Consider the following 57671-nt stretch of genomic DNA (forward strand, 5'->3'; position numbering starts at 1 on the left):
ACGCCGCCGCCCGCCATCGAGCAGAGTTTTACACCTAATTGGGGATAAAACAGATGAAAGCGAAGGAATCTTACGTTTTGGATGTAACTGGACCAGTCGGGACAGCGATCCTGCAGGCACCGACGATCCTTTCCTTTGAGGCGGCAGTCAAAGGGCGTGCAGCACACGCCGGATTCGAGCCGGAGAAAGGCATCCACGCGATTCAGACGGCGGCCCGCGCGATTGCCGCATTGAAGCTGGGGCACGTGGATGAGGAAACAACCCTGAATGTGGGCTTGATTTCGGGCGGTTCGGTTGTGAATGCCGTTCCGGAACTCTGCACCTGCCGGGGCGAGATCCGCAGCTACAGCCATGAAAAGGCAATGGAGACCCTGGAAGATGTCCGCCATGTCTTTGAAACCGCCGTCAAAGAGGCGGGGGCAGAGCTTTCTTTCACACACCGCCTCCATGTTAAAGCCTTCCATCTGGAACCGGACGCGCCGGTGGCAGTTCATTTTGCCGAGGTCTGCCGCACCCTGGGAATCGAGCCGAAATTCGGCAGCACCTTCGGCGGCAGCGACGGAAACACGATGATGCAGCACGGAATCCCATGCGCGGTGCTTTCATGCGGTATGTACGATGTTCATTCCGTGCGGGAGTATGCGAAGATAGGCGATATTGTAAATGGGGCGAGATTGATCGCGGAGTTGATTACGCAGGGGTAAGAGGCGAGTATAGAGTAAACTTCACAAGTGTTGATAAGACCGTTTGACGATATGCAGCATAAAATATAGTCGAACGGCTTTATTATTTTATTCAAATAAAAATATAGCCGTTCGAACAAAATTTCAACAAAAATACAGAGAGTTTTATCGTAATGATTTCGTAAGAAATTGTCTATATACTTCGGAGGGGAGATCTGATATTATATGAATAAGAAACTAGAAAAGCAATTTTGTAAAAATAAAAAGCGATAACAAATATTTTATGAGATTTTTTGCTTAGATAGAATCGAGAGGTGATCGATATGAAGAAAAAATTCTGGCTGACATTATACAATTTAGGCGTCTCTATTTTATTCTTATTGTCATTGTACAGTTATGCAAAAGGCATGGCAGGCTTTTCCTTATTTTTAGCGCTGGCAGTTTTTGGAGAAATTGCGGCAAGGGCTTTTATTGAATGCAAATACTTGCAGGAGAGTCCAGAGATAAAAGAGGATACGGCTTATCGAATCACGAAAGTATTGCGATTGCTTTGTGAAATTATCTTGATCATAGGAGTATGGCGGATTCGTTTTAAATAGCCACATTCTAAAAATAATGCTTATGATATATTCCATATTCAATGAAAGAGGAGGCATCCGTCCATCAACCTCGGTTGCTTCCTCTTTCTCTATCTATTTCAATCAAAATCTATTTCATCATATCGCGTAAAACCGTCAATATTTCCATCGCCGCTGCTTCCTTACTCATCTGCTCCAGATGGCGGGTCTGCTGCTTATCGATCAGCGTGATGACGTTTGTATCGGTTCCGAATCCGGCGCCGGCTACCTTTAAGTTGTTGGCAGCGATCAGATCCAGATTTTTGCGTTCCAGCTTGCCGCGGGCGCGTTCCTCGAGCTGGGAGGTCTCCATCGCGAAGCCGCAGAGCAGCTGTCCCGGACGTTTGTGTGCGCCGAGGTAGCTTAAAGTGTCCTCAGTGCGCTCCAGCGCCAGGCTCAGATCGCCGTCGGATTTCTTGACCTTTTCATCAGAAACGACTGCCGGACGGTAGTCAGCGACGGCTGCCGCCTTGATGATAATGTCCTGTTCCTCACTCCGGGAGGTGACTGCTTCAAAGAGGTCGTGTGCGCTTTTGATGTGGACAGTATTGACAAATGGAGGCGGAGTCAGTGAAGTTTCGCCGGTGACGAGTGTCACGTCGGCACCGCGCAGCATCGCCATCCGTGCCAGCGCATAGCCCATTTTTCCGGTCGAATGGTTCGTGAGGTAGCGCACCGGATCGACCGCTTCCTGGGTCGGACCGGCGGTCACAAGGATCTTCTTTCCAGCGAGATCCTTCGGGTAGGCGATCGCGCGGAGAATATATTCCAGGATCAGCCCCTCATCCGGGAATTTGCCCTTTCCGGAATCGCCGCAGGCGAGCAGACCGCTTGCTGGTTCGATGATGGTAAAGCCGTAATGTTCTAACAGGCGGAGATTATCTTGGGTAATAGGATTCTCATACATCCGTGTGTTCATCGCCGGAGCAATGATGCGCGGGCACTGGCAGGCTAAGAGCGTGGTCGTCAGCATATCATCGGCAAGTCCGTGTGCCAGTTTGGCGCAGACATTGGCAGTCGCCGGGGCGATGATCGCCAGATCCGCTTTTTTCGCCAGCTCGATGTGTTCCACTTCAAATTTAAAATTCCGGTCAAAGGTGTCCGTCAGGCATTTATTGACGGTCAGGGTCTCAAAGGTAAGCGGTGTGATAAATTCCATCGCATTTTTAGTCATAATCACGTGTACATCCGCGTGCTGTTTCTTTAAAAGGCTGGCAAGGTTCGCCGCCTTGTATGCGGCGATTCCGCCGGTTACTCCCAAAATAATCGTTTTTCCAGTTAACATGATATATATCCTTTCGGTTTGTACTCTGGTTTTCTGGGTCATTTTCGAACAGCATAGCATCTGGAGGAAAAATTGTAAACCCTTTTTGGCTTCCGTTCTCTGCCAGATTCTTTGGTAAGCGCATATAACAGGAGAGGAAAGAAACATGTATTTTGTGAAAAGACAATAAAAAACAGTACATATTCTGGTAGAATTGTTGGTTGTATGTTGAAAAGTGATGTGATATAGTGTGGAAGTGTCTGCTGACTGGCCTGGTTTTCACTGGATGTGAACAGGGACAGGCGGCAGCAGTTGTATTGTATCCCATAGAAAACAGGCACTGAACGTGCTGGCAGCAAATCCGCGGAAAGCGGCAGAAGAAACTTCTGCCGGAATGTGCGTATCTGCATACGGATCTGTATCTGAGATGGAGAATCATACCGGAAGAGACGGGGAATTAAAATGCCCTGGCTCGCAGCTTTTCTGGATGGTATCGCCGGAAAGAACGGAATTTGTAAGGATTTTATGCACATGATATTGGCGCAGGTGAGCGGCAGTCTGGTGAACAAAAGGTGCAGCAGGTTTTCAAATCGGGAATAATAACAAGGAGGAAAATTTCATGAACACAACAAACAACACATCTAAACTTGTCATCTTAGGTCTTATGACCGGCATTCTTCTGCTGATGGCGTACACTCCCCTCGGATATCTGAATATTGGACCGCTGGCGATTACATTTAATGTGATTCCGGTTGCGATTGCGGCGATCACGCTGGGACCGGCAGGCGGCGCAGCGATCGGTGCAGTTTTTGGCATGACCAGCTTTTTACAGTGCATCGGCATCGGCGGCAGCAGTGCGATGGGCGCGATGCTTTTCAGCATTAACCCGTTTTTGGCATTTGTACAGAGATTCGTTCCACGTATGCTGGACGGTCTTCTGTTAGGCTACATTTTCCAGTTTGTACGCCGCAGAACCGATGCGTACATGGCAAGTCTGGTAACCGGATTCTGTTCCGCGTTTTTAAATACAGTTTTCTTTATGACGGCTTTAGTCGTTCTGTTTGGCAATACCGAATATATGCAGGGGCTGATCGGCGGAAAAAATATCATCCTGTTCGTATGCGGTTTCGTAGGAATCAATGCAGTATGCGAGATGGTATCGTCCACAATCATCACCGGTGCAGTCGGCGCAGCGCTTTACCGGGCAAAATTTGTACCGGCTCTGGAAAAAAGCAGGGGGTAAGACAGTATGATTTTGGCATTGGATATCGGAAATACGAATGTGGTTCTCGGTTGTATTGCGGATGGGGAAATTCTCTTTACCGAGCGGATGGCGACAGACAGCGGGAAAACAGAGCTTGACTATGCGATTTCCCTGAAAATGGTGCTGGAGCTGCGGGAAATCAAGGTAAGTGAGATCACCGGCGCGATCATCGGTTCGGTAGTGCCGCCGGTTACATCCCTGATGCGGGAGGCGATCCGCAAGGTGACGGGGCAGGAAGCTCTGGTCGTCAATGTGGATATGAATATCGGTCTGGAAGTGCTGATGGACAATCCGTCCTCCGTCGGTACCGATCTGATCGTCGGTGCCGTCGCGGGAATCAACCGGTATCCGGTGCCGCTCATTCTGATCGATATGGGAACGGCAACCACCATTTGTGTGGTGAATGAGAACAAGCAGTACATCGGCGGCATGATTCTGCCGGGAATAGGTGTATCGATGAATTCCCTGACCAGCCGGACCGCCCAGCTTCCGCGCATCAGCCTTGACCCGCCAAAGCGCCTGATCGGCAAGAATACGGTTGAATGTATGCAGAGCGGCGCTCTCTATGGCAATGCGTCCTGCATCGACGGCATGGTAGATCGGATTGAAGAGGAACTCGGCCAGAAAGCCACCGTTGTAGCCACCGGCGGTCTTGCCAGAAAAATCATTCCGCTGTGCCGGCATCAGATAGAATTAGATGATGAATTGTTATTGCGGGGGTTGTGGATTATCTATAAGAAGAATAAATAAGATAAAAGCGGCTGGAAAAAATCAAGCCGCTTTTAAAATGCAATTAAAAAAGATGCAGAAGCACAAATATAGTGCGAGTGATTAATTTCTGTGTTATACTGATACAGCTACCGCCCCTAGACAGGTGCGGAAAGGGGGTGTACTGTGTGGGAGGAATACTGTCATTCGTGCTCTCTGTGATAGCCAGCATTGTGGCTTACTATATTTGTAAGTGGCTGGATGGAGATGAGTAGGTAGCAAAGGTTTAAGCCTCCTTTTCAAAAAAGGCGAGCCCCCGGTGTCAGCACACACCGGGGGCTTTTTGTGTACTCTGTGAGTACTGTCATTCGTTTGCCTATTGGCATTATAGCATATGGAAAAATTGATTTCAATATGCATATAATATAATTTTAATAGGTAATCTCCCGTCCTTCTTTTCTCCACTCCCTAAACTGTGCCGCTGCGGAAAGCAGAAGATCACAGGAAGAGTTGAGTGCTGTCTCGACGGAATCCTGCACCACGCCGATGATAAATCCGACACCGATGACCTGCATGGCGATATCGCTTGAGATGCCAAACAGAGAGCAGGCAAGCGGAATTAAGAGCAGGGAACCACCGGCAACACCGGATGCGCCGCAGGCGGAAAGTGCCGACAGGACGCTTAAAATGATGGCGGTCGGAATATCCACCGGAATTCCCAGCGTATTGGCTGCCGCCAGCGTCATGACGGTGATGGTAACAGCCGCACCGTTCATATTGATGGTCGCACCGAGCGGGATGGTAACGGAGTAGGTATTTTTGTCCAGTCCCATTTCCTCGCAGACTTCCATGTTGATCGGGATATTTGCCGCTGAGCTCCGGGTAAAGAAGGCGGTGACCGCGCTTCGTTTCAGACACTTGAAAATCAGCGGGAACGGGTTTTGGCGGATGCACCAGTATACGAGGATCGGGTTGGTTACGAAGTAGATAAACAGCATCGAGCCAACCAGCACAGCGAGAAGCCGTCCATATTCGGTAAATACCTGTAAACCGTTGGTGGATACAGTGTCAAACACAAGTCCGAGAATACCGAACGGGGCAAAGTTGATGATCCAGGTAACAACCTTGGACAGTGCCGCTGCAAAATTGTCCATAATTTCTTTCGTGCGTTCGCTGGCACCGCGCATCGCCACGCCGAAGAGAACCGCCCACGCCAGGATACCGATGTAGTTTGCCTCTGCGATGGAGGTGATCGGATTTCTTACGACATTTAATAAAAGTGTCTGCATAACTTCTGCGATTCCCTGCGGGGCAGAGGTTTCTTCTGCAGCCTGTGCAAGTGTCAGGGTGATCGGGAACAGTTTACTTGCGACGACCGCGATCACAGAGCCGAGCAGTGTGTTGAACAGGTAAAGGCAGACAACGGTGCGGATGATGCCGCCGTGGCTCTGCTTTGCCTGACAGAGGGAACTGATAACAAGGAAAAATACGAGCAGGGGCGCGATGCCCTTTAATGCGTTGACAAATAGATTTCCAAGGATTGAGAGTCCGACTGCCTGAGGAATCATCATTCCCAGGACAGCGCCGAGAATCATGCCGCCCAGAATTCGTTTAGGCAGGCTGATGGCTGTCCAGCGTTCATAGAGTGCTTTCATAAAATACATACTTCCTTTGTGATGATGAAATGGGGTTGACGAGTGTCGGGGAGCTGAGTCAAATGTGCAAATGCAATATCTCCCGAATGATTCAACTGTCTGTGCAGCATCCGGCACAAAATCATGTAGATTCTATTATACAGGAGATAGAAAGAAAGGGAAAGTGCTTTTTTATGGCAGAGTGATAGAGAAATAGAGAAAAAATTTTTGCCCGTGTTCCGTGTGGCCAGTGGCAGAACTTGCAGTGGCGATAAGCGAAAAGAAAACTTGTATTTCTATCTGCTCTATGTTATACTCATACCCGTTGCAAAGCCCATAAAAACAAGGTCTTACAGGGCTGCCGCCGATTCCCGGCGTAAAATGAATCGAGTGTTCGTGACCTTCCACTCGTAAAACAAAACTAAAGGAGAATTGAATATGAAAGAAAACAACCTGAAAAACACGTATTTTCTGGCGTATGGCGCGGTGATCGCGGCCATCTACGTAGCGCTGACGATGGCATTCCAGCCGATCAGCTTCGGACCGGTGCAGTTCCGTATTTCGGAAGCACTCTGCATCCTGCCGTTCTTTACCCCGGCAGCGATCCCGGGACTCTTTGTCGGATGCTTTTTATCTAACCTGTTCTGCGGCGCAGCCGGACTGGATATCGTATTCGGAAGCCTGGCAACCCTGATCGGGGCAGTCGGCTCCTATGCGCTCCGCAAGAGTAAGGTTTTAGTATGTGTACCGCCGATTCTGGCCAACACGATCATTGTACCGTGGGTGCTCCGGTTTGCATACGGCTCTGAGGATCTGATTCCGTTCATGATGCTGACCGTCGGGATCGGCGAGGTGCTGGCAATCGGTGTGCTGGGAAGCATTCTTCTGGCGGCGTTAAACCGTTATAAAACCATGCTGTTCGGCAAGTGTCTGGCAACGGGACGCTAAGAAAAAGACATAACTTAAATGATATAAAAGATGCATGTTACAGACGGATCGCAGTGCGATGGCTGGCGTGTATCTTTTATTTTTTTTTGCCTTATATTGACAATTTCATGTAAAAGAAGTTAAATTAAAAGGACGTGAAAACACAATGCCTCGCGGTTCCATATCGTTTTTCTATGGCGTCTGCGAAAACAAAAACCGCCTGCGGCGGGGAAGGAATGCACAAATATGAGTGAGAATGTATATCAGATTGATTTTAATAAACCAGAATCCGTCCATTTCATCGGAATCGGCGGTATCAGCATGAGTGGACTGGCAGAGATTTTGATGGACGAGGGATTCACTGTGTCCGGCTCGGACGCACACCGTTCGGAGCTGACCGATAACCTGGAGGCGCGCGGCGCGAAGGTATATATCGGACAGAAAGCGGAGAATATCCAGGATGGCATCGATGTGGTAGTCTACACGGCGGCGATTCACCCGGATAACCCGGAATTTCAGGAAGTAAAACGGCGCGGCATCCCGATGCTGACCCGTGCGGAACTCTTGGGCGAGATGATGCGGAACTATAAAAATGCGATCGCGATTGCCGGAACACACGGCAAAACGACAACCACTTCGATGGTGACGGAGATTTTCTTGCAGGCGAAAAATGACCCGACGATCTCGGTCGGCGGCATCCTTCCGGCGATCGGCGGTAACATCCGCGTCGGCGGACCGGAATTTTTCGTGACGGAGGCGTGTGAGTATACCAACAGCTTCCTATCCTTCTACCCGACGATGGCGGTCATCCTTAATATAGAAGAAGACCATCTCGATTTCTTCAAGGATCTGGCGGATATCCGCCGCTCCTTCAAGCTGTTTGCCGAGCGCGTACCGGCTCAGGGCGCGGTTGTTATCAACGGCGATATCGAGAACTATCAGGAGATCATAGAAGCGGTAAAAGGCAAGGTCATTACTTTCGGTCACAGCCGCGGCAACGATTACAGCGCTGGTGATATCCAGTATGACGCTTACGCGCATCCGTCCTTCGACCTTTATATCGGCGGCGAGAAGAAAGAGCGCCTGACGCTCGGTGTGGCAGGTGAGCACAATGTATATAATGCGCTGGCAGCTATTGCAGTTTCCCTGGAAAATGGCATCTCCATGGACGCCATCCGCGTGGGACTGGCACATTTTACCGGAACCAACCGCCGGTTCGAAAAGAAGGGTGAGGTAAATGGATTTACCATCATCGACGACTATGCGCATCATCCGCATGAGATCGAGGCTACCTTAAAGACGGCGCAGAACTATCCACACAAGACACTCTGGTGCATTTTCCAGCCGCACACCTACACGCGGACGAAGGCATTTCTGCCGCAGTTTGCCGAGGCGCTCTCACTGGCAGATAAAGTCATTCTGGCGGATATCTACGCGGCGCGCGAGACGGACACGCTCGGCATCAGCTCAGAGGATATCGTGAAACTTCTAAAAGAAAAAGGAAAAGAAGCATGGTATCTGCCGACGTTCGATGAAATAGAAAAATTTGTCATGGAACATTGTACACAGGGCGACCTGTTGATAACCATGGGCGCCGGAGACGTTGTAAATGTAGGGGAAAACCTCCTTGCGAAATAGATGCGCTCTGAGTGTACATATAGTTATCCACATTATCCACATAGTTTTCAACATATTATGTAAAGGAACTATGTGGATTTTTTGCGCCTAAATGTGAAAATGGTGAAATGCCGAAAATGTTGATAAAATAAGGATTTTGTCGGGGGCAGGGTTGTTTTTTGAGGATTCTTGAAGGCTTTTTCCACATTATCCACATTATCCACAATCAAAATAGTGGAAAAATCGGTCTAAAAGTGTCGGTCGCGAACCATAATTAGGAGTATTTCTTTTTAAAAAAAGGTATGTTATGATAGGAACAGACGCAGTGAGCCTGTGATAAATGGATGAAAACTGTCTTGTCCGGAGCAAAATTGTGGAAAAGTCCGGAAACAAAATCAAAACGGTGGAAAAGTAAGAAAACAGGAAGATTTGGATGGAACAAATAGAGAATATTTCAAAATAAAAGTAAAATACAGCAGTTTGAATGCTTCACACAGCCGCAGGCTGCTGATAGATAAATGGTAACAGGAAATGTGAGGACACAGAATGGCTAAGAGGGAAGTTAGAAGATGGGAATAGGACTCAAAAACCGGCTGGCGGTGGGCGCGACGCCGGTTCCGGACGTATTTATTGATACATATATGGCGGGAGCCAGTGGAGAATATGTGAAGGTATATCTGTACCTGCTCCGCCACCAGCAGGAGGAAGTCTCGATCGGACAGATCGCGGACGCGCTCAACCACACGGAGGCGGACGTGCAGCGCGCGCTGGCATACTGGCAGAGAGCCGGGGTGCTGGGAACGGAAGTCGGTGAAGAGGCACAGCGATCGTTTCAGGAGACGCCGGGACAGCAAATTTCGCCGGTTTCCGCTTCAACGGAATCCCTGGCAGGCGCTGGTTCCTTTGCGCCATCTACAAAAACTGCCGCGCGGGAAGCCGCAGCCTGCGATATGTCACGCCTGACCTCGGATGAGTCGTTTAAGCAGCTCATTTATATTGCCCAGCAGTATTTAAACAAGCTGCTCACACCGACGGACTGCCAGATTCTTGGAAATCTCTATTCGAATCTGGGATTTTCCGGGGAATTGCTGGAATACCTGATTGAGTACTGCGTGCAGAACCATCACACCAGCCTGCGCTATATGGAAAAGGTGGCGCTCGGCTGGCATAAGCGCGGCATCAAGGATGTGGAACAGGCGAAAGCGAGCGGCAGGGGCTACACGAAGGGTTCATTCGCGGTTATGCGGGCGATGGGGCTTTCGGACCGGAGCCCGGCGGAGGTCGAGAGTGAATTTATCGAAAAATGGTTCTGGGAGTACGGTTTCACGCGCGAGCTGATCGTCGAGGCGTGCAGCCGCACGATCCGGCAGATACATAAACCGTCGTTTGACTATGCAGACAAGATCCTGCGGGATTGGAAAAATGCCGGGGTCAAGAGCTTCCGGGATGTGTCAGAGCTAGATAAAAAACGGAAGGAAGAAGGCGGGGCGAAGCGCCGGCAGGCGTCTGCAGGCAGCAGCCGTTCTTCCAACCGGTTCCACAATCTGGAGGAACACGGATATGATTACGACGAGATGGTATGGAGCATGATAAACGGAGCGCAGAAGACAGGAGGGGACGATGGCACTCAGTAATTCGCAGTATGAATCGATCATGCGTGTTTATAACCGGACACAGCTTCAGAAGAAACATGAGCTGGACGCGCGGGTTGATGAGGTCTATGAGAAAATACCGGCGGTCCGGGAGATGAACGACGCGATCGCCGCCGCGGCGGTCAAGAGCGCGAAAGAGCTTCTGGCGGGCGATGCGGACGCGGTGAAACGTCTGCGAGGGACAATCGCAGACCTGAAAGAGCAGCGCCAGGTGCTGATGAGCGCCTACGGCTATCCGGCGGACTATCTGGAGATGCAGTATAATTGTCCGAACTGTAAGGATACCGGGTACAAAGACGGCAAAAAATGCCACTGTTTCCGTCAGCGGGAGATCGATCTGTTATACGCCCAGTCGAATATCCGGGAAGTGCTGGAGCGGGAAAATTTTTCTCATTTTTCCTATGATTATTTTGATGACACGAAGATCGATCCGCGTAGCGGCAAGACTGCCCGCGCGTATATGGAGCAAGTGACGGCGTTCTGCCACCGCTATGTGGACGGATTTAAAGAAGAAAAGGGAAATATCTTATTTACCGGAAAAACGGGGCTTGGAAAGACGTTTTTAAGCAACTGCATCGCGAAAGAGCTGATTGAGCGCTGTTTCAGCGTCGTGTATCTCCCAGCGGTGGAGATGTATGAGATATTTTCAAGGGACCGCTTCGCAAATGATGCGACCGATGAGGATCGCGACCGCTCCCAGTATTTATTAGAGTGCGATCTGCTGATCATCGACGATCTGGGGACGGAACTGGTGAATACGTTTACGACTTCCCAGCTCTTCTATGTGGTCAACGAGCGCTTAAACCGGAAGAAAGGCACGATCATTTCCACCAATCTGCCGGTCAATGAGATGCGCGACGAGTTTACCGACCGCGTCATGTCACGGATCGTAAGCCAGTATCAGATCATTCCGCTCTACGGCGAGGATATCCGGATACGAAAAAAGCTGGAAAACCGGTAATGGGTTGACTTATAAGGGACATAATGATATAAAAGAGACGTTAGAATGCGCTAACATATGCAAAAAAAGCGAATTAACAGAGAGTAAACAGGCTGGAGGAAAATGGAAAATGCTGTACGAAGAGAAAATCATTGAGACGATACCGGTAGGTCCGCTGGGACTGATTCCATTAAAGGGATGTGAGGAACTGGTAGGCAAGGTAGACAAATATCTGGTGGACTGGAGAAATGAGCGCGAGAGCGAGCACAAGACGTCGATCGCATTTTCAGGTTATCAGAGAGACTCCTACATCATCGGGGCAAACACACCGAGATTTGGTTCCGGCGAGGCAAAGGGCGAGATCAAGGCGTCGGTGCGCGGCGATGATCTGTATCTGATCGTGGATGTCTGCAACTACAGCCAGACATATTCTCTGTGCGGCATGGTAAATCATATGTCCCCGGATGATCATTATCAGGATCTGAAACGTGTCATTGCGGCAGCAGGCGGAAAGGCACGCCGTATCAACGTAATCATGCCGTTCCTGTATGAGAGCCGCCAGCATAAGCGCTCCGGCCGTGAGTCCTTAGACTGCGCGCTGGCACTGGAAGAGCTGGTAGATATGGGCGTTGAGAATATCATTACCTTTGACGCACACGATCCGCGTGTCCAGAACGCGATTCCGCTCAAGGGTTTTGAGACCGTTCAGCCGATTTACCAGTTTATCAAATATCTGCTGAAAAATGAGAAAGAGCTGGAGATCGACAGCGATCACATGATGGTCATCAGCCCGGATGAGGGCGGTATGTCCCGCGCTGTCTTCTTCTCCAACGTGCTGGGACTCGACATGGGTATGTTCTACAAACGCCGCGATTACACCAGGATCGTCAACGGACGCAACCCGATCGTTGCTCATGAGTTCTTGGGATCCAGCGTAGAGGGCAAGGATGTCCTGATCATCGATGATATGATCTCCTCTGGCGAGAGCATGTTAGATGTAGCGAAGGAATTAAAGAGCCGCAAGGCGAGAAAGGTATTCGTATGTGCGACCTTCGGTCTGTTTACCAACGGACTGCAGAAGTTTGACGAGTACTATGAGAACGGTCTGATCGACCGCGTCCTGACCACCAACCTGGTATACCAGACACCGGAGCTTCTCTCCAGACCGTACTATATCAGCGTCGATATGAGCAAATACATCGCGCTCATCATCGATAACCTGAACCACGATGCCTCCTTAAGCGAGCTGTTAAATCCGACTGGGCGTATCAATAAGCTGCTGGCGAAGTATCGGGCGGGAATACGGGACTAAAAATAGACCTTTAAAATAGAAACAAAAAGAACGTCATTTCCGGACCAATACATGTCAGAAAATGGCGTTCTTTTTAATGTCATAGGAAACAGGCAATGTCACGGTTATGTATGAAAAGAGTCTTACAACCGCACTTCATGTACCGCAGCTCCTTCTTCCTTCAGCACCCGCATCTCCCTCTCATGACAAGTAAATACAAGAATCTGCCCGGAATAGGCACTTGGCAGCCATTTGAGGACGGTTCTCAGGCGCTCGTCGTCGTAGAGGACGAAGCTGTCGTCAAAGATGAGCGGCAGCCGGTCTGCATCGCCCTGGATAAAGTGGGCGGCGGCGAGGCGCAGCGCCAGATAGATCTGGTCGGCGGTGCCGCTGCTGACCTGTTCAAGCGGGATCAGCTTCCGGCGGGTGTTTAAAAACGCATTCAGGTTCTCATCGATGCTGATGCTGGAATAAATTCCGCCGGTAATTCCGGCGATCAGGTCGGACGCAGTCTTATTTAAGTACAGGCCGAAAGAATCCCGGATGGTGGTGGAAAGCTCTTTTAAGGTATCAAGCGCCAGATCCACGGAGGCGATCTCCTGATGGATGCGCTCATTTTCATTTAAAATGTGTTTGAGCGCCGCTGCCCGGTCTTTGCAGGCGGATAGGTGCTCCAGCTTTTTTTCTAACTCCCACTGGACGCGCTGCTGTTCCTCGATGACAAGGCTGCAGTCATTCTGCTTTGCCATCAGCGCCGAGATCTGTTCGGAACGTTTTACCAGTGAATCCTCCGAGTTTGTAACGGCGTGGCAGAGCGTGATGAAGCGGTCCAGCCGCTGGGACAAAAGCTTCATGGATTCATCCGAAATCTCGGATTCGCCCAGGTGGCGGCGCAAAATCTCCGATAAAACAGAGGCACTTTTCTCCGCCTCCTGCCTGCGGCGGCTCCGGTGCCGTGTGACGCAGATTCCCAGCATGAGAAGCACAAGAGCGGCGCCTCCAAAGATGAGGGCGGTGGGACCAGCTCCCAGCCATGGGGACGGAAGCGGGAAGAATGCCAGATATCCGCAGTATGCCGCGCAGATAGCGCAAATTGCTGCTGCGACAAAGAAAAACACCTGGAAAAACCGGGATCCCTTGCTGGAGGAAGACGCCTGTGCATGCTGATAGTCCTGGTAGAGTGTTTCAGCCTGACTGCGGTATGCCTCGATGGACGCCTCGTCCGTAAAGGAAAACTCATTCAGTACCTGACGGCTCTTCTGCAGCCGGTCGGATAAATCTTCTTTTTCTATTTTCTGATGTTCCAGTTCATTTCGGACCGAGTCACGTAGTTTTGAGTATTCCTGTAACTGATTCTCATATTTTGGCGAAGAAAGCTCGCGTTCCAGCGCGCGGATCTCGCTAAGAAGGGAGGTATAGTTGACCGAAGCCTCCGGGCTTAATTGGGATTCAAATTGTTTGCGCTGATTTTTCAGATAGGCGGTCGCCTTAGTGATATTGAGCGCCATATTGCCAGAGGTATTCATGTTGGCAATATAGTTTTTCAGTTCTGAAACCATGCCTTCATCGGTCGCACTCTTTAACTGGCTGATGCTGATGGTGTTGTTGTACATGGTTTCACTCATGCCGCCCAAGATTTCCTGCAAAACGGCGCGACCGTCCGGTTCCTCGCGTCCGGTCGTCTCGTTGATGACGGTAAATTCCTTCTTATTTTTCTGGAACGAGCGCTCGATCCGGTAAATGGTGCCGTCGTCGGATTCAAGCCGGAGCTGCCCCTCGTAGGTGCCGCTGTTTTCCCACGGCTCATATTTGCTGTAGATGTCGTTTCTGGCGGCGCGCCCCCTCTGACGCTCGATGCCGAAGAGCATGCCGCGGATAAAGGTGTGGATCGTGGATTTGCCAGCTTCATTTTTACCGTAAATGACGTTTAACCCGTCCTCAAAGGAGACGGCTGTGTCATGAAATTTTCCAAACCCACTGATATAAAGATCAAGAAAACGCATGGAAGCTAACTCCTTTCATCGGTAGTGAGAAGCAGGGCGTGGATGCCGTAAAACAGCGCCTTTTTCTCCACCGGACTCATGTCCGGTTTTTTCAGTGCCTGGATGTAAAAGCCGATCATATCGCTTGGATGCTCGGCAAACAGGGCGGAAAAATCGTATTGCGGTTCCGTCTCATCGATGATATCCGCGATGCGGAAACGCAGCTTTAAGGCGTCCAGATCGAAGGAAATATCGGGATCGCGCATGCCCTGCACCTTGAAGCGGAAAATATTGTCATTGCCGCGCTGTTCGATCTCATGGGCGATTTTTAAGTACAGCTCCGTGTTGGTCGTATCCGGCGTGACGCGGACGATGAGCGGGATGTAGCGGAGCTTCGCCATCGGAATAAAGTCCAGTGTCGTTACCTGACAGCTTTCCGGGTCGATCTCGCCGTAAAGGATGCCGTGCCTGCCGGTCTCGGTCTTATCAAGCGGCTCCGGGGAACCGCAGTATGCCATCTTTTTGTCCAGTAGGATCTCTGGCCTGTGGATGTGCCCCAGTGCGATATACGAAAATCCGGAGGAAGCCAGCGCCGCCCGGTCAATCGGGACGTGGTTCGCGTCGCCGCCGTGCCCCAGCAGAATGTGGATTTTTCCATCCTCCGGCGCTTCAAGAGTATCGAGGCGCGGCTCCGGGATCTCCGCAGTATAGTAAGAAAAGCCGGTCACCTCGGTGTTGATATCCTCAAAATAGACGGATGAGACATCCTCACTTTCCAGAAACGTCACGTTGGAAGCCCAGGAAAAGCTTAAAACAGCGGAATTTTTGCGGATCCGGTCGTGATTGCCTGCGATGATGATAACCTGTGTCTGCGGGATCGTGGAAAACAGGTAATTGACCTCTTTCAGGTCGCGCAGCAGCGGCTGGCGGTGGAACAGATCCCCCGCGATGAACAGGCAGTCCACGCGCAGTTCCTTTGCCTTGGCGATGATGGCGGTAAACGTATCGCGGATATCGCGGCTGCGCTCCCGGCTCCACGGCTTGTCGCTGTCCGGGGACATGCCCCAGTGGATATCGCCGGTATGGATAAATTTCACATTCTCTCCCCCTTTCAGGAGTCTGTCACTCCGTATGTACATATTGAAATAATAATAGAAAAGGGACTGCTGCAAATAGCAGAAAGCGGATTCCAGTATTTGCGACAGCCCCATAGTTGCTTATTGTTTACAGTTCACAGTTGTTTACGGTTCTCGGGAACGGGATGACATCACGGATGTTGGAAACGCCGGTTAAGTACATCACGCAGCGCTCGAATCCAAGACCAAATCCGGAGTGTCTTGCGGAACCGTATTTACGCAGATCCAGATAGAAATCGTAGTCCTCCTTTTTGAGTCCAAGCTCGTCCATACGCGCCTCTAACTTCTCTAAGCTGTCCTCACGCTGGCTGCCGCCGATGATCTCGCCGATGCCCGGTACGAGACAGTCCATCGCTGCAACGGTCTTGCCGTCCTCGTTCATCTTCATGTAGAATGCCTTGATCTCCTTCGGATAATCGGTAACGAAGACCGGTTTCTGGAAGATCTTCTCGGTTAAGTAGCGCTCATGCTCGGTCTGTAAGTCACAGCCCCAGAATACCTTGTAGTCGAATTCGTCGTTGTGCTCTTCGAGGATGCGGACAGCCTCGGTGTAGGTTACATGACCGAACTCGGAATTTAATACGTGGTTTAAGCGGTCAAGGAGTCCCTTGTCGATGAACTGGTTGAAGAAATTCATCTCTTCCGGTGCGTGCTCTAAGACGTAGCGGATGACATATTTTAACATATCCTCGGCAACTTCCATGTTGTCGTTCAGATCCGCAAATGCCATCTCCGGCTCGATCATCCAGAACTCAGCTGCATGACGGGTCGTGTTGGAGTTCTCTGCGCGGAAGGTCGGTCCGAAGGTGTAGATATTGCGGAATGCCATCGCGTAGGTCTCGCCGTTTAACTGACCGCTGACAGTTAAGTTAGTTGGTTTTCCGAAGAAATCCTGGGAGTAGTCAACCGTGCCGTCGTCCTTTTTCGGAACATTGTTCAGATCCATCGTGGTAACCTGGAACATCTCACCGGCGCCCTCGCAGTCACTTGCGGTAATCAGTGGAGTGTGGACATACACGAAATCGCGCTCCTGGAAATACTGATGGATCGCGTAAGCTGCCAGGGAACGTACACGGAACACAGCCTGGAAGGTGTTGGTTCTCGGACGCAGGTGGGAGATGGTACGCAGATATTCAAGGCTGTGGCGTTTTTTCTGAAGCGGATAATCCGAAGCGGACGGTCCCTCAACGGCTACCTCGGTCGCCTGAATCTCGAACGGCTGCTTTGCCTCCGGGGTCGCAACCAGGGTACCTTTTACGATAATGGATGCGCCTACGTTTAACTTGGAGATCTCCGCAAAGTTCGGCATTGTATCATGGTAAACAACCTGAAGCGTCTCAAAGTAGCTGCCATCGCTCACAACGATGAAGCCAAAGTTCTTGGAACCGCGCACGCTTCGTACCCAGCCGCCGATCTGAACTTCTTTGTCCAGATACGTCTCTCTGGAACGGTAAATTTCTCTTACAGTGGTTAAATTCATCTCAGTAAACTCCTTATTTTGCAAAATAAACTTTCTCATGCGGACTGCCCTGCAGTGTGCAGACCGTGTTTAACTTTCATTATACTGTATTTTTCTTGTAGATTCAAGGGACGGAGGGAAATTTGCGGGGGGAAGAAACCTGCCCGTATAAAAAGTGACAGCTTTAAAAATTAACAGAAACAAATGCAAAAACAGAAGGAAAGGGCAGAAAACAAGCTGGGTATTGTGTCAACTCTGTGAATACTTGTTTTACAGAGACAAATGCCCGGTGTTAGAATGGGGATAAAGAAAGAAAACCGCGGAATACTTTCAAAGAGTCTATCAAACGGAAAGGGTGTAGACAGAAGAATTATGACTGAACTTGACGCAAATAAAAAAGCGGAAGAGCTTCTGAAAGGTGCGTACGATTTACATGTACATTCATCGCCCTCTGTTTTTCCGAGAGAATTGGATGGATTCCAGTTGATCCGGGAGGCAGACGCGGCAGGAATGGCGGGAGTGATGCTGAAAAGTCATTATGAATCAACGGCTTTACGGGCAGAACTGATCAACCGCTACAGCGGCTGTAAGGCGAAAGCGTATGGCGGGCTCTGCCTCAACTGCCCGGCGGGCGGCTTGAATGTATACGCGGTGAAAAATGCATTGCGGGCGGGGGCAAAAATTGTATGGATGCCGACCCGGGATGCGAAAAACAGCCTAGTATTCGGAAACATGGAGGGAGATTTCTTCGACCGCAGGGGTATTACCATTCTGGAACAGGATGGAACATTAAAAGAATGCGTCTACGACATCATGGATGCTATCAAGGAAAAAGACGCATTTCTGGCAACAGGACATATCAGCCCGGAGGAATCCCTGATTTTATGCAGGGAAGGACGGAAACGGGGGGTCAATATGATTTTGACACATCCAGAGTTTCCAAGGACGAGGATAGGAAGAGACGATCAGGCGGAACTGGCGAAGCTGGGGGTTGTGATTGAGAAGAACTGGTTTAATCTGGCACAGAAAAGTGTGATGCCGGAAGAGATGGCAGAGACGATTCGGACCGTTGGAAGTGGACACGTATATCTGGCAACGGACCGAGGGCAGAAAGGGGCGCCGACACCCGTTTCGGAATTGAAACGGTTTATCGCCGTGATGCTGACCTGTGGGATTGCGGAAGCACAGATACGGGACATGGTCCAGAAGGTACCGGAAGAAGTGGTATGCAGATAAATTTATATAAATGCACATTTTTTAGAAGGAGGATTTTACATTATGAGGAAAGACAGAGTATTGGCAGGGGCATTAGCAGCAGTGACAGCGCTCAGCATGACAGCGTGCGGCGGCGGACAGGCAGGTGGTACCACACAGGCAGCGGCGGCAGGAACACAGGCGGCAGCCGAGAACACCGCTAACCCGAATGCCGAGACAACACTCAGCATCGGTTATACGACCGCAGCAAACGCGGATGATCCGTATCACTTTACTGCAACCAAGTTCAAAGAGATCGTGGAAGAGAAATCCGAGGGTAGAATTGCAGTCAACCTGTATGCGAGCAGTCAGCTTGGTTCCGAGCCGGAGATGTGGGAAGGCATGCAGACCGGAACATGCGACATGGCAGTCATGACGAATGCATATGTTTCTTCTTATGTACCGGCAAACGGCGCACTGGATCTTCCGTTCATTTTTAGCGATCTGGCACAGGCACGTGAGATCGTAGACGGCGATTTCGGTCAGTCCCTGATCGACAATATGGACGGAACAGGCGTTACATGTCTTGCATTTTCTGAGGGCGGATTCCGTCAGTTGTGTACAAAGGACAAAGAAATCAAAGCACCGTCCGATTTGAATGGACTGAAGATCCGCTGCATGGAGACAAAGATTTATCTGTCTGCTTACAAGGCGCTGGGTGTAAATGCAACCCCGATGGCATGGGGCGAGCTTTTAACCGCTCTGCAGCAGGGTACCGTAGATGGCTGTGACGCACCGTTAAGTGTATTATATACCAACGGTTTCCCGGATATCTGCAAATACATTGATAATGTAAACCTGTTCTATTCTCCACTTCCGGTATGTATTTCTACCAGCGTATATGAGTCCTTATCTGAGGAAGATCAGGCGATTTTAAAAGAAGCAGCACAGGAAGCAGCCAAAGAAACACGTGAAAATAACGATGCAACCGCTGAAAAGATGGAGTCGGATCTGACGTCTCAGGGCATGACGATTGTATCCTCTGAGGATGTAGATACAGAGGCATTCCAGAGTGCCGTACAGCCGTGCTATGACGAGATGGAATCCTACATCGGTTCTGAGTGGGTGGATCAGATTAAATCCCTGACCGGCACGGAGAGGTGATTGCAGAAAGAGGGTTTGACAGCATGAAAAAATTACAGCAGGTTTCAGACATAATTAATAAGTGCGTCAGTTACATAGGAATGGTGATTTTTATTATCCTGATTGTTGCCTGTGTGGCACAGGTGTTTTTCCGCTTCATTCTGAATAATTCATTGTCCTGGAGCGAAGAACTTGCCCGGTACTGCTTTATCTGGATGCATATGCTGGGGGCTTCCTTGTTGATTGAGGGAAGCGGACATGCTACAGTAACAGCAATCCTGGATCTGATGCATGGAACACTTCGAAAAATTGTCGATATTATCATTGAATTAGTTATCTTTTTTGATGGAACCGTAATGCTGTACGCAGGCTTAAAGCTTGCGTACAGCTCCAGAACCAACTTGAGCACCGCGCTTTCTGTCCCGATGTGGTGTATCAATTCCTCCGTGGCAGTCGGCGGAATCCTTTTGATGTTCCAGGCATTTGTAGCGATTGCGATGATCGTATCAGCGACAGAGAGAAAGGAGGATAAACCGGTATTATGACACTTGTATTAGTAGTATTATTCGGTCTGATGCTTTTGGGTATTCCGGTTGCATTTGCAATCCTTTCTGCCGGAATGGCATATCTGGCGACAACGGGAGGGAGCATGCTGGTAGTCGCACAGCGGCTGATTTACGGTCTTAACTCCTTCACACTGCTTGCAGTCCCACTGTTTATCTTGGTAGGAAACCTGATGGATTTCGGTGGTATTTCCAAACGTCTGACCGATTGGGCGAAGAGTATTTTAGGCTGGCTTCCGGGCGGACTTGGAATTGTAACCGTATTCAGTTGTGCGATCTTTGCAGCGCTGACGGGCTCTGGTCCGGCGACGGTAGCAGCGATTGGTTCAATTATGCTTCCTTCCATGCTGAAGGCAGGTTATTCCAGAGAAACGAGCGCGGGGTTAGTTGCATCGGCAGGTGCATTGGGACCAATCATTCCTCCGAGTATTCCCATGATTATTTATGGAGTTACAATGAATCTTTCAATTCCGGCAATGTTTATGGCAGGGGTTGTCCCGGGACTTGTTATCGCACTGGCGTTATCGTTAGTCAATGTCGTATTCGCATACAGGAATCCGGAGGTTCTGAAACATGCGAAGACGATGAAGTTTGATTTTAAAGAATCCATGAAATTGTTCTGGAAAGCGCTGGGCGCTCTGGGACTTCCGGTTCTGATTCTAGGCGGTATTTATGGCGGTATCTTTACACCAACCGAATCCGCAGCGGTCGGCATTGTTTATGCGCTGATTCTGGGTTTTGCATTGAAAGAACTGAAAGTAAAAGATTTACCGAAGATCCTGATCAATTCCCTGAAAACATCGACAATGGTCAATTTCATCATCGCGGCGGCGTCCCTGTTCTCCTGGGTTGTATCGAAATCCCAGATCGGAATCGTGATTTCCAATGCATTTATCAGCTTCGTAGGTGGCAGCCAGGCACTTTATCTCTTCGTACTAGTTGTAGTGCTCTTAATTGTAGGCTGTCTGATGGATAACGTAGCGGCAACTCTGATTCTGGCACCAATTTTAATTCCGGTTGGAATTGCACTCGGATGTAATGAACTCCACATCGGTATGCTGTTCTGTATTTGCCTGGTAGTTGGATTCGTAACACCTCCGTTTGGATATAATCTGTTTACGGCGGTTTCGATTTCAGGCTTGAATTTCAAACAGATTGTAAAGGGAGCGCTTCCGTTCCTTTTGACGGAAATATTGCTTCTGTTTGTATTTGCATATGTACCGGGAATCATCACATGGCTTCCGAGACTAATGGGGTACGGATACTAAGTATTAGAAAAATACGTAAGAAAAAGGGGCTATGAAAAGACAGCAGAAGAGACTTGAAAGGTCAATGCGCTGTTTTTTTACGGCTCCTTTTGGTTAGAATAAGAAAATAGATAGAACTGAGAACTGGCGGAGGAAACAATGAAAATAGGATTCGAAGTTTTTTTGGTGGTAGCCAGAGAAATGAGTATTACAAAAGCTGCAAATGAGCTTCATATTACACAGCAGTGCGCCAGCGATCATATAAAGAGGCTGGAAAAAGAGTATAATGTCGTGTTGTTTGAGCGGCGTCCCAAATTCCGTCTGACGCAGGCTGGCGAGATCATGCTTCATAACCTGTTAAATATCCAGATTATGGAGACGAGTATGAGCCGGAGTCTGGCGGGGATAGCGGAGGGGACGGTGGGCGGTTTTACCTTGGGAATCAGTACATCCCGCGCGCCGATCATACTGCCCCGTGTGCTGCCGCGATATTACCAGTGTTACCCGAAGGTAAATATATCCTTTACGGAGGAGGACACACAGATCCTGGAGGAACGCCTGTTGAACGGACAGGTAGATTTATTTATCGGGGTCAATACGTCACCGCATCCGGATTATAAAATCCAGACCCTGACGACGGATGAGATCATCCTGGTTATCTCCGCCAAGCTTTTGAGGCGGGAATTTAGCAAGCAGGAGATCCGGCAGATGGAGGATGGGATTGATCTGAAACGGTTTTCCAACATTCCGTTTACGCAGAGTTTCAAGACCGGAAAAGTCAACCATGCGATTCAGGAATATCTGGACAGTTATAATGTAAAGCTTAATGTCATCTATAACATCAGTGATAGTGAGACGCAGATTCTGCTCTGCGCGTCCGGCATCTGTGCGGCGCTGTGCCCGAAAATGCTGCTGGCAGCTGCTTACCGTCACAATCAGACCTGTAAGCCAGAGGATGAACTCTATATGTTCCCGATCCGGAACCTGGGACGGGAGTTAAAGATTGAGCTGGTCAGCCACCGGAATGCGATGCATCCGATGTATATACAGGACTTTGTCCATATCTTACAGGAGGAGTTGCCGCGGATTGCAGATTCGATGAGTCTGGAAGAATTGAGAAAGAGTATACAGTAAAAAAGCCTTGAATCGGAAATGCTTTTGAGTCAAAAGTGTCTCAGATTCAGGGCTTTTTTTCAGTTCACGGGAGGTTCGCTCTTAGATTCCACATCCCGGAATTACGAAAATATTATGTAAAAGGAACGAAAAATGTCGGAAAATGTACAAAATTGGGACAAATTCTATTAAAAATTTGTTCACTATTTTCGTGAAGTATGTTATAATAAAAACAGGTTTAAAATACACATTATATGTGAGCATCGAGGGGTGATATCGTGATTAAAAAGGAAATGATAGCTATGCTGTTGGCAGGCGGACAGGGCAGTCGTCTGGGTGTCTTAACTCAAAAAGTAGCAAAACCTGCGGTTTCTTTCGGAGGAAAGTATCGAATCATCGATTTTCCGTTAAGTAACTGTATCAATTCGGGAGTGGACACGGTAGGCGTTCTGACCCAGTATCAGCCGCTGCGGCTGAATGCACATATTGGAATCGGTATTCCGTGGGATCTGGACCGCAACGTAGGTGGTGTGACGGTACTTCCGCCGTATGAGCGGAGCAAAGGAAGCGATTGGTACACCGGTACGGCGAACGCGATTTACCAGAACCTGGAATACATGGAAACGTACAATCCAGAGTATGTGCTGATTTTGTCCGGCGACCACATCTACAAGATGGACTACGAGGTAATGCTGGAATACCACAAAGCAAACAATGCGGATGTGACGATCGCGGCGATGCAGGTTCCGATGGAGGAGGCAAGCCGTTTCGGTATCGTTATAACCGATGACAACAACCGCATTACGGAGTTTGAGGAGAAACCGGCGAATCCGCGCAGCAATTTAGCTTCCATGGGTATTTACATATTCAGCTGGAAGGTGCTCAAAGAAGCGCTCATCAAGCTCTCGGACGAGCCTGGATGTGATTTTGGAAAGCACATTATCCCGTATTGCCATGCAGCTGGAAAACGTATCTTCGCATACGAGTACAACGGCTACTGGAAAGATGTCGGAACCCTTGGCTCCTACTGGGAGGCAAACATGGAACTGATCGACATCATTCCGGAGTTCAACCTGTATGAAGAATACTGGAAGATTTACACGAAGAGCGATATTATTCCCCCACAATTTATATCGGAGCAGTCCAAGATAGAGCGCAGTATCATCGGCGAGGGCACCGAGGTATACGGCGAAGTCATTAACTCGGTCATCGGAGCAGGCGTTACGATCGGAGAAGGTGCGGTGATCCGTGATTCGATCATCATGAAGGGCACGACGATCGGCGCTGGCACGGTTGTGGATAAGGCGATCGTGGCGGAGGACGTTACCATCGGTGAGAATGCCGAGGTCGGCGTCGGAGAATATGCCGAGAGCAAGTACGACAAGAAGGTATATCAGTTCGATCTGGTAACGATCGGAGAGCGCTCCGTGATACCGGATGGAGTGAAGATAGGACGGAACACAGCGATTTCCGGTGTGACGACGGCAGACGATTATCACGGCGGCGAGCTGGAGAGCGGCGATTATATCATAAAGGCAGGTGGAATACAATGAGAGCGATCGGGATTGTTTTAGCTGGCGGCAACAGCAAGAGAATGAGAGAATTATCCAATAAGAGAGCCATCGCAGCGATGCCTATCGCAGGCAGCTACCGCAGTGTCGATTTTGCTCTGAGCAATATGAGCAATTCCCACATCCAGAGTGTGGCGGTACTGACGCAGTACAACTCCCGTTCCCTGAATGAGCACTTGAGTTCTTCCAAGTGGTGGGATTTCGGACGTAAGCAGGGCGGCATGTATGTATTCACACCGACGATCACGGCAGAGAGCAGCGACTGGTACCGCGGTACCGCAGATGCTCTGTATCAGAACCTCGATTTCTTAAAGAAAAGTCATGAGCCGTATGTGGTCATTGCAGGCGGCGACTGTGTCTATAAATTGGATTACGGCAAGGTACTGGAGTATCATATTGAAAAGAAAGCGGATATTACCGTAGTATGCAAGGAGATGCCTCCGGAGGAGGACGTTACCCGCTTCGGTCTGGTGAAGTTAAATGATGACGGACGTATCACAGATTTTGAGGAAAAACCGATGCTGGCGACCTCCAGCATGATCTCCTGCGGTATCTATGTAATCCGCCGCCGTCAGCTCATCGAACTTCTGGAGCGCTGTGCAGCAGAGGATCGGTATGATTTTGTTACTGATATTTTAGTCAGATATAAGAACCTCAAACGCATTTACGCGTATAAGTTAGGAACTTACTGGAGCAACATCGCTTCGGTTGATTCGTACTACAAGACGAACATGGATTTCCTAAAACCGGATGTACGCCACTATTTCTTCAAGGAATACCCGGAGATCTACTCCAAGGTAGATGATCTTCCGCCGGCAAAATACAATCCGGGTGCAAATGTCAAGAACAGCCTGGTATCCAGCGGCTGTATCTTAAATGGTACGGTGGAGAACTCGGTTCTGTTTAAGAAGGTATATGTAGGCAATAACTGTATCATCCGGAATTCTGTTATTTTAAATGATGTTTACATCGGGGACAATACAGTGATTGAGAATTGTATTGTAGAGAGCCGTGATACGATCCGCGCCAACACGACGCACATCGGTACGCCGGAAGATGTAAAGATTGTCATTGAGAAGAACGAGCGGTTTACATTATAGGGTACATCAAAGAACAGACGGAAGGGGTAAATGGGTATGCAGATTACAGACGTAAGAGTGCGGCGGATAGAGAAGGAAGGTAAGATGAAAGCCATCGTATCCATCACACTTGACAATGAATTTGTGGTTCATGATATCAAGGTTATTGAGGGAGAGAAAGGACTTTTTATTGCTATGCCGAGCCGTAAGGCTGCGGATGGAGAATACCGGGATATTGCCCACCCGATTAATTCGGAAACCAGAGACATGATTCAAAATGTCATTCTTGCCAAATATGAGGCGACAGCTCTGGAACTGGCAGAGCTGGAGAAAGCAGAGTAAAAAGCAGGAAAAGAAAGTAAAAAGAGAGAAAATATGAAAAAATGTCCCCGGACGCTGGACAAAGTGCCCGGGGACATTTATTATGTAGATATAGTGTGCTCAAAAACGGGCAGAATTTGCCCGAATGTGTACAGATAATCCATAAGGGGGTAATTATGAGCGGTACGATTTTTTCTTTAATACCGCCTATCGTAGCCATTGCGCTTGCATTGATTACGAAAGAGGTGTACCTGTCTCTGCTGATAGGTATTATGTCGGGCGCGTTTTTATTTACGGGTCCAAATCCGCTTCATGCGGTGGAAACAATGATCGCGATCATGGGCGAGAAGATCGGGGGCAATGTCAACATTCTGCTTTTCCTGGCATTTCTCGGCATCGTGGTAGCACTGATCACAAAGTCTGGTGCGTCGAAGGCTTATGGTGAGTGGGCGTCCCACGCGATCCGCACGAAGAAGGGCGCGCTGTTTGCAACCATGTTCCTCGGTATGCTGATTTTCGTGGATGACTATTTTAACTGCCTGACTGTCGGCACGGTTATGCGTCCGGTGACGGACAAGCACAAGATCACACGTGCGAAGTTAGCCTACATCATCGATGCGACGGCGGCGCCGATCTGTATCATCGCGCCGATCTCAAGCTGGGCGGCAGCGGTCGGTTCTTCGCTTCCGGAGGACAGCGGGGTGGACGGCTTCAGTCTGTTCCTTCACACGATTCCGTTTAATCTGTATGCGCTTCTCACGATCTGCTTCATGCTCTTTTTGGTAGCAGGCGATTTTGATTTCGCGGCGATGAAACGCTATGAAGAACAGGTGAAAAAGACCGGAAAAGAGACGACGGTCGAGGCGGAGGCGATGGAGATCTCCGGCAACGGAAAGGTTATCGATCTGATTCTTCCGATCCTGGTTCTGATCGCGTTCTGCGTCAGCGGTATGCTGTATACAGGCGGCATCCTGGACGGCGTTGGTCTGGTCGAGGCGTTCGCTAACTGTGATTCGGCACTGAGCCTGGTGCTTGGCTCCTTCTTCACACTGGTGTTTATCTTTGTATTCTACATGATCCGCCGTGTCATCCGGTTCAATGAGTTCTGTGAATCCTTCACGATCGGCGTCAAGGCGATGATCCCGGCGATCATGATTCTGTGCCTTGCCTGGACTCTGTCTGGTATCTGCAGTGCGGATTACTTAAACATCGGCGGCTATGTCAAAGAGGTAGTGGGCGGCAATGCGCTGGTCGGCTCCCTGATGCCGGCCCTGATGTTCGTCATCGCGGCGGGGCTGGCGTTCTCGACCGGTACGTCCTGGGGTACCTTCGGTATTCTGCTTCCGATTGCATTTGCGGTGGTTGGCGCTGAAAATATGAACAGCCTTACGATCGTGACGGCTTCGATTCTGGCAGGTGCGGTCTGCGGCGACCATGTTTCCCCGATCTCGGATACGACCATCCTTGCGTCGGCTGGCGCCCAGTGCCACCACATCAACCACGTATCGACCCAGATCCCGTATGTGCTGTGCGTAGCAGCGTGCTGTTTCCTCGGTTATCTGGCAGCCGGAATTACCGCCAATGGCTGGGTGGGAACCGGCGTGGGATTCGCAGCGCTGATTGTGGTTCTGGTTATTCTGGATCGAAAGAATAAAGGGACGAAAGAGGCGTAAAAGCATCGGCAGTAAACGAAAATTGGTTCGTTTACTGCCGATTTCTTTCGTTTCATCGGAGGAAGCGGTCGTATCTTCCGCTGGGGCATCGGTAGCAGCTGCGGTTGTTTCTGCCGGAGCAGAAGGTTGTCCGCACCCTCTTTATGAAATAGCGGTGGCATGGAAACTTTGGAAAAACGCATTCCCCACCAGCGATAAACTTCGTTCCTTCCGTTTGACCAGACAGATACTTGAGTGGATCTGCGGCTGGGTGATGATCCGGCGGATCAGGGCGGGATCGGAATTTAAACAGAGGGCAGATTCAGGCGCGAGCGCGATGCCCAGCCCTTCGGACGCCCATAAAAGGGCGGTTCTGGCATCGTCGGCAATGCAGACGATGTTCGGTTCCAGTGCCTGTTCCTCAAAATATCCCAGAATCAGCGGCTGCCAGCGGCGGTAAAGAATGAGCGGCGCGCGGGTGAGGGCGGAGAGGGGAAGAGATGTGGGCGTATGGCTTTTTTGTGGTTCGGAAGCGTCGGATGCAGGCATAGGGTGGGAACTTTGAATCACAGAACCAGTGTCGGATGGAGGAATATCGGTCAGAAGGGCATTCGGGCATTCCTGGTAATGGCTCCAGATCATTTCGCGCCCGATCGCCAGAAATGCCTCCGGCGGTAGTGTCTGCATCTCCAGCCCGGCTTTGGCAAATGGCGTCCGGATCACGGCGAGGTCGATCTGGTTGGAGTGAAGCAGATCGAGCAGGTGGTAGGAATTGGACTCATGGAGTTCAAACAGGGCTTTGGGATAGGATCGCCGGAATGGGGCAAGATAATGCCGGGTCACAAATTCGACGGCGGAGGAGATGATGCCAAGGCGCACAACGCCCTGAATCTCCTGTTTCTGTGCAGTCAGCTCCGTGCGGGCAGCCTGGCTCAGATCGAGGATCGCAAGCGCCCGGTCGTAGAACGTCTTTCCAGCAGGTGTCAGTCGGATGCGGCGGGAACCGCGCTCAAACAGCGTCACACCCAGTTCTGCCTCCAGAAGCTTCATCTGGTGGCTGAGCGGTGGTTGTGAGATATTCAGTTTTTTGGCTGCCTGGGAAATATTTCCCTCGTTGACGATGGTGGTGAAGTAGGATAACTGGCGAAGTTCCATAAATGCTCCTTCCTGTTCGGATTCGTTGTAAAACTGTGTATACGGCAGATATATTATATAACAAAATCCGATAGAATAACAGGCTAACTATATTTTTTTGATATATATTCTATATCCGAATGGTATTTTTCAGGCTCCTTGAATTCTGGTATGATACATAAGCAGATATATACTGGAAATTCCAGAGAAATAAAAGTGTAGGGATAATACGGAAGGGAGTGGGCAGAAATGAAAGAACTGCTGGATATGTTTCTGACGTTTGCCAGAATCGGAGGATTTACCTTCGGCGGCGGATATGCGATGCTGCCGATGCTGCAGAAAGAGGTAGTCAATGGACGCCATTGGGCGACGGATGAAGAATTGATGGATTACTACGCGATTGGTCAGTGTACACCGGGTATCATCGCGGTCAACACGGCGACGTTTGTCGGTTATAAAAATCGGGGGATTCCGGGGGCAATTGCGGCGACGCTGGGAGTCATTGCGCCGTCGCTTATCATCATTATGATTATCGCGGCATTTATCTCGAACTTTATTGAACTTAGCTTTGTGAGCAGTGCCTTTGCAGGCATCCGCGCCTGCGTCTGTGTGCTGATCGGCAGTGCGGTTGTCAAGCTGGCGAAGAAATCGCTGGTTGATAAAGGTGCGATCGCGATTGCGGCGGTTGTGTTTGTACTGTCACTGTTTACATCGGTTTCTCCGGCGCTTCTTGTTGTCGTGGCGGGTGTGATCGGGATTGTACTGAAGGGCGGAAAGGGGGAGAAGAAATGATGCTGATACTTGAATTATGCTTCCGTTTCTTCTGCTGCGGACTGTTTGCGATTGGCGGTGGACTGGCGACTCTGCCATTCCTTTACAATATTTCCAAGGAGACAGGATGGTATACCTTTAGTGATATTTCCAACATGATTGCTGTCTCCGAGTCCACGCCGGGACCAATGGGCGTCAACATGGCGACCTACGTCGGCTTCCATATCAAGGGGATTCTCGGCGGCCTGGCGGCACCGCTTTCGCTGGTGCTTCCGTCCGTGATTATCATCATAATCATCTCGAAGATTCTCGATAGGTTTAAAACATCCGCGATCGTACAGAATGCCCTCTATGGACTTCGCGCGGCATCCACCGCCCTGATTGCGGCAGCCGGTATCGGCGTGGCAAAGATAGCGTTCCTCCATGTCGGCGAGGATGGCAGCCTGGTGCTTTCCAAGCTGTTTTCCATCATCAACTGGAAGGCGATCGTACTGGCACTTGCGATCTGGTACGGCTTAGTCAAATGGAAAAAGCACCCGATCCTCTACATCGTGGTAGCGGCTGTGACTGGAATCGTGTTCCAGTTCCACTAGGGAAGATAGAAGAAAATAGAACCATTTCCAGAAGAGGTAGTTCGGTATCGGCATATTCTTTTGGGGTGGTTCTTTTTTGTCATAGGAAGCTTCGTCCTATGACAAAACGCTTTGCGGGATGCGTACTCATGCGAAGAAGAAACATGCCGCAAGCGGCCGCGCGAGAAGCCCGGATGTGTCAAGACACATGATTTGTTCATGGGACTTTCTTCATTTTACAGGAAATTGCGTCCTATAAAACAAAAAATACAAGAAAACGCGATCGTAAAGCGCAATAATAGTTAGAAACAGAACAAATAAAACAGAAATACACAACAATTACAAAAATATAATCAGATAAATAAAGAAAAATATGGAAAATAATTAGAAATAATGCTTGACAAAATGAAAATTATCTAGTAGAATAAAACCATCAAAAGAAACAGAGATAACCCCAACAAACGGTTACCATAGTTTCTAGGACGAAATAAGGAACAAGGAGGACGGTCCAATGGGATAGTTAGTTACTAAAAAACATGATCATGGTTTTAAAAACCGAATTTATCCAATTAAATAAAAAGATAAAAATCGGTATCGATGGAATCCATCATCATACAATCTCTAAAAGAGTTTACATAGATACATGTAATCAAAGGAGGAGATTCATATGAAAGGAAGAGGTCCATAGCACATTTAAAACAAAATATAAAAGAAAGAGAGGTTATATAGTGAAACTTCGGGATATTTCATAAAAGAGCTGTCTGATGACGAGAAAGTCGGACAGCTCTTTTTTTGTGCAATAGGAAATTCCTTGGAATTCCCCATTACACAAAAAGGCACATTCTTTGTTTTGTTTACAGAAAATCGAAGCAAGCGCGGCAGAAAGGTTGACGAATGAAGTCAAAAAGGATATTCTGGAAAATGAAAATGATGTACATTATAAAATGAAGGGAATTGTTGGAGGTATCTATCTAAAATGAATGAAAACGACATGGTCATTAAAGACGCCAGAACACTGGGTCTGCCGAAGATGCTGCTTTTAGGTTTGCAGCATATGTTTGCGATGTTCGGCGCGACGATCCTGGTGCCGATTCTGGTCAATACCTATTTTGAGGGAGAGGGACTTTCGATTCAGGTAACGCTGATGTGTGCGGGTCTGGGAACACTGTTTTTCCATGCCTGCTCTAAGTTAAAAGTCCCGGCGTTCCTCGGTTCCTCGTTCGCATTCCTCGGTGGATTTGCGACGGTGGCAAACTTGGACAGCGGTATTTTTGCAGATATGACGATGGGCGAGAAATTGCCATATGCCTGCGGCGGTATCGTGGTAGCGGGTGCGCTGTACCTGATTCTGGCGCTGATCATCAAGCTGGCAGGCGTGGAGCGCGTCATGCACTATCTGCCGCCGGTTGTGACAGGTCCGATCATTATCTGTATCGGACTTTCACTGGCGCCGTCCGCGATCGCCAACGCATCGACAAACTGGCTGATTGCGTTGATCGCGCTGGGAACCATCATAGTTTTTAATATCTGGGGCAAGGGAATGTTCAAGATCATTCCGATTCTGATGGGCGTTGTGATCTCCTATGCAGCGGCAGCAGTCTTCCAGATGATGGGAATGACAAACCCGGACGGAATGCTCATGTGCGGTAAAGTAATAAAAAGATTTAGGTAGCCGCCTTAACTATTCCTAAATAAGATAATATGCACAGTATTTTCTCGTAAATAGAAAATAAATTATTGCATTTTACCAATTATTATGTTAAAATGACAATGTAACAAAGAGCTATGTATTTTTAAGGAAAGGGAGGAACTTATGAATTTAAGAAAATCTATTTTAGCACTTTCAGTAGTAGCTGGAATTGTAGCTGCTCCAATGACTGTATTTGCCGCTCATACTCATAGTTGGGGTTCTCCCCAGTACTATGGATATGAAGATGAAATGCCTGGTATATATGATGACTGGGATAAATGTGCGACACGTCATGTATATAATTACAAACAATGTTTAATTTGTGGAGAAGTAAGCATTTATGAAGTTGAGACGATTGAAATGTCTCACAAATGGGTGAATGGTGCATGTGTATATTGCAACAAAGGTTACGCGAAAGAGATAAATTAACATAGTATCATTACCGGCAAGTTTATGATCAAAAAATAGAAAGCATTGAGAATATTTCAAAATTTCTTGAAAGTACTCTCAGTGCTTTCTTTGATAATATGAAAGGAGAAATAAATGCAAAAAAAACAACTTTCTGTATTAGTACTAATTATTTTATGCTTTTTATTAGGATGTAACAGAGAAACACCAAAAGATGAATCTCAACAAAATTATGAAGATGAATCTAATATTTCTAAAACAAATGGAGAAGAACTTGTAAATATAAACAGTGAATTGTTAGGTTCGACTCCTTTTGATATCCAAATCGATAAAACAGCATTGCAGACTAGAAAAGAAACAGAAACAGAAGTTACAATAAAGACAAATTTAACAGACTGGGGTTATACTGTTTCTTCTGAAAAAGGGAAAATATCTGATATAAATAAAAATTCATTCATATATATAGCACCTAAAGATGAGAGGGATGATACTATAAAAATACAATTATCGGACTATGAAAATGGCATATCATATGAATATACAATTCCACTTATTTTTGCGGGAAACAATGAACATTCTTTAGATAAATTCAAGGAAAATCTTTCAAGATTACCTAATAGTTAGTAAAGAGTCGATAGACTAAAGTACCACCATCCTCTTTTATTTCAACTGAATATCCATCCCGCCGCACCGCAGCGGCACATGAAGCAGTAAATCCGAAAAAGATTTGCTGCTTTTTTTGCGTCCATTTTTGGCAAATTTCCAAAAGTTCCGTATTAGACAGTGAAACCAAAAAAGGCTGCCATTTTTTTCAGACAGCGGGCAAAACGCAGCTTCCGAAACGCCTTATTGTCGGGAAAGACCGAGCCGCCGGAAAAGTTCTTGCCGGAAAGTCCGTCCATTCTGCTCTTTTGTGGTTTGTAGGGAGTAAGGGAAAAACGCCAGCCCGCAGCCTTTTATAAAAAAAGCTGGTTATAGATTTTCTGAAAAAGTGGCAGTAGCAAGTGAACGGCAGGCCGGCAGTTTCTTAGAGCAAGATTCTACCGAGGTGCCAAAATTCGCTTATCGCTCATTTTGCCCCTGCGGGAATCTTGTTGGGGAGTGCCTTCCCCAAACCCTGCTTATGCGGCTTGCGCCGCTGAAAAACCCCTCAAAATATTTTTCGGATTTTTCAAAAACAGTTCCGCTTCACACCCTGTTTTTCTCCTATTAGTGAGAGGACACCACGCACAGAAAGGAGGTCAACCACCTATGAAACGATACAACACGCCGCACCGCAGCCGGGTAGTCAAAACACGCATGACCGAGGAAGAATACGCCGAGTTTGCCCAGCGGCTTTCTGCTTACCACATGAGCCAAGCCGAGTTTATCCGGCAAGCCATAACCGGGGCAGCCATACGCCCCATCATAACCGTTTCCCCCATCAATGACGAGCTGCTTGCCGCTGTCGGGAAGCTGACCGCCGAATACGGGAGGATCGGCGGCAACTTAAACCAGATAGCCCGGACGCTGAACGAGTGGCACAGTCCCTATCCGCAGCTTGCCGGGGAGGTACGGGCGGCGGTTTCCGACCTTGCTGCCCTAAAGTTTGAAGTCTTGCAGAAAGTGGGTGACGCTGTTGGCAACATTCAAACATATCAGCTCTAAAAACGCCGACTATGGCGCAGCGGAAGCCTATCTCACATTTGAGCATGACGAGTTTACCATGAAAGCCACCCTTGATGAAAACGGGCGGCTGATACCGAGGGAGGATTACCGCATTTCTTCCCTCAACTGCGGGGGCGAGGATTTCGCTGTTGCCTGTATGCGAGCCAATCTCCGCTATGAGAAAAACCAAAAACGGGAAGATGTGAAAAGCCACCACTATATCATCAGCTTTGACCCACGGGACGGGACAGACAACGGCTTGACCGTAGACCGGGCGCAGGAGCTGGGCGAGCAGTTCTGCAAGGAGCATTTCCCCGGACACCAAGCCCTAATCTGCACCCACCCGGACGGGCATAACCACAGCGGGAATATCCATGTGCATATCGTCATCAACTCCCTGCGGATTTACGAAGTCCCGCTTCTGCCCTACATGGACAGACCAGCCGACACGCTGGAGGGCTGCAAGCACCGCTGCACCAACGCCGCTATGGAATATTTCAAGAGCGAAGTCATGGAAATGTGCCACCGGGAGGGGCTTTACCAAATCGACCTCTTGAACGGCAGCAAGGAACGGATAACCGAACGGGAATACTGGGCGGCAAAGAAAGGGCAGCTTGCCCTTGACAAAGAGAACGCCGCCAGAGAAGCCGCCGGACAGCCGACCAAGCCCACCAAGTTTGAAACGGACAAGGCGAAGCTGCGCCGGACGATACGGCAGGCACTTTCCCAAGCTGGCAGCTTTGACGAGTTTTCTTCCCTTTTGCTGCGGGAGGGTGTGACCGTCAAGGAGAGCCGGGGGCGGCTTTCCTACCTCACGCCGGACAGGACAAAGCCTATCACAGCCCGAAAGCTGGGGGACGATTTTGACAAGGCTGCTGTCCTTGCCCTGCTCACGCAGAACGCCCACAGAGCTGCCGAACAGACCAAAGCCATACCCGAATACCCTGCCGCAGTTAAAAAGCCGTTACAAGGGGAAAAAGCTGCAAAAACCACCCCGGCAGACAACACCTTGCAGCGCATGGTTGACCGGGAAGCCAAGCGAGCCGAGGGCAAGGGCGTGGGCTATGACCGCTGGGCGGCGAAGCACAACCTAAAGCAAATGGCAGCTACCGTTACCGCCTATCAGCAGTACGGCTTTTCCTCCCCGGAGGAACTGGACGAAGCCTGTTCTGCCGCCTATGCCGCCATGCAGGAAAGCCTTGCGTGGTTGAAGCAGGTGGAAAAGACGCTGAACGGGAAAAAGGAGCTGCAACGGCAGGTGCTTGCCTATTCCAAGACCCGCCCTGTCCGGGACGGGCTGAAACAGCAGAAAAACGCCAAAGCAAAAGCAGCCTACCGTCAGAAGCATGAAAGTGACTTTATCATAGCAGACGCAGCCGCCCGCTATTTCAGGGAGAACGGCATTTCCAAGCTGCCGAGCTATAAATCCCTGCAAGCAGAGATTGAAAGCCTTATCAAAGAGAAAAACAGCGGCTACAACGATTACCGGGCAAAACGGGAGGAGTACCGCCGCTTGCAGACTGTCAAGGGCAATATCGACCAGATTTTACGCCGGAGCGAGCCGCAGCGCAGAAAGGAGCAGAGCCATGAACGGTAATATCCCCCGCATGGACTACCGCCAGTACCGGGCAGCCCGCCGCCTTGTGCATGAGTGCTGCAACTATGACAGCGGGAACTGCCTGCTGTTGGAGGACGGCGAGCCTTGCGTGTGTGTACAGAGTATCAGCTATTCGCTGCTCTGCCGCTGGTTTACCGCCGCTGTCCTGCCCCTTGATGAAGCACTGGAAGCCGCCCTCTTGCGCCGGGGAAGCCGGAAACGCTGCGCTGTCTGCGGGGCGTTCTTCTTCCCAAAATCCAACCGGGGGAAATACTGCCCGGACTGCGCCGGACGCATGAAGCGGATAAACGCCGCCAAACGGAAGCGGAAACAAAGGGAGAAATGTCACGCTTTAGGGCATTTCAAACCCGCATAAATCAAGGCTTTTTTGGAGGGTGTCAAAGGGTGCGTGATACATTTATCCTTTTCCCTTAAAAACGCCCCCTAAAAGCGTAACAGAACCCACAGACAGACACCACAAGGAGGTGAACCCTATCGCTGATTATATGACCGCAGGAACGGAGCTGCCCGCTTACCTGCCTTACCCCCGTTTCCTGCTGGAAACAGACCTATCCCACACCGCAAGAGAGTTATATGCGCTGCTGTTAGACCGTTCCACCCTTTCGCAGAAGAACGGCTGGCAGGACAGCGAGGGACGGACATACATTGTCTACCCCATAGCAGAGATAGCGGAAATGCTGGATAAAGGCTGCACCACCATAAAGGGCGCACTGAACGAACTGGACGCTGCCGGGCTGCTGGAACGCAGACGGACGGGCTTTTCTGCCGCCAACCGTCTGTATGTGAAAGTGCCGCCTATCCCAGTGGTACAGTTTTCCGACCAACTGACGGACGGAAAACCGCCCCTCATAAGGGCGGGAAACCGACCAACTGACAGCCGGAAAACTGACCTTATGACGGTCGGAAAACCGTCCCCTAACCAAACTAATATAAACAACCTAATAGAGAGCCAAACAAAAGGAGCGAGTGAGGGGCAGCCCCCCGCCGCTTATGGCAGATATAAAAATGTATTTCTTTCTGACACAGAACTTTTGGAGCTGGAACAGGACTTCCCCGGCAAGTGGGAGTATTACCTTGACCGCCTTTCCTGCCACATCGCTTCCACCGGGAAGCAGTACCAGAGCCATGCAGCCACCATTTACAAGTGGGCGCAGGAGGACGCTGCCAAAGAGAAGCCAAAGAAAGGCATACCGGACTATTCATTCAAGGAGGGAGAAAGCCTATGACCGATACAATCCACAACACCATACTGCCTATGACCGACACCACAGCCGAGCCGGAGGATTACACCGGGGAGGACGGGCTTTTATACTGCGGCAAATGCCGGAAACCCAAAGAAGCCTATTTCCCGGAGGGCAAGACCTTTTTCGGGCGTGACCGCCACCCGTCAGAGTGCGACTGCCAGCGGGCAGCCCGTAAGGAACGGGAAGCCGCCGAGAAGCGGCGCAGCCACCTTGAAACGGTGGAACGGCTGAAACGGCAGGGCTTTACAGACAAGACCATGCAGGACTGGACATTTGCCAACGATAACGGCAGCTGCCCGCAGATGAAGAACGCCGCCGGATATGTGGCACGCTGGGAACAGATAAAGGACGGGAACTACGGGCTGCTCTTGTGGGGCAGGGTAGGCACTGGGAAAAGCTATTTTGCCGGGTGTATTGCAAACGCCCTCATGGAGCAGGAAGTCCCGGTGTGCATGACAAACTTTGCAGCAATATTAAACGACCTTGCCGCCAGCTTTGCGGGCAGGAACGAATATATTTCCCGCCTTTGCAGCTTCCCCCTGCTCATCATTGACGATTTTGGAATGGAGCGTGGCACAGAATACGGTCTGGAACAGGTCTACAATGTGATTGACAGCCGCTACCGGAGCAGGAAGCCGCTGATTGTGACGACCAACCTCACGCTGGAGGAATTGCAGCACCCGGAGGACACCGCCCACGCCCGGATTTATGACCGCCTGCTTGAAATGTGTTCCCCTCTCTGCTTTACCGGGGAGAATTTGAGGAAAGCCGCCGCACAGGGAAAAATGGAACAGCTGAAACGGCTGCTTGCCGGAAAGGAGATTTGCCTATGACCGACACCCAGAGAAACAAACGCCCTGCCCGCCGCCCGGACTGCGTGACCGAAACGAGGATAGGCAACACAATCCTTGTGGTGTCTGGCTTTTTCAAGGAGGGGGCGACCGACACCGCCGCTGACAAGATGATGAAAGTGCTGGAAGCAGAAGCCGCCGCCGGATATTTGACCTGTGATAAGCCTGATTGAAAAACCGTCATTTTTACCGACCGTAAAGAAGCAGATTTGACGCTTTTGCCGCTATACAGACAGCCGCCCCATGTGGTACAATCAAGGTACGGAATAGTGGGGCTGGCTGTCGGAAACGGAGGAATTTATGTTAAGACAGACCACCCAGCAACTCATTACCGCCCTTTACCCAAGACTGTCCCATGAGGACGAGCTGCAAGGCGAGAGCAATTCCATTTCCAACCAAAAGAGGATTTTGGAAACCTATGCCAAACAGAATGGATTTTCTAATCTGCGCTGGTACACCGACGACGGTTATTCCGGTGCGAACTTTCAAAGACCCGGATTTCAAGCCATGCTTGCAGACATTGAAGCAGGGAAAGTCGGGACAGTTATCGTCAAGGATATGTCGAGGTTAGGGCGAAACTACTTACAGGTGGGAATGTACACAGAAATGATTTTCCCACAGAAAGGTGTCCGCTTCATCGCTATCAATGACGGAGTGGACAGCGCACAGGGGGAAAATGATTTTGCCCCGCTGCGGAACATTTTTAACGAATGGCTGGTGAGAGATACGAGCAAGAAAATCAAGGCAGTAAAACGCTCTAAGGGCATGAGCGGAAAGCCCATCACAAGCAAGCCCGTCTATGGCTACCTCATGGACGAGGACGAAAACTTTATCATTGACGAGGAAGCCGCCCCGGTGGTACGGCAGATTTACAGCCTTTGCCTTGCCGGGAACGGTCCGACCAAGATAGCCCGTATGCTGACCGAGCAGCAAATCCCCACGCCGGGGACGCTGGAATACCGCAGGACGGGCAGCACCCGCCGCTACCACCCCGGCTATGAGTGCAAGTGGGCGACCAATACCGTGGTTCATCTGCTGGAAAACCGGGAATATACGGGCTGTCTGGTAAACTTTAAGACCGAGAAGCCGTCCTACAAGCTGAAACACAGCATAGAAAATCCCCCGGAAAAGCAGGCGGTTTTTGAGAACCACCATGAGCCTATCATTGACCGGGAAACGTGGGAACGGGTGCAGGAGTTACGCAAGCAGCGCAAACGCCCCAACCGTTATGACGAAGTGGGCTTGTTCTCCGGCATACTCTTTTGTGCCGACTGCGGCAGCGTCATGTACCAGCAGCGATACCAGACGGACAAGCGCAAGCAGGACTGTTATATCTGCGGAAGCTACAAGAAACGCACCGCCGACTGCACAGCGCACTTTATCCGCACTGACCTCTTGACCGCTGGCGTACTCTCCAATCTGCGGAAAGTTACCAGCTATGCGGCAAAGCATGAAGCCCGGTTTATGAAGCTTTTAATCGAGCAGAATGAGGACGGGGACAGACGCAGGAACGCCGCCAAGAAAAAGGAGCTGGAAGCCGCCGAGAAACGCATAGCCGAGTTATCTGCTATCTTCAAGCGGCTGTATGAGGACAGCGTAACCGGGCGCATATCGGACGAGCGTTTCACAGAGCTGTCGGCAGACTATGAAGCCGAGCAGAAAGAACTGAAAGAACGTGCCGCCAGACTGCGGGAAGAACTTTCCAAAGCGCAGGAAGCCACCGCAAACGCTGAAAAGTTTATGAATGTGGTACGCAGGCACACTACCATTGAAGAACTTACCCCTACTCTGCTGCGGGAGTTTGTGGAGAAAATCGTTGTCCATGAAAGCGTTGCCCTTGACGGGAAACGCCGGGGCAAGTTACGCAGACAGGAAATCGAAATCTATTATTCTTTTGTCGGCAAGGTAGAACTGCCCGACACCTAACCGCCCGACCTATCCGACATACCTCATGTGCCGGATAGGAACGGCAAAATTTTTTACACTTCTATTACTTCTTTATCACACATAAGCAAAGTGCGATCCTGAATTTCTCAGAGGTAGCGACGGCTTCCTGGGTCGGACTTCCTCCGTTCCAGCTGTGCAAATTTGACCCGACGGCGGTCATGGTAATGGCGCCGATCGCGCTTGCGACGATGATGGAACATATCGGCGATATGTCGGCGATCTCCGCGACGGTCGGAGAAAATTTCCTTGCGGATCCGGGACTGCACCGGACGCTGGTCGGCGATGGTATCGCAACATCTCTGTCGGCACTCGTTGGCGGTCCTGCCAATACGACTTACGGTGAAAATACGGGCGTTCTGGAATTAAGTCGTGTTCATGACCCGCGTGTCATCCGGATTGCAGCTGTCTTTGCTGTGATTCTGAGCTTTATTCCGAAGATGGCAGAGGTCATCGGTTCGATGCCGTCTGCAATCATCGGCGGCGTTAGTTTCATGCTATACGGTATGATCTCCGCGATCGGTGTCCGCAACGTGGTCGAAAACCAGGTGGATTTAACCAAATCCCGGAACCTGGTAATCGCTGCGGTAATTCTGGTCTGCGGGCTGGGATTCTCCGACGGTCTGACCTTTGAGGCGGCAGGAACCTCGGTTACCCTGACAGGTCTTGCGATCGCAGCGATTGCGGGCGTTCTGCTCAATGTGATTCTTCCGGGTAATGATTACCAGTTCGGCAAGAATTTACAGGGCGACATCAACCGCGGTGTGGCGATCAATCCGAATCCGAAGAAACGGCAGGAATAAAAAACGCAAAAATTTTCAGTTCTAAAATTGGGACGAACCATTTCAGATGTATAATCCGCCTGCATTTCCACATACTACCCATAAGACACACGATATGGCAAACGTGGTATGCAGGAGGAAGAATCATGAAAGCTACAGGAATTGTGAGAAGAATCGATGATCTGGGTCGCGTTGTCATCCCGAAAGAGATACGCCGGACGCTGCGCCTTCGGGAAGGGACGCCGCTTGAGATATTCACGGACCGCGAGGGCGAGATTATATTGAAAAAATATTCACCGATGGTAGAGCTGGCGGCATTTGCCGTGCAGTACGCGGAGGCGATGGCGCAGTCCACGGGGCTGATGGTCTGCATCGCGGACCGGGATCAGATCATCGCGGTATCCGGGGGACCAAAGAAGGAATATTACCAGAAGACGATCAGCCGGGCGCTGGAGCTGGCAGTTTCCGAACGTCAGAATATCTGTGCGGCGCGGGGAGAAAAAGCATTTATCCCGATTACCTCGGATGAGGTGGAGGAGAGCAGCGCCGAGGTGATTGTGCCGATTTTGAGCGAGGGCGATGCGATCGGGGCGGTGATTCTCCTCAGCCGGGAGGCAAAGCAGGCGCTTGGAGGGGCGGAGATGAAGCTGGCAGCGACGGCAGCCGGATTTCTGGGACGTCAGATGGAAGGATAAAAAAAGATAAATGAGATAAATCTGCCTGGAAACAGGCGGTGAGAGAAAAAAGAAGACGGGATCGATGGAAAACGTAAAGAGAGATAAAACTCCTGGGCGGTTGTCCATCGATCTTGTTTTTGATAGTCCTGTATTTGATAAAAACTGGTATTTGATATAACAGATATATCGAAAAACAGACGAAAGCGCAGGAGAGTTCACAGATACTCAATGATTTTTCACAGAAAAAGCACAGCAAGGCGCATGACAAACGCATGAGTAAATAAATTGTGAACACGCCCCTTTTTTGTTAAAATTAAGAAAGAGAGGTTATATAGTGAAACTTCGAGAGATTTCATAAAAGAGCTGTCTGATGACGAGAAAGTCGGACAGCTCTTCTTATGTTTAGCTTTTTATATGTACAGTGGAAAGGGTTCCGCTGTTATTTTTTTGCTTTGACACGGTCTCCGCGCTCTGGAAGCAGAAAGATACAGATTAAAGAACTGATAAACAGCATGCTTGGATAGAACAGAAGCGGCATGACCTCAAAGGCAGACAGTTCATAGCCCAGCTCATGAACCGCCGATAATGCTACCAGCATCTGAGCACCGTAAGGCAGGATTCCCTGGGAGATACAGGAAAAGGTATCCAGAAGGGAGGCTGTCTTTCTGGCACTGATGCCATAATCTTCAGAAATTTCCTTTGCAATAGGATTAGCCATAACGATAGCCACTGTGTTATTGGCAGTTGCGATATCCAGCAGGGTAACTAAAAGGCCGACACCAAACTGACCGCCGCGTTTTCCGCGGAAGATGCGATGAATAACGTTAAGAAGAACATCGAAGCCACCGTTTTCACGGATCAGTGCGCACATAGCTGCAACTAAGATGGCAACCATACTGGTCTCAAACATGCCGGAAGTGCCGGACCCCATGTTGGTAAGCATTTCCCAGGGAGTAGTCTGGCCGGAGCCCAGCATAATGATGGCACCGGATACGATTCCGACTAACAGAACGACAAATACCTGAATACCGGCAATGCCGCCTGCTAATACCAGAAGATAGGGGATCAGCTGAATCAGGTTGTATGGTTTTATGATGGCAGCTCCCGGATCCTGATGGAAGGAAACGACCAGGATAAGTGCCAGGGAAGCGATGGCAGCCGGAAGTGCGATGCCGAAGTTCTCACGGAATTTATCCTTCATAGCACATCCCTGACCGTTGCAGGCTGCGATGGTTGTATCGGAGATGAAAGAGAGATTATCTCCAAACATGGCACCGCCGATGACAGATGCGACGCAAAGGGCCAGAGAGAAACCAGAGGTCTCAGATACGGCAGTGGCAATCGGAACAATCAGGGTGATGGTTCCAACGGAGGTTCCCATGGAAGTAGAGACAAAGCACGCTACCACAAAGAGAACAGCAACGGAAAAACGGGCCGGGATAAGAGACAGCATCAGATAAGCAACGCTTTCAGCGCTGCTTCGTCCTACGACACCGACAAAGGTTCCGGCTGTCAGGAAGATGAGAAGCATGGTGATGATGTTCTTATCTCCGATGCCTTGCCCCATCAGCTCCAGTTTCCGGTCAAAGGAAAGAGAACGGTTCTGGAAACAGGCCGTCAGGATCGCAAGCATAAATGCGACAACAATCGGAATGTTGTAAAAGCCCATCGGGATCTTCATGATATATTCTGACCAGATTCCTAGCCCCAGATAAAAGATCAGAAATACAGCGATAGGCAGAAGGGAAGATAGTTTTTGCTTTTTCATAATAATTTTCAGCCTTTCTATATGTTTGCCGTAATAGGCCGGATATACATTATTTGATCTTACCATAAGAATGGGATTCAGGCAAGTAAAGAAGACAGTGTAACTGTAACGAAAAGGTTGACGAAAGCCTGTAAAAACAATATTCTGAAAGACGGAGAAAAGCATGCAAAAACGATAGAAAACATGATCGGAAAAGAGAAGTATGCTGAATAAGATGGAGGTATATCGGAAATGATATAAAAGCACAAGGGATTTCACAGATACTACACGGGTTTTCACCAAAAAATCACAGTGTGAAGTGCTTGCGTGTGCTTCAAACTATGATTTTGGCGATGCTTCGCATTTAAAATCGGAAAAATCTGCTGCCTAAACGGCATCGTACGGAATTTTCAGTTTAGAAAATTCCTATTTGCGAGTCGTAACGATTGTCGGTTCGGAATGTGAGGAAAAGTGCAAAAAACCTTGACAAAGCAAGGAGAAATGTATATAAATGTAAAGTAAGATTTGCGGGCATGTACGAAGAAAACTAAGAGGATTCATGTGCAAAGATATAAGCTAGGAGGAATATACGATGAACAAGACAGAATTAATCGCAGTTGTAGCTGAGAAAGCAGAGCTTTCCAAGAAAGACGCAGAGAAGGCAATCAAGGCTTTCACAGATGCAGTATCCGAGGAACTGGTTAAGGGCGGAAAGATTCAGCTGGTTGGCTTTGGTACTTTTGAGGTAGCTGAGAGAGCAGCTAGAGAGGGAAGAAACCCGAAGACCGGCGAGACCATGCCGATCGCAGCTTCCAAGACTCCGAAGTTCAAAGCTGGTAAAGCATTAAAGGATATGGTAAACGCATAATTATCTCAGACATATATGTGTGACAGACAGCCCTTCGTGATGATACATCATGGAGGGCTTTTGATATTATGGGGATTGAGGGAAATCCGCTATGATGAAAATGCCCTGCAAGGGTTATGGAAAGGGAAGATATGAGATTAGACAAGTATTTGAAGGTGTCCCGCATCATCAAGAGAAGAACCGTAGCCAATGAAGCGTGTGACAGCGGACGAGTGATGCTGAATGATAAAGTGGCAAGAGCCAGCGCGGAGGTCAAGGTTGGGGATGTGATTGAAATTGCTTTCGGCAATAAATCGGTGAAGGTCCGCGTTACAAGCGTACAGGAGACCATCCGCAAGGAAGATGCCAAAGAAATGTTTGAATACCTGTAAAAATCCAAGAGACGTCAGTAAAAGGCGCGGAGGACGAAATGCCAAGAAATATAGAGCGGGATGAAAAAGAGGCGATGCGCCGGAAAGAACAGCTGATGGAAGCTGGATTCAGGCTGTTTTCGCAATATGGGATCGAGAATGTCAGCTTACAAAGAGTGGCGGACGCTGCGGAAGTGGGCGTTGCGACCCTATATAACTATTATCAGACGAAGGTCAAGCTTGTGATAGCGATCAGCGGAAAAATCTGGGGCGATCTCTGGAAGGAGATTCTGGAAGAAAAGGGACCGGAGATATTTGAATCATTCACGGCGTATCAGTACATTGAGTTTTATACGGACCAGATTATCCGGATTTACCGGGAACGCCCGGAAATACTCCGGTTCAGTAATAACTATAAAAACTTTATCTCCCGGGAGAAAGTCAAGGGGGAAGCGCTGGCTGAACATCTGGATGTTTTGAAGCCGGCAGGAGCGCTGTATCATAAGTTCTATGAGCAGGCGAGGAGCGATAAAAGCATCCGGACCGATATCCCGGAGCAGCAGTTATTTACAAGTGTTGCGATTGCGATGCTGGCGGTGGCTGAGCGCTATGCACAGGGAATTGTGTGGGCGGACGATCACAAGGAAGACCACACGCAGGAACTGGAATTTTTAAAAGGAATGCTCCTGACATGGTGCAGAACCCCGGAGAACCTGGGAAAACAATGATATAAAGAAGGGAAATAAAAAAAGAAGTCAAGAGAATGAGGTGCCCCCTCAAAGTTAGACTTTTACGAGGCGACTTCGGTCGTCTCGTTTTTCTTTATGCGCTTAAAAGAACAGATTCTGTCTTGAATTTGTGAGAGTTGATTATTATAATATAAATATAGTGACGACTCATTTGTGTATACACACTTTATGACGGATAATCAACATTTCGAGAATGAGAGGAAAAAGCGTATGAGAAGGAGAAAAAGAAGAATCCTGGCAGCAGGAATGGTGGTAGTGATAACGTGCAGTTCATATGGCTCTGTGCCTAGAGTTTATGCGAACACGAATTTTTATCAGATCCGGGAGATCGAGAGTTTATCGGAACAGGTTCTGTATCAGAAAGTTCCCTATGGCACCCGGTATCAGGATCTGGAGATGCCGGACAGCATAGACGTTTTTGTCAGCGGGGGGGGGCAAACCGAAGATGTGCCTGACGCAGGGAGCGATGAGAATGTAGCAGCGTTTGCCAACCGCACAAATGATGATGCCGTGCTGGAAAAAACGGACAGTGAAGAGAATGGAGAAAAAGAAGATACCGAAGGAAAAGATACCGAAGGAAAAGATGCCGGAGAGAATAGCAAAGACAAAAGCGAAGGTGGAGAGGGCTTAGAGAAAGCGGAATCCGGTTCAGGTGAACAGGGAGATTCTGGGAAAGATGGAAATTCGGCGGAAAATGGGGACTCTCAGGATGAAAATGCAAATCCGGGGAACGGTGAATCCGATGAGAAAGACGATTCCGGTAAGACAGATTCCGGTTCTTCGGGTGGAAATGCAGATTTGAATGAAGATGCCGATTCTTCGAATGGAAAAACGGATGAATCGAAGGAAGATGTCAAGACGGATGAGAAAACCGAGGAAGAGATTGACGAAAAGGAAGGTTTCTGGCGAAAAGTAAGGGTGCGCTGGGTTCTGGATGAAGAAGAGAGCCAGGCATCCCGTTATGATGGGGAAAATCCGGGCATCTACCTGTTCCGTGCAGAGCTGAAAAGCAGCAATTATGAGGTAGATGAGGACGAACTTCCGGTGATCCAGATCACGGTCCTGGAAGAAGAGCAGGTGAAAACAACGCTGGAATTTGTACCGTTGGAAGAATCGATCACCGATCAGATTCTCCCGCTTGGAAGCAAAGAATCCGATATCCAGTTCCCGGAGACTCTTACCGTGCGTGAGACGATGGGAGAAGAAACCACCGAGCGGACTTTGTCGGGTATCACGTGGAAACTGGATGCAGAAAACAGCGACTATTCTGAATTTCGGGGCGGACTGGCACCGGAGGACTATTTTGACCGCTTCGATGAGGACGGTGAACCAGAAGAAACCGAAGAAAAGACATGGGAGGGCTACGATAAAGCCAATGAAGAATACAATGGGGCGATCTATACCTATATTCCGGTGATTCCGGAAAGCGAAGAGATACCGGAAGACACAGCTTTGCCGGAGATCCATGTGCAGGTGGGAGACGCGGGGATTGCGTTGTATAGTGGTAGGATAGAAGGGCAGGGAACGGAAGAAAATCCGTGGCAGGTAAAAGATGAAGAAGATTGGGAAACCATTACAACAAGTCGTTTATATTGTAATTCTGGTAATTTGCTGGGATGTATCCGATTAGAGGGAAAAATTGATTTTAGTCAAATTGAAGAGGCGATCCGGAAGAAATCGCTTAAATTAAATGGCAATATATTTGATGGGAATGGATATCCGATAGAGAATCTCACAAAACCATTATTCAGTGTCGCAAATGGGACAGTGAAAAATTTAGTTTTACCAGATGTAGAGATTGATGGAAATGGAAATCAAGGAGCGATTGCTCAGACGGTAGGAGATAAAGCAACAATTGAGAAATGTTATGTTAGTGGCAGTATCACGGCGACAGGAAATGATAATATTGGAGCTGGTGGGCTAATAGGAGCTGTTCAAACGACCAACGGAGCTCCCCTGACGATAGAAAATTGTGTTGTTAATGCAGATATCACAGGCAAAAAAGATTCTCTGGCAGGAGGTTTGATCGGTTCTGTTAGTGGGAGTAACGTGGTAACGATCAAAAAATGTATTGCAATGGGAACTGTCTCAAATGGAAATGGTAAAGGTGCAGGTGGATTGGTTGGTGGACAAGGTCAAACGGTCACAATTAAGAATAGCGCAGCATTACAAGAAGAGGTTTCCACAAAAAAATCGAATTACTGTGTAGATAGAGTTTTTGGCTATTTCAGTGATTATAATGTTCATGTAGCTGGTGGACAAAATTTTGCCTATCAGGGTATGAGGGTTAAATATGGGGAAATCCTTCTTGATAAAGAAAATGATAAAAATATACTGTGGCCAAAGTCGCATCGTGGCGAGCGTGTTTCCAAAACAGAACTTTTAACAACCGATTTCTGGAAAAACAAGATTGGCTGGGGAAGTGATACGGAAAACTGGGAATTTGTCGATAAACAGCTTCCAACGCTAAAGATGAAGAGAGGTAATGACGAAGTAGAGATATTCTCTGGCACAGACATACCGGATTATCTTCAGGCGACCAATTCGTTAAGTGGAAGTGTAAAGTCTGGAGAAAACGGAATCGCGGACGCGAAGATTACTTTTAAGAAGGGCAGCAGCGAGAAAAAGGTGGCAACAGATTCAGCTGGAAATTTTAGCATTGAGCTTGCAGATGGAATGTATACGGTAACGATCAAAAAGACCGGATATCTGACGTGGACAGATAGTGTTACAATTTCAGATGTGGATTCAAGAGCCCTTGATTTCACCTTGGAAGCCAACCCGGTTTCCATGCTTTCGGGACAAACGGTGACAGGAACTTTCCAGACAACCGATGCGGAAAGTGCCACAGCAGAAGGAGAAATTGAGCTTATGTATACCGGAAATGAAAATTTACAGGCGGAGGATTTTAAACTTTCATCCGAGGAAGATGGAACGGCATATGACAGAGTGAGACTTCTTGAAGTGACTACCGGAAATGGAACTGGCAGTATCAAGCTCCAATTCGCTAAATCGTTGGATCTTGGCAACAAAAATGAAAAACAGCTTTATGTCCATTATAAGGGAAGCTTGATTGGCTCAATCACGCTGAAAAAAAAGATAAACCTTGTTCAGCTTGCAGCGCCTGTGGATGTTAAATGGGATGAGACAGTAAAAGGAAAAGCGGTCTGGAGTCTGGTTGCGAATGCGTCGGGTTATAAAGTACAGCTCTATAAGAATAGCTCAAAACAAGGCAGTGAGGTGGTGCTTGGGACAGGCGCAGCCAGCTACGATTTTACCTCCCAGATTGCGGAGAGCGGAACCTATACGTTTAAAGTTTGGGCAACCGGTAATTCCGTCTATGGGGATAGTGAAAAAGCGACAAGTGAAGAATATGTATTTTCCGAGCAGACCTTAGTGGATGTCAAAAAAGCGGCACAGGAAGCGCTGCAGGCGAAGACAGTGACAAATGAGACGACAGCGGATGAAATTTTGCAGGTTGTACGGAACGTTATCACAAATAAAGAAATTCAGGCAACATGGTCGAAACCGTCTGATTTCCAGAAAAAGCAGGCAACAGACGGAACAGAACCGGGAGTAAACGGAAGTATCACAGGAACGATTTGTTTGAGTTATAAATCCAGGAATGATACGGTAGAAAGAATCGAGGTGGATCTTTCGATTGCAGCGAAGTATAAAATTACCTTTACGTCTGGACGCAAGGATTTCCAGGGAAATGCACCGACACTGGAAAATGCCGCAGCCGGATCTGTAATTACACTTCCAGATAATAAATTTAAGGTATATGGCATGAATTTCGAAGGCTGGAATGACGGAACCACTACATATGCCAGCGGTGTAAGCTATACCATGCCGGGAAAAAATGTGACATTTAAGGCGGTATGGAATCTGGATAAGTGGGATGGAGTTACAGCCACAAAACCAGAATGGCAGGATGGTTATTATCTTATTAGCACAGGTGCAGAGCTTGCGTATTTCCGCGATACATTTCTTTCGAATTGGAAAGCCAAATTGATGTGTGATATTGACTTGGATAATCATGATTTTATGTCAATTAATAATGCCGGAGCTGAATTTGACGGATGCGGACATACAATTCGAGGCTTACATGCGGTCAGCAGTGGTGCATATACGGGATTATTTAAAAAAACTTCCACAAATTGTACGATCAAGAATCTGACGATAGAAGATGCAGTAATTGAGAATACTTCCACTAGCTCAGACTGTGAAGCGGGTATTTTGATGGGATATGCAGGTGATTCCATAACCGTAGAAAACTGTTATGTTAGTGGAGAGATAGTGGGTAAAAATGCCGTAAGATATGCGGGTGGATTGATTGGGGATGTACATAGCTCTGGAAGTGTATCCATTCGTTCCTGCTATGCGAATCCTCAGATTATAGGGATCACAAGCAACGGTTTTGCAGGCGGTTTGGTCGGTTGGACCGGTGGAACTACAACCATTGAAAACAGCTATGCAGTCGTGGATATGGACGTTGATAGGGGATATGATATTGGCGGACTGGTAGGATGCGGAAGTGACAGCAAAGTAACGATCTCCCACAGCTACGCGGCAGGCGAAGCGCTGACAAAAAGTTCTACTGGAGCAGCTGTGGCGGGCATTTCCAACAACGGTTCGATTTCCTCCTGTGTCAGCATTTTCCCGGAGATGCGATCGCTCAACCGGATTGGCGGAAAAACGGGAACCTACCAGGGTAACTACGGCTTTGCCGGAACAGTTGCGAGAAAATCAGATGGAACGATTTTGACCCCGGATCCAGATATGATCGGGGCAGACAAGCCATATGGAGCGGACGCAAGTGCAGCACAGCTGGAAAGCAAGACATTTTATGAAGAATTGGGCTGGAATTTCGACTCCGTCTGGACGATGGGGACAAGTAATGGCTATGCGTTCCCGGTTCTGAAAAATCAGACGTTACTTCCGAGCTTACATTTGGATTTGACCCCGTCGGTTCAGAGTGTTAAGCTGGATAAAGAGAGAACGACGATTTATCCGAAAGGAAGCGTACAGCTGACAGCGACAGTTAATGCGGTAAATGGTGCATCCAGGGCAGTAACGTGGACAAGCAGTAATCCGCAAGAGGTCGCTGTAAAGGATGGACTGGTAGTGGCTTCTGAGGATGCAGAAGGAATCTATACGATTACAGCTGCCAGTGAGGATAATCCGGCGGTGTGCGATAATTGCGAGGTTACAGTTGATACGGAAATGCACAAGGTTGAGGTGGAACGAAACAGTGGAAACTCTCCGGACGCAGAAGCAACCGCATATGGCTCTCTTGAAGATGCAGTCAGCGGAGCCAATCCGATTGAAATACAGGGAGATCCAAAGGGAACCTTTACATTCTCATGGAAAGCTGGAAATGAGATTTATCTTGCATTTAAAAACCTGGCGCAGAGCGATAAGGTAAGCACGGTGTTATTTACAGATGAAAATGGTACGGGGGTAAATGCGAAACTGTGTCATCTAAATCCAACCGTATATTGTTTCACAATGCCGTGTTCAGATACTTCGGTAAAAGTTGCCTATGCGGAAAACCTGAATGCATACCAGTACACCTGGTTTGTAGGACAGGAATGGAGCTCTACGGGAAAAGATACGGTAACCTATAAGACTACGGAGTGGCGTGCAAATCATATTGGCTCTTTAAAAGTAACCGACATTATCAACGGAAAGAAATTTAAAGGGTTTAATATAAAATCAATGTCACGGTATCAGCAGGGAGTAATTGAACCGCACCAGGTAGAGAGCAGCTCGGCTCTAAACGCAAATGGTGATTATTGTATTAAAGATGATGAAACCGGTCTTCCAACTCTTTATATATACTTAGATGGTCCGGGCATGGTAGCTGTGGATATCGAGGTTGAGGACGATGAAAATGCGGAGTATACGCTTACGCAGAAATCGGGAAATAAGTCCTATTATACCTTGAACATGAATACAGCAGAAGCTGGGGAGACAATAACAGCGACGCTGACCCAGGCAGGTGTGGATCAGATGAAGAAGACGCCGAACCAGAACGCGATCTTTACCTATAGCGGTGGTTTGCATATTCTTTTATTCGCACCGAAATTTACCGAGTCAGATGGGGTGTGGACGGCTTCATTTGAGATGCCGAAGACAGATATTGAGACGGATGTGATTTTTGGAGAAAAACAGAAGGTTGTGCTGAGCGGTGATGATCGGGAGACTGATTATGATGGTACGTCGAAGTCTGTCAATGAATGGATTCGGGCAGAAGCAGGCGGCACAAATATTTCAGAGGTACTTCAGGATGAATATGAAGTGCAGTATGAAGGTGTGGGAGAGACTATCTATTCAAGCACAACACCGCCGACGAATGCGGGAACGTATTCTTGCATAGTCAAGATTCCGGAGAGTAACGTGAGCTACACCGCCGATCCGGTTGCGGTGCGCCTGACAATCAAAAAATCAACGCCGAAGACACCGAAAGCGCCGTTGGCTGCTGCGCGGAACGAAGACAGTGTTACACTGGAAGCGCCGTCTGTATTTGCGGATGAGACAACGATTCCGGCAGGCTATCATCTGGAGTATAGTGTCGAACAGGGAGAATGGCAGGATTCGCCGCTATTTGACGGATTGACACCGGGAACGCCATATCATTTCTATGTGAGAATCAAGGCAGATGAAAATACAGAGGCATCTGCAGCGAGCGAGGCGGTTACGATTCGGACGAAGACGGCGGTAGCGTCAGAGGCGAGTGTCAGCTATGATTATAAGGCGGAAACGATCCAGTTTGCAGAGACGGCATATGAGATGAATACCGATCCTGCGTTTGGGGCATCGACGTCTCTTTCAGCGGGCGGCAGCATTACGGCGTGGATTGGAAAGACAGTTTACATCCGTGTGAAAGCGACAGCAGAGGATCCGGCGGGACCGGTGGTAGCGGTTACCGTTCCGGTACGCCCGCAGGCACCGGTATCTGCCGAAGCGGAGCAGATTACATCGGATTCCATTGCCCTGAAAGATGAGGGAAGTGCGTATGAATACCGCCTGGGCGAGCAGGGAAGCTGGCAGAGTGCGCCGTATTTTGGTGGACTGTCTGCAGATACAGAGTATCGGATTTACAGACGCCTGGCAGCGACGGACACGGCTTTCGCATCTGAGACGAGCGAGGTACTGGTTCTGCGGACGCTGGAGGCAGGTAAAACGGATCCGGTAAATCCGAATCCAGGCAATCCAGACTCGGTAAACCCGAATCCATCGACTCCAGGCAATCCGCAGGGAACGGCCACTTCCAGCCGCGACAGAAGTACCAGCACATGGGTAAAAGAGAGTGCCGGATGGCGCTACCGCCTGTCAAATGGCACGTATCTGTCCGGAAGCCTGGTTCTGGATCCGATGACTGGCAGACAGGTTGAACAGGTTGTGTGGAAACAGCTCCGGGGCGCATGGTGGGCGTTTGGAGCCGATGGATATATCCGGACGGGCTGGGTCTATGATTACAGCGCAGGCAAATGGTACTATGTGGACGAAAACACAGGCATGCGGACGGGCTGGTATCTGGATCCGCAGGACGGCAGATGGTATTATCTGGATCCGGCAACGGGAGAGATGCTGACGGAGTGGCAGCTGATTCCGGATTTGGGCTATGTATACTTAAATCCGTATGCACCGCAGCCGACCTGGGCGTATGATGAAGCATTAAAAACCTGGGTTTACATGGAGGGCGCAGGGCGTCCATACGGCTCCCTTTATATGGCTGAGTGGACACCGGACGGCTATTATGTAAATGCAGACGGTGTCTGGGAACCGGCCAGATAATCATTCATAAACCTGAAAACCTCCCAATATATTTAACAATAGGCAGCTATAGGCTATAAGTTAGATAAATTGGGAGGTTTTTTGCATGGAAGAAAAATTGGATGCCAGACCTCACAAGCTGGAGCTTCTGAACCGGGAAAAGGGGAGTGTGACGGGGATCCAGGATGTGGTGTCATTTGATGAGAACCAGATGATTCTCGATACAAACATGGGGCTTCTGACGGTGCGTGGGAAGGCGCTGCATGTGAGCCGTCTGACGTTGGAAAAGGGCGAAGTGGATATTGAGGGCGAGTTTGAAAGCTTTTCGTATTCCTGCAACGAGTCCCACCGGAAATCGCAGGAGTCGTTCTTTGGACGGCTGTTCCGTTAGGCGGTGGCGGATGAGCGGGATGGTGAGAGGGGAAATATGGCTGCTTGGCGGCAGTGTGTGTACGGGAATCGCGCTGATGATGATGTATGACGGGCTTAGGATCTTCCGGTGGCTGGTACGGCACGACTCATTTTGGACAGGCATGGAGGATGCGGCGTATTGGCTCTTTGCCAGCTTTGCGACGTTCCGGCTTTTGTTCTGGCACAATGACGGAGTCCTGCGGGGCTATGCGGTGGCGGGCGTGCTGGGCGGCATGGTGTTTTATGACCGGACGGGCAGCCGTCTTTTGTTTACGGTATTGAAAAAATGCAGCAGATGGATTAAAATGAAAAGAAGAGGCAAAAAAAGCCAGAAGACCGGAAAGGAACATACAACAAGGGGACAGGCAGAGAATCTGGAAAGGAAGTGAGATGAAGGTGCGTAGACAGATGTCAGAAGGCAGACCGGGTGGGAATGCACGGAAAAAGAAAAAGGACAATTTAAACAACCGGATGGCGCTTGTGGGCGTTACGATGGTAGTGCTGAGTCTGGCGGTTGCCGTGCACATCAAGGGCATCGATCTCAAGGAAAAGGATAGGAGTTATTCAATTCGTGAGGAAAATCTGGAGGCACAGGTTGCGAAAGAAGAAGAACGTGCCAAACAGCTTGAGGAATACCGCGTATACGTGCAGACCAAGCAGTATATCGAGAAGGTAGCGAAGGAGAAGCTGGGACTTGTAAACCGCAATGAGATCCTGCTTAAGCCGTCGAATCCGAATTAGGCTTGCAGCACATCCTAGAATGCCTGGAGTATGGCACACGGGGGAGCAGTGTTCATAGATAGGTCGGAAAATGTCGAAGTTTTCCCTGGTTTTGCTCCCTCCGTTTGACAAATATTTCCCTCCAGCCTGTATATAATGGCGTTATACAGGTTAGGAGGGATTTTTGTGCTTAAACGGAGAACTTTACATAGAGATATGGCGGATGTCAACGTCTACACGGCAAGACGTTTAAAGAGCATGGCGCTGTCACTGGGTGGTCTGGCGCAGGCGTTTGCGGATGAGATCGGCGGGCAGGGGCATCTGACGAAGGAGGACGGACTGGCGGCAATGCAGACGGCGGCGTCGGCGGTATGCGGCGATTGTACACGGTGCAACCTGTATTATGGCAGCCGCCGGGACGACAGTTATTATCTCTATTATCTGCTTCGGACGTTCGAGCAGAAAGGGAAAATCGACCTGGAGGACATGCCTCGCCTGTTTCATGAGATCTGTTCCCAGAGAGAGGCATATTTGCGGGAATTGAACCGGAGTCTCGGGCGGGCGACGATGAATCTGGGATGGAAAAACCGTTTTCTGGAAAGCCGGGACGCGGTGATCGTCCAGTTCCGGGAGCTGGCGGCGATTCTGGAGGAATTTTCCAACCAGATGGAACAGGCGGCGGATGTGACGGCATCCTGGGAGGAGGTGCTTTCAGGGATACTCCGCAGAAGCCATCTGCGCGTGGACAACATGCTGGTGCTTCAATATGAAAATCAGCAGAAGGAGGCGTTTCTCACACTCCGCAGCGTCAACGGGCGATGCATGACGGCGCGGGATGTGGCGGAACTTCTGGGACGCGCGATCGCCGGAAGCCACTGGAGTGTGGCGAAAGACAGCAAAAGCCTGATCACCCGCAATGCGGCGACCTTCCGTTTTGTGGAAGAAGGTAAATACCGGATGGTGTACGGCATGGCGTGCAGCCCCAGGGAGGGTGAACCGATTTCAGGCGATACGTGTACGGTGCAGACCGGGCTTCCGGGGCAGGTGATTATGAGCCTGTCGGACGGTATGGGAAGCGGCAGAAGCGCCAGCGAGGACAGCGAGAAGGTCATTGAGCTGACCCAGCGCCTGCTGGAGACGGGATTTTCGGCGCGATCGGCGCTCAAATTGGTAAATACGGTGCTTCTGCTGGCGGGTACGGAGCAGAATCCGGCAACAATTGATCTATGTTGTATCGATCTGGGGACAGGTGTGCTGGAAGCGATGAAGCTGGGCGCGGTGCCGACCTTTATTCTGGGGCGTGAGGGTGTTGAGTTTCTGGAAGCAGGCGGGCTGCCGATGGGAATCGTACAGAACGCGGAGCCGGTTCTGATGTCGCGGAAAATGTGGGACGGCGAAAAAATCATTATGATAAGCGACGGTATTCTCGAAGCGATGCCGGGGGAACACAAGGAAGAGACGTTCATGGAATTTGTATCAAACCTTTCCGGCGGCAACCCGCAGGAACTGGCAGAACAGATCCTGGCGTTTGCGTCCGGGCTTTCGGACGGGGGTGTGGTGGATGACTGCACAGTGTTGGTCGGGACGGTGCTGGAACGTGGGTAGTTACTGTTTACGGGTAGGCACTTTTGGAACCGAAAGTGCCGTAAGAAAACGTGGTGGCAGCAGGAATTTGCCGTATTTAAATGCGAAGCCACGGCAAATTCCGTTACTGGGCACGTATGCGTGAACAGTAACGTAGAATCTGGCAGGTTGAGAAATAAGAGGAGATCCGTTATACTGTGAAGGTACTGAACAGTTACGAGTGAATTTATTTTTAAGAGGGATAAAAAGAAATATAAAAGAATGCAGAAACAAACAGAAATTTATATGAAACAAAATCATATGACCAGGCCGGGGGATGGCGTTCTGGTCGGTTTATCCGGGGGAGCGGATTCCGTCGGTCTTTTGCTGGTACTCTGGAAGCTGCGGGAGACGTTTCAGATTTCCCTGCGGGCGCTCCATGTCCATCACGGGCTGCGCGGCGCGGAGGCGGATCGGGACGCGGCATTTTCACGGATGCTGTGTGAACGGCTGGAAATTCCTTTTTATGAGTTCCGTATCGATGCGGCAAAAGAGGCGCTTGACCGGAAATGTTCCGTCGAGGAGGCGGGACGACTGGCACGGTACCGCCTGTATGAGGAGACGGCGCTTGCGTGGGAGGAAGAGATGTGTCCGGATTTGACATCGGAGAATGCGGGGGAAAAAGAGGCGGCAGCCGCCCGGGTTCACATCGCCACCGCCCACCATGCGGATGATAATGCGGAAACGGTTCTTTTTAACCTGTTCCGCGGAAGCGGTCTGACCGGGCTTTCCGGCATTGCTCCGGTGCGGGGGCGCATCATCCGTCCTCTTCTCTGGGCGCAGCGGAGTGAGATTCAGGCATGGCTTTTGCAGCAGGGACAGGACTGGGTCGAGGACTCGACGAACCAGGAGAGTGAATACAGCCGCAACTGGCTTCGGAATGAACTGCTTCCGGCGGTAGAAGAGCGCCTGAATGCACAGGCAGTTCGTCATATCGACCAGGCGGGCAGACGCATCCGGCAGGCAGATGCCTATCTGGAAGAGGTGGCAGAGGAATGGCTTCAAGAGCATGCACCGGACGGAAAAGCGGATGCAGGAGCGCTGGCAGAACAGGCGGAGATTGTGCAGGGCTATATTGTGCGGCGGTTGTTTTTAAAGAGCAAAATGCCGCTCCGGGACGTGACGGAGACGCATGTGCAGGCGGTGCGGGAACTTCTGCATCAGGGAACCGGAAAGAGTATTTCGCTGCCGCATGGGTTCCGGGCGGTAAATATATATGGATTTCTTGAAGTGCGCCCGCTTAGTCATCCAGGGGAAAGAAAAGGGGGTTTGCTTCCGGGTATCCAGAATGGGAATCTTTTGCAGATGCATACTTTCCCCTGTGAAAATGGGGATGAATTTCCGAAAAACCAGTATACGAAATGGTTTGACTATGATAGAATAAAAGGTACCTTATCGCTGAGACACCGGCAGCCGGGGGACTACCTGACACTGCCGTCCGGCGGTCGGAAGACGCTGAAATCCTGGATGATCGATGAGAAAATTCCGAGACAGGAGCGGGAGGAAATCTGGCTTCTGGCGGAAGAAAAACATATCCTGTGGATAGTGGGGCACCGGATCAGCGCATATTATAAGATAACAGAACAGACAAAAACCATCCTTGAGGTGGAATTTAACGGAGGAAAAAGCAGTGGCTGATAAGATTCGTGTATTATTAACGGAAGAAGAAGTAAACAAGAAGATCAGTGAAGTGGCAGCACAGATCAACAAAGATTATGAGGGAAAGGAAGTCCACCTGATCTGTATCTTAAAGGGCGGCGTATTCTTTACCTGCGAACTGGCAAAACGCCTGACTATTCCGGTTTCCCTGGATTTCATGTCTGTATCCAGCTACGGTTCCGACACCAAGTCAAGCGGTGTGGTAAAGATTATCAAGGATCTGGACGAGCCGCTGGAGGGCAAGAATGTCATCATCGTGGAGGACATCATCGATTCCGGACGCACCCTGGCATATCTGATTGAGGTATTAAAACAGAGAAATCCGAAAAATATCGAGCTGTGCACCCTGCTTGACAAGCCGGAGCGCCGCGTGAAAAAACAGGTTCAGGTTAAATATACCTGCTTTACAATCCCGGATGAGTTTGTCGTAGGTTACGGCCTGGATTACGATCAGAAATACCGCAACCTGCCGTACATCGGTGTTGTGGAAGTATAAGGAGGAAGCCAGTTGAAACAACGTCAGTCGATGGGAGGCGTGGGGCTTCTGATCCTCATGCTGCTCGTTATCATGTTTTTCTCGTTGAAAGTCCCTGGAATGGCGACGGAGCGGGAATTAAGCTATCCGGAGTTCATGGTATATCTGGAAAATAAGACCGTAGAGAGCGCACAGATCCGCCCGAACCGCGAGGTGCCGACCGGTGAGGTTGTTTTTGAGACAACCTCCGGCGACCGGGAGGAATTCAATGTGCTGGATGTGAAGGAAGTAGAGATGGCGCTGCGCAAGGCGGGGGTTCCGTACACGACCACCAGCGTCCGCCAGGATAGCTATTTTATGACGGTGATCTTGCCGATCGCTTTGTCCGCAGGCGTCCTGATCTTCCTGTTTATGTTTATCAATTCCCGTTCCGGCGGCGGGGCAAATGCCAAGATGATGAATTTTGGACGCAGCCGTGCCCGGATGGTATCGACCAGCAAGGTCAACTTTACCAAAGTTGCCGGTCTGGAAGAGGAGAAAGAGGAACTGGAGGAGATCGTAGATTTCCTGAAAAATCCGCAGAAATACACCGGCGTCGGGGCGCGCATCCCGAAGGGCGTGATCTTAGTCGGACCTCCAGGAACTGGTAAAACCCTGCTTGCCAAAGCAGTGGCGGGTGAGGCAGGCGTTCCGTTCTTCTCGATTTCCGGTTCGGATTTTGTTGAAATGTTCGTCGGTGTCGGCGCATCCCGTGTCCGCGACTTGTTTGAGGAAGCCAAGAAAAATGCCCCGTGTATTGTCTTTATCGATGAGATCGATGCGGTTGCCAGACAGCGTGGTACCGGCATGGGCGGCGGTCACGACGAGCGAGAGCAGACGCTCAACCAGCTCC

General features: G+C 49.4%; 48 protein-coding genes and 2 pseudogenes (1 of these 50 only partly in view). 43 read left to right on the plus strand and 7 right to left on the minus strand.

The features are described from left to right. Positions 1-53: 53 nt before the first annotated feature. Both DW720_RS13625 and DW720_RS13630 read left to right on the plus strand, forming a co-directional pair. Positions 54-704 carry a M20/M25/M40 family metallo-hydrolase gene (locus DW720_RS13625; protein WP_118749756.1) on the plus strand — a complete coding sequence of 217 codons (651 nt, stop codon included), beginning with the start codon at positions 54-56 and terminating at the stop codon, positions 702-704. Between the two features lie 302 nt (positions 705-1006). After that, positions 1007-1282, plus strand: a complete 276-nt coding sequence (locus tag DW720_RS13630; protein WP_118524019.1) for a hypothetical protein — start codon at positions 1007-1009, stop codon at positions 1280-1282. Positions 1283-1391: 109 nt separating this feature from the next. On the opposite strand, the gene coaBC is transcribed toward DW720_RS13630, so the two are convergent. Then, positions 1392-2585 (minus strand): bifunctional phosphopantothenoylcysteine decarboxylase/phosphopantothenate--cysteine ligase CoaBC, encoded by a 1194-nt coding sequence (gene coaBC / locus DW720_RS13635; protein WP_118570676.1) that lies wholly within the window; start codon positions 2583-2585, stop codon positions 1392-1394. A 598-nt stretch (positions 2586-3183) separates the two neighbouring features. On the opposite strand from coaBC, the gene DW720_RS13645 reads away from it, so the two are divergent. Next, positions 3184-3807: an ECF transporter S component gene (locus DW720_RS13645; protein WP_107001715.1), complete on the plus strand. Its 624-nt coding sequence runs from the start codon at positions 3184-3186 to the stop codon at positions 3805-3807. A gap of 6 nt (positions 3808-3813) precedes the next feature. Further along, positions 3814-4578, plus strand: coding sequence for a type III pantothenate kinase (locus tag DW720_RS13650; RefSeq protein WP_107001714.1), 765 nt, complete (start codon positions 3814-3816; stop codon positions 4576-4578). A 389-nt stretch (positions 4579-4967) separates the two neighbouring features. Here the strand turns inward: DW720_RS13650 and sstT are convergent, their stop codons facing one another. Continuing rightward, on the minus strand, positions 4968-6191 hold the full coding sequence (gene sstT / locus DW720_RS13655) for a serine/threonine transporter SstT (protein WP_118743118.1): 1224 nt from the start codon (positions 6189-6191) through the stop codon (positions 4968-4970). 417 nt (positions 6192-6608) lie between these two features. Between sstT and DW720_RS13660 the strand changes: the two genes are divergently transcribed. The 5 genes from DW720_RS13660 to DW720_RS13680 all read left to right on the plus strand — a co-directional run bounded on the left by DW720_RS13660 (position 6609) and on the right by DW720_RS13680 (position 12618). Beyond that, complete coding sequence (locus DW720_RS13660; RefSeq protein WP_117796647.1) at positions 6609-7118, plus strand: QueT transporter family protein; 510 nt, start codon at positions 6609-6611, stop codon at positions 7116-7118. A gap of 225 nt (positions 7119-7343) precedes the next feature. Further along, the gene (gene murC, locus DW720_RS13665) at positions 7344-8735 is read left to right on the plus strand and encodes a UDP-N-acetylmuramate--L-alanine ligase (RefSeq protein ID WP_107001711.1); all 1392 of its coding nucleotides are present in this window, start codon (positions 7344-7346) and stop codon (positions 8733-8735) included. 548 nt (positions 8736-9283) lie between these two features. Next, complete coding sequence (locus DW720_RS13670) at positions 9284-10348, plus strand: DnaD domain protein (RefSeq protein WP_118743119.1); 1065 nt, start codon at positions 9284-9286, stop codon at positions 10346-10348. Then, the gene (locus DW720_RS13675) at positions 10335-11327 is read left to right on the plus strand and encodes an ATP-binding protein (protein WP_118743120.1); all 993 of its coding nucleotides are present in this window, start codon (positions 10335-10337) and stop codon (positions 11325-11327) included. Before DW720_RS13670 ends, DW720_RS13675 begins: the two co-directional genes overlap by 14 nt. 109 nt (positions 11328-11436) lie before the next feature. Continuing rightward, on the plus strand, positions 11437-12618 hold the full coding sequence (locus DW720_RS13680; protein ID WP_022359580.1) for a ribose-phosphate pyrophosphokinase: 1182 nt from the start codon (positions 11437-11439) through the stop codon (positions 12616-12618). Positions 12619-12740: 122 nt separating this feature from the next. Here the strand turns inward: DW720_RS13680 and DW720_RS13685 are convergent, their stop codons facing one another. From DW720_RS13685 to asnS, 3 genes are all read right to left on the minus strand, one after another. Beyond that, a complete protein-coding gene (locus DW720_RS13685) occupies positions 12741-14600 on the minus strand; it encodes an AAA family ATPase (protein ID WP_118743121.1) in 1860 nt (619 codons plus the stop codon). 5 nt (positions 14601-14605) lie between these two features. Beyond that, positions 14606-15676 (minus strand): DNA repair exonuclease, encoded by a 1071-nt coding sequence (locus DW720_RS13690; RefSeq protein WP_118473002.1) that lies wholly within the window; start codon positions 15674-15676, stop codon positions 14606-14608. Between the two features lie 127 nt (positions 15677-15803). Further along, the gene (gene asnS, locus DW720_RS13695; protein ID WP_107001706.1) at positions 15804-17195 is read right to left on the minus strand and encodes an asparagine--tRNA ligase; all 1392 of its coding nucleotides are present in this window, start codon (positions 17193-17195) and stop codon (positions 15804-15806) included. 351 nt (positions 17196-17546) lie between these two features. Between asnS and DW720_RS13700 the strand changes: the two genes are divergently transcribed. The 9 genes from DW720_RS13700 to DW720_RS13740 all read left to right on the plus strand — a co-directional run bounded on the left by DW720_RS13700 (position 17547) and on the right by DW720_RS13740 (position 27078). Beyond that, entirely contained in the window at positions 17547-18410 is an 864-nt protein-coding gene (locus tag DW720_RS13700; protein WP_107001705.1) for a DUF6282 family protein, read from the plus strand. Positions 18411-18452: 42 nt separating this feature from the next. Beyond that, positions 18453-19532 (plus strand): TRAP transporter substrate-binding protein, encoded by a 1080-nt coding sequence (locus tag DW720_RS13705; RefSeq protein ID WP_118482237.1) that lies wholly within the window; start codon positions 18453-18455, stop codon positions 19530-19532. Between the two features lie 23 nt (positions 19533-19555). Next, the gene (locus tag DW720_RS13710) at positions 19556-20056 is read left to right on the plus strand and encodes a TRAP transporter small permease (RefSeq protein ID WP_118482238.1); all 501 of its coding nucleotides are present in this window, start codon (positions 19556-19558) and stop codon (positions 20054-20056) included. Beyond that, positions 20053-21342 carry a TRAP transporter large permease gene (locus DW720_RS13715; RefSeq protein ID WP_207722853.1) on the plus strand — a complete coding sequence of 430 codons (1290 nt, stop codon included), beginning with the start codon at positions 20053-20055 and terminating at the stop codon, positions 21340-21342. The genes DW720_RS13710 and DW720_RS13715 overlap by 4 nt, the downstream gene beginning before the upstream one ends. Positions 21343-21480: 138 nt before the next feature. Then, on the plus strand, positions 21481-22455 hold the full coding sequence (locus DW720_RS13720; protein ID WP_118524749.1) for a LysR family transcriptional regulator: 975 nt from the start codon (positions 21481-21483) through the stop codon (positions 22453-22455). A 257-nt stretch (positions 22456-22712) separates the two neighbouring features. Continuing rightward, a complete protein-coding gene (locus DW720_RS13725; protein WP_118473001.1) occupies positions 22713-23987 on the plus strand; it encodes a glucose-1-phosphate adenylyltransferase in 1275 nt (424 codons plus the stop codon). Continuing rightward, positions 23984-25105: a glucose-1-phosphate adenylyltransferase subunit GlgD gene (glgD, locus tag DW720_RS13730; protein WP_022359575.1), complete on the plus strand. Its 1122-nt coding sequence runs from the start codon at positions 23984-23986 to the stop codon at positions 25103-25105. The genes DW720_RS13725 and glgD overlap by 4 nt, the downstream gene beginning before the upstream one ends. A gap of 36 nt (positions 25106-25141) precedes the next feature. Beyond that, positions 25142-25426 carry a septation regulator SpoVG gene (spoVG, locus tag DW720_RS13735; RefSeq protein WP_107001781.1) on the plus strand — a complete coding sequence of 95 codons (285 nt, stop codon included), beginning with the start codon at positions 25142-25144 and terminating at the stop codon, positions 25424-25426. A 155-nt stretch (positions 25427-25581) separates the two neighbouring features. Continuing rightward, positions 25582-27078, plus strand: a complete 1497-nt coding sequence (locus DW720_RS13740) for a Na+/H+ antiporter NhaC family protein (RefSeq protein ID WP_118466986.1) — start codon at positions 25582-25584, stop codon at positions 27076-27078. Between the two features lie 141 nt (positions 27079-27219). Here the strand turns inward: DW720_RS13740 and DW720_RS13745 are convergent, their stop codons facing one another. After that, a complete protein-coding gene (locus tag DW720_RS13745; RefSeq protein ID WP_107001698.1) occupies positions 27220-28212 on the minus strand; it encodes a LysR family transcriptional regulator in 993 nt (330 codons plus the stop codon). A gap of 228 nt (positions 28213-28440) precedes the next feature. Here DW720_RS13745 and DW720_RS13750 point away from each other — a divergent pair, with 228 nt between their 5' ends. The 14 genes and pseudogenes from DW720_RS13750 (at position 28441) to spoVT (ending at position 40413) form a co-directional block, all read left to right on the plus strand. Further along, complete coding sequence (locus DW720_RS13750; RefSeq protein WP_118673249.1) at positions 28441-28983, plus strand: chromate transporter; 543 nt, start codon at positions 28441-28443, stop codon at positions 28981-28983. Beyond that, complete coding sequence (locus tag DW720_RS13755) at positions 28980-29555, plus strand: chromate transporter (protein ID WP_347559615.1); 576 nt, start codon at positions 28980-28982, stop codon at positions 29553-29555. The genes DW720_RS13750 and DW720_RS13755 overlap by 4 nt, the downstream gene beginning before the upstream one ends. A 955-nt stretch (positions 29556-30510) precedes the next feature. Beyond that, positions 30511-31167, plus strand: a pseudogene (locus DW720_RS13760) (solute carrier family 23 protein); the annotation flags it as partial. Between the two features lie 180 nt (positions 31168-31347). Further along, on the plus strand, positions 31348-31653 hold the full coding sequence (locus tag DW720_RS13765) for a hypothetical protein (protein WP_002569240.1): 306 nt from the start codon (positions 31348-31350) through the stop codon (positions 31651-31653). A 114-nt stretch (positions 31654-31767) separates the two neighbouring features. Beyond that, on the plus strand, positions 31768-32256 hold the full coding sequence (locus DW720_RS13770) for a hypothetical protein (protein ID WP_002569239.1): 489 nt from the start codon (positions 31768-31770) through the stop codon (positions 32254-32256). Positions 32257-32883: 627 nt separating this feature from the next. Then, positions 32884-33279 (plus strand): plasmid mobilization relaxosome protein MobC, encoded by a 396-nt coding sequence (locus DW720_RS13780; protein ID WP_002594236.1) that lies wholly within the window; start codon positions 32884-32886, stop codon positions 33277-33279. Then, positions 33251-34876, plus strand: a complete 1626-nt coding sequence (locus DW720_RS13785; RefSeq protein ID WP_002594235.1) for a relaxase/mobilization nuclease domain-containing protein — start codon at positions 33251-33253, stop codon at positions 34874-34876. The genes DW720_RS13780 and DW720_RS13785 overlap by 29 nt, the downstream gene beginning before the upstream one ends. After that, positions 34866-35252 carry a cysteine-rich VLP domain-containing protein gene (locus DW720_RS13790; RefSeq protein ID WP_002594234.1) on the plus strand — a complete coding sequence of 129 codons (387 nt, stop codon included), beginning with the start codon at positions 34866-34868 and terminating at the stop codon, positions 35250-35252. Before DW720_RS13785 ends, DW720_RS13790 begins: the two co-directional genes overlap by 11 nt. Positions 35253-35382: 130 nt before the next feature. Continuing rightward, positions 35383-36123, plus strand: a complete 741-nt coding sequence (locus DW720_RS13795) for a replication initiator protein A (RefSeq protein WP_002594233.1) — start codon at positions 35383-35385, stop codon at positions 36121-36123. Then, positions 36120-36974, plus strand: coding sequence for an ATP-binding protein (locus tag DW720_RS13800; RefSeq protein ID WP_002594232.1), 855 nt, complete (start codon positions 36120-36122; stop codon positions 36972-36974). The genes DW720_RS13795 and DW720_RS13800 overlap by 4 nt, the downstream gene beginning before the upstream one ends. Further along, positions 36971-37165 (plus strand): transposon-encoded TnpW family protein, encoded by a 195-nt coding sequence (locus DW720_RS13805; protein WP_002594231.1) that lies wholly within the window; start codon positions 36971-36973, stop codon positions 37163-37165. Before DW720_RS13800 ends, DW720_RS13805 begins: the two co-directional genes overlap by 4 nt. A gap of 127 nt (positions 37166-37292) precedes the next feature. Continuing rightward, positions 37293-38918, plus strand: coding sequence for a recombinase family protein (locus DW720_RS13810; protein ID WP_002594230.1), 1626 nt, complete (start codon positions 37293-37295; stop codon positions 38916-38918). A 95-nt stretch (positions 38919-39013) separates the two neighbouring features. Then, positions 39014-39739: pseudogene (locus DW720_RS13815) on the plus strand (solute carrier family 23 protein); the annotation flags it as partial. 125 nt (positions 39740-39864) lie between these two features. Then, complete coding sequence (gene spoVT, locus DW720_RS13820) at positions 39865-40413, plus strand: stage V sporulation protein T (protein ID WP_107001695.1); 549 nt, start codon at positions 39865-39867, stop codon at positions 40411-40413. Between the two features lie 421 nt (positions 40414-40834). Here spoVT and DW720_RS13825 read toward each other — a convergent pair whose 3' ends face one another. After that, on the minus strand, positions 40835-42163 hold the full coding sequence (locus tag DW720_RS13825) for a Na+/H+ antiporter NhaC family protein (RefSeq protein WP_117796660.1): 1329 nt from the start codon (positions 42161-42163) through the stop codon (positions 40835-40837). Between the two features lie 571 nt (positions 42164-42734). Here DW720_RS13825 and DW720_RS13830 point away from each other — a divergent pair. The 11 genes from DW720_RS13830 to ftsH all read left to right on the plus strand — a co-directional run. Beyond that, positions 42735-43010 carry an HU family DNA-binding protein gene (locus DW720_RS13830; RefSeq protein WP_022360642.1) on the plus strand — a complete coding sequence of 92 codons (276 nt, stop codon included), beginning with the start codon at positions 42735-42737 and terminating at the stop codon, positions 43008-43010. A 131-nt stretch (positions 43011-43141) separates the two neighbouring features. After that, on the plus strand, positions 43142-43381 hold the full coding sequence (locus DW720_RS13835) for an RNA-binding S4 domain-containing protein (protein ID WP_022360641.1): 240 nt from the start codon (positions 43142-43144) through the stop codon (positions 43379-43381). A gap of 38 nt (positions 43382-43419) precedes the next feature. Continuing rightward, positions 43420-44088 carry a TetR/AcrR family transcriptional regulator gene (locus DW720_RS13840; RefSeq protein ID WP_117796661.1) on the plus strand — a complete coding sequence of 223 codons (669 nt, stop codon included), beginning with the start codon at positions 43420-43422 and terminating at the stop codon, positions 44086-44088. A gap of 231 nt (positions 44089-44319) precedes the next feature. Continuing rightward, on the plus strand, positions 44320-51912 hold the full coding sequence (locus DW720_RS13845; RefSeq protein WP_182436555.1) for a carboxypeptidase regulatory-like domain-containing protein: 7593 nt from the start codon (positions 44320-44322) through the stop codon (positions 51910-51912). Between the two features lie 85 nt (positions 51913-51997). After that, on the plus strand, positions 51998-52282 hold the full coding sequence (gene yabP / locus DW720_RS13850; RefSeq protein ID WP_022360387.1) for a sporulation protein YabP: 285 nt from the start codon (positions 51998-52000) through the stop codon (positions 52280-52282). Positions 52283-52292: 10 nt separating this feature from the next. Then, on the plus strand, positions 52293-52691 hold the full coding sequence (gene yabQ, locus DW720_RS13855) for a spore cortex biosynthesis protein YabQ (RefSeq protein WP_107001692.1): 399 nt from the start codon (positions 52293-52295) through the stop codon (positions 52689-52691). A gap of 1 nt (position 52692) precedes the next feature. Further along, positions 52693-53043 (plus strand): septum formation initiator, encoded by a 351-nt coding sequence (locus DW720_RS13860; RefSeq protein ID WP_233430281.1) that lies wholly within the window; start codon positions 52693-52695, stop codon positions 53041-53043. Positions 53044-53208: 165 nt separating this feature from the next. Then, the gene (locus tag DW720_RS13865; protein WP_107001691.1) at positions 53209-54627 is read left to right on the plus strand and encodes a SpoIIE family protein phosphatase; all 1419 of its coding nucleotides are present in this window, start codon (positions 53209-53211) and stop codon (positions 54625-54627) included. Between the two features lie 264 nt (positions 54628-54891). After that, positions 54892-56283, plus strand: a complete 1392-nt coding sequence (gene tilS / locus DW720_RS13870) for a tRNA lysidine(34) synthetase TilS (RefSeq protein WP_243023775.1) — start codon at positions 54892-54894, stop codon at positions 56281-56283. Beyond that, positions 56276-56800 carry a hypoxanthine phosphoribosyltransferase gene (gene hpt, locus DW720_RS13875; RefSeq protein WP_022360393.1) on the plus strand — a complete coding sequence of 175 codons (525 nt, stop codon included), beginning with the start codon at positions 56276-56278 and terminating at the stop codon, positions 56798-56800. The genes tilS and hpt overlap by 8 nt, the downstream gene beginning before the upstream one ends. A 57-nt stretch (positions 56801-56857) precedes the next feature. Beyond that, positions 56858-57671 carry the start of an ATP-dependent zinc metalloprotease FtsH gene (gene ftsH / locus DW720_RS13880; protein ID WP_333490970.1) on the plus strand. 995 nt of this gene lie beyond the right edge of the window, so 814 of the gene's 1809 nt are visible here — the first part of the coding sequence; it begins with the start codon at positions 56858-56860; the stop codon falls past the right edge of the window.

This window comes from Clostridium sp. AM27-28, assembly GCF_003480955.1.
GTDB lineage: Bacteria > Bacillota > Clostridia > Lachnospirales > Lachnospiraceae > Otoolea > Otoolea fessa.

Coding starts and splice junctions, on each gene's coding strand:
- DW720_RS13780 (WP_002594236.1), top strand. CDS start 32,884: ATGAAACGATACAACACGCCGCACCGCAGCCGGGTAGTCAAAACACGC.
- DW720_RS13765 (WP_002569240.1), top strand. CDS start 31,348: ATGAATTTAAGAAAATCTATTTTAGCACTTTCAGTAGTAGCTGGAATT.
- DW720_RS13670 (WP_118743119.1), top strand. CDS start 9,284: ATGGGAATAGGACTCAAAAACCGGCTGGCGGTGGGCGCGACGCCGGTT.
- DW720_RS13625 (WP_118749756.1), top strand. CDS start 54: ATGAAAGCGAAGGAATCTTACGTTTTGGATGTAACTGGACCAGTCGGG.
- asnS (WP_107001706.1), bottom strand. CDS start 17,195: ATGAATTTAACCACTGTAAGAGAAATTTACCGTTCCAGAGAGACGTAT.
- DW720_RS13840 (WP_117796661.1), top strand. CDS start 43,420: ATGCCAAGAAATATAGAGCGGGATGAAAAAGAGGCGATGCGCCGGAAA.
- spoVT (WP_107001695.1), top strand. CDS start 39,865: ATGAAAGCTACAGGAATTGTGAGAAGAATCGATGATCTGGGTCGCGTT.
- DW720_RS13675 (WP_118743120.1), top strand. CDS start 10,335: ATGGCACTCAGTAATTCGCAGTATGAATCGATCATGCGTGTTTATAAC.
- DW720_RS13805 (WP_002594231.1), top strand. CDS start 36,971: ATGACCGACACCCAGAGAAACAAACGCCCTGCCCGCCGCCCGGACTGC.
- yabQ (WP_107001692.1), top strand. CDS start 52,293: ATGAGCGGGATGGTGAGAGGGGAAATATGGCTGCTTGGCGGCAGTGTG.
- spoVG (WP_107001781.1), top strand. CDS start 25,142: ATGCAGATTACAGACGTAAGAGTGCGGCGGATAGAGAAGGAAGGTAAG.
- yabP (WP_022360387.1), top strand. CDS start 51,998: ATGGAAGAAAAATTGGATGCCAGACCTCACAAGCTGGAGCTTCTGAAC.
- DW720_RS13660 (WP_117796647.1), top strand. CDS start 6,609: ATGAAAGAAAACAACCTGAAAAACACGTATTTTCTGGCGTATGGCGCG.
- DW720_RS13845 (WP_182436555.1), top strand. CDS start 44,320: ATGAGAAGGAGAAAAAGAAGAATCCTGGCAGCAGGAATGGTGGTAGTG.
- DW720_RS13755 (WP_347559615.1), top strand. CDS start 28,980: ATGATGCTGATACTTGAATTATGCTTCCGTTTCTTCTGCTGCGGACTG.
- DW720_RS13700 (WP_107001705.1), top strand. CDS start 17,547: ATGACTGAACTTGACGCAAATAAAAAAGCGGAAGAGCTTCTGAAAGGT.
- coaBC (WP_118570676.1), bottom strand. CDS start 2,585: ATGTTAACTGGAAAAACGATTATTTTGGGAGTAACCGGCGGAATCGCC.
- DW720_RS13770 (WP_002569239.1), top strand. CDS start 31,768: ATGCAAAAAAAACAACTTTCTGTATTAGTACTAATTATTTTATGCTTT.
- DW720_RS13710 (WP_118482238.1), top strand. CDS start 19,556: ATGAAAAAATTACAGCAGGTTTCAGACATAATTAATAAGTGCGTCAGT.
- DW720_RS13720 (WP_118524749.1), top strand. CDS start 21,481: ATGAAAATAGGATTCGAAGTTTTTTTGGTGGTAGCCAGAGAAATGAGT.
- DW720_RS13835 (WP_022360641.1), top strand. CDS start 43,142: ATGAGATTAGACAAGTATTTGAAGGTGTCCCGCATCATCAAGAGAAGA.
- DW720_RS13650 (WP_107001714.1), top strand. CDS start 3,814: ATGATTTTGGCATTGGATATCGGAAATACGAATGTGGTTCTCGGTTGT.
- DW720_RS13645 (WP_107001715.1), top strand. CDS start 3,184: ATGAACACAACAAACAACACATCTAAACTTGTCATCTTAGGTCTTATG.
- DW720_RS13740 (WP_118466986.1), top strand. CDS start 25,582: ATGAGCGGTACGATTTTTTCTTTAATACCGCCTATCGTAGCCATTGCG.
- DW720_RS13825 (WP_117796660.1), bottom strand. CDS start 42,163: ATGAAAAAGCAAAAACTATCTTCCCTTCTGCCTATCGCTGTATTTCTG.
- DW720_RS13800 (WP_002594232.1), top strand. CDS start 36,120: ATGACCGATACAATCCACAACACCATACTGCCTATGACCGACACCACA.
- DW720_RS13715 (WP_207722853.1), top strand. CDS start 20,053: ATGACACTTGTATTAGTAGTATTATTCGGTCTGATGCTTTTGGGTATT.
- DW720_RS13630 (WP_118524019.1), top strand. CDS start 1,007: ATGAAGAAAAAATTCTGGCTGACATTATACAATTTAGGCGTCTCTATT.
- DW720_RS13795 (WP_002594233.1), top strand. CDS start 35,383: ATGACCGCAGGAACGGAGCTGCCCGCTTACCTGCCTTACCCCCGTTTC.
- DW720_RS13705 (WP_118482237.1), top strand. CDS start 18,453: ATGAGGAAAGACAGAGTATTGGCAGGGGCATTAGCAGCAGTGACAGCG.
- DW720_RS13745 (WP_107001698.1), bottom strand. CDS start 28,212: ATGGAACTTCGCCAGTTATCCTACTTCACCACCATCGTCAACGAGGGA.
- DW720_RS13685 (WP_118743121.1), bottom strand. CDS start 14,600: ATGCGTTTTCTTGATCTTTATATCAGTGGGTTTGGAAAATTTCATGAC.
- glgD (WP_022359575.1), top strand. CDS start 23,984: ATGAGAGCGATCGGGATTGTTTTAGCTGGCGGCAACAGCAAGAGAATG.
- DW720_RS13750 (WP_118673249.1), top strand. CDS start 28,441: ATGAAAGAACTGCTGGATATGTTTCTGACGTTTGCCAGAATCGGAGGA.
- DW720_RS13860 (WP_233430281.1), top strand. CDS start 52,693: ATGAAGGTGCGTAGACAGATGTCAGAAGGCAGACCGGGTGGGAATGCA.
- tilS (WP_243023775.1), top strand. CDS start 54,892: ATGAAACAAAATCATATGACCAGGCCGGGGGATGGCGTTCTGGTCGGT.
- sstT (WP_118743118.1), bottom strand. CDS start 6,191: ATGAAAGCACTCTATGAACGCTGGACAGCCATCAGCCTGCCTAAACGA.
- DW720_RS13830 (WP_022360642.1), top strand. CDS start 42,735: ATGAACAAGACAGAATTAATCGCAGTTGTAGCTGAGAAAGCAGAGCTT.
- murC (WP_107001711.1), top strand. CDS start 7,344: ATGAGTGAGAATGTATATCAGATTGATTTTAATAAACCAGAATCCGTC.
- DW720_RS13810 (WP_002594230.1), top strand. CDS start 37,293: ATGTTAAGACAGACCACCCAGCAACTCATTACCGCCCTTTACCCAAGA.
- DW720_RS13790 (WP_002594234.1), top strand. CDS start 34,866: ATGAACGGTAATATCCCCCGCATGGACTACCGCCAGTACCGGGCAGCC.
- DW720_RS13680 (WP_022359580.1), top strand. CDS start 11,437: ATGCTGTACGAAGAGAAAATCATTGAGACGATACCGGTAGGTCCGCTG.